This is a genomic window from Saccharothrix stipae, from assembly GCF_054781895.1.
Window position 1 is genome coordinate 1 of record NZ_BAAGTN010000023.1, and the last position, 57,671, is coordinate 57,671.

43 protein-coding genes and 1 pseudogene are annotated in these 57,671 nt (G+C 72.2%); 21 read left to right on the forward strand and 23 right to left on the reverse strand.

The window, feature by feature from the left end; translation table 11 throughout:
• Positions 1 to 337, reverse strand: a pseudogene (locus ACYVLT_RS36025) (hypothetical protein); the annotation flags it as partial.
• A 527-nt stretch (positions 338 to 864) separates the two neighbouring features.
• Here ACYVLT_RS36025 and ACYVLT_RS36030 point away from each other — a divergent pair.
• Together ACYVLT_RS36030 and ACYVLT_RS36035 are read left to right on the forward strand one after the other, a co-directional pair.
• Positions 865 to 2,268: an endo-1,4-beta-xylanase gene (locus tag ACYVLT_RS36030; RefSeq protein ID WP_461124644.1), complete on the forward strand. Its 1,404-nt coding sequence runs from the start codon at positions 865 to 867 to the stop codon at positions 2,266 to 2,268.
• A 181-nt stretch (positions 2,269 to 2,449) separates the two neighbouring features.
• A complete protein-coding gene (locus ACYVLT_RS36035) occupies positions 2,450 to 3,880 on the forward strand; it encodes an Nramp family divalent metal transporter (protein ID WP_461124645.1) in 1,431 nt (476 codons plus the stop codon).
• 79 nt (positions 3,881 to 3,959) lie between these two features.
• On the opposite strand, the gene ACYVLT_RS36040 is transcribed toward ACYVLT_RS36035, so the two are convergent.
• Together ACYVLT_RS36040 and ACYVLT_RS36045 are read right to left on the reverse strand one after the other, a co-directional pair.
• Positions 3,960 to 4,946, reverse strand: coding sequence for an aldo/keto reductase (locus tag ACYVLT_RS36040; protein WP_461124646.1), 987 nt, complete (start codon positions 4,944 to 4,946; stop codon positions 3,960 to 3,962).
• A gap of 46 nt (positions 4,947 to 4,992) precedes the next feature.
• Entirely contained in the window at positions 4,993 to 5,721 is a 729-nt protein-coding gene (locus ACYVLT_RS36045) for a FadR/GntR family transcriptional regulator (protein WP_461124647.1), read from the reverse strand.
• A gap of 312 nt (positions 5,722 to 6,033) precedes the next feature.
• Between ACYVLT_RS36045 and ACYVLT_RS36050 the strand changes: the two genes are divergently transcribed.
• The 6 genes from ACYVLT_RS36050 (at position 6,034) to ACYVLT_RS36075 (ending at position 12,726) form a co-directional block, all read left to right on the forward strand.
• On the forward strand, positions 6,034 to 7,341 hold the full coding sequence (locus tag ACYVLT_RS36050) for an L-fuconate dehydratase (RefSeq protein ID WP_461124648.1): 1,308 nt from the start codon (positions 6,034 to 6,036) through the stop codon (positions 7,339 to 7,341).
• Positions 7,342 to 7,444: 103 nt separating this feature from the next.
• Positions 7,445 to 8,506: a sugar ABC transporter substrate-binding protein gene (locus tag ACYVLT_RS36055; RefSeq protein WP_461124649.1), complete on the forward strand. Its 1,062-nt coding sequence runs from the start codon at positions 7,445 to 7,447 to the stop codon at positions 8,504 to 8,506.
• Between the two features lie 20 nt (positions 8,507 to 8,526).
• Positions 8,527 to 10,032, forward strand: coding sequence for a sugar ABC transporter ATP-binding protein (locus ACYVLT_RS36060; RefSeq protein WP_461124650.1), 1,506 nt, complete (start codon positions 8,527 to 8,529; stop codon positions 10,030 to 10,032).
• On the forward strand, positions 10,025 to 11,083 hold the full coding sequence (locus ACYVLT_RS36065; protein ID WP_461124651.1) for an ABC transporter permease: 1,059 nt from the start codon (positions 10,025 to 10,027) through the stop codon (positions 11,081 to 11,083). The genes ACYVLT_RS36060 and ACYVLT_RS36065 overlap by 8 nt, the downstream gene beginning before the upstream one ends.
• Positions 11,084 to 11,174: 91 nt before the next feature.
• Entirely contained in the window at positions 11,175 to 12,008 is an 834-nt protein-coding gene (locus ACYVLT_RS36070; RefSeq protein WP_461124652.1) for a phosphotransferase family protein, read from the forward strand.
• Between the two features lie 286 nt (positions 12,009 to 12,294).
• Positions 12,295 to 12,726: a nuclear transport factor 2 family protein gene (locus ACYVLT_RS36075; RefSeq protein ID WP_461124653.1), complete on the forward strand. Its 432-nt coding sequence runs from the start codon at positions 12,295 to 12,297 to the stop codon at positions 12,724 to 12,726.
• A 316-nt stretch (positions 12,727 to 13,042) separates the two neighbouring features.
• On the opposite strand, the gene ACYVLT_RS36080 is transcribed toward ACYVLT_RS36075, so the two are convergent.
• Positions 13,043 to 13,438, reverse strand: coding sequence for a RidA family protein (locus ACYVLT_RS36080; protein WP_461124685.1), 396 nt, complete (start codon positions 13,436 to 13,438; stop codon positions 13,043 to 13,045).
• 168 nt (positions 13,439 to 13,606) lie between these two features.
• On the opposite strand from ACYVLT_RS36080, the gene ACYVLT_RS36085 reads away from it, so the two are divergent.
• Positions 13,607 to 16,573 (forward strand): P-loop domain-containing protein, encoded by a 2,967-nt coding sequence (locus ACYVLT_RS36085; protein WP_461124654.1) that lies wholly within the window; start codon positions 13,607 to 13,609, stop codon positions 16,571 to 16,573.
• Positions 16,574 to 16,646: 73 nt separating this feature from the next.
• On the forward strand, positions 16,647 to 20,189 hold the full coding sequence (locus ACYVLT_RS36090; protein WP_461124655.1) for a hypothetical protein: 3,543 nt from the start codon (positions 16,647 to 16,649) through the stop codon (positions 20,187 to 20,189).
• A 29-nt stretch (positions 20,190 to 20,218) separates the two neighbouring features.
• On the opposite strand, the gene ACYVLT_RS36095 is transcribed toward ACYVLT_RS36090, so the two are convergent.
• The 8 genes from ACYVLT_RS36095 to ACYVLT_RS36130 form a co-directional block, all read right to left on the reverse strand.
• Positions 20,219 to 22,303 carry a tetratricopeptide repeat protein gene (locus tag ACYVLT_RS36095; RefSeq protein ID WP_461124656.1) on the reverse strand — a complete coding sequence of 695 codons (2,085 nt, stop codon included), beginning with the start codon at positions 22,301 to 22,303 and terminating at the stop codon, positions 20,219 to 20,221.
• The gene (locus tag ACYVLT_RS36100) at positions 22,300 to 22,677 is read right to left on the reverse strand and encodes a hypothetical protein (RefSeq protein WP_461124657.1); all 378 of its coding nucleotides are present in this window, start codon (positions 22,675 to 22,677) and stop codon (positions 22,300 to 22,302) included. The genes ACYVLT_RS36095 and ACYVLT_RS36100 overlap by 4 nt, the downstream gene beginning before the upstream one ends.
• 94 nt (positions 22,678 to 22,771) lie before the next feature.
• Complete coding sequence (locus tag ACYVLT_RS36105; RefSeq protein ID WP_461124658.1) at positions 22,772 to 23,959, reverse strand: glycoside hydrolase family 88 protein; 1,188 nt, start codon at positions 23,957 to 23,959, stop codon at positions 22,772 to 22,774.
• Between the two features lie 39 nt (positions 23,960 to 23,998).
• Positions 23,999 to 24,679, reverse strand: coding sequence for a DUF624 domain-containing protein (locus ACYVLT_RS36110; protein WP_461124659.1), 681 nt, complete (start codon positions 24,677 to 24,679; stop codon positions 23,999 to 24,001).
• 5 nt (positions 24,680 to 24,684) lie between these two features.
• Positions 24,685 to 25,590: a carbohydrate ABC transporter permease gene (locus ACYVLT_RS36115; RefSeq protein WP_461124660.1), complete on the reverse strand. Its 906-nt coding sequence runs from the start codon at positions 25,588 to 25,590 to the stop codon at positions 24,685 to 24,687.
• Positions 25,590 to 26,585: a carbohydrate ABC transporter permease gene (locus ACYVLT_RS36120; RefSeq protein ID WP_461124661.1), complete on the reverse strand. Its 996-nt coding sequence runs from the start codon at positions 26,583 to 26,585 to the stop codon at positions 25,590 to 25,592. The genes ACYVLT_RS36115 and ACYVLT_RS36120 overlap by 1 nt, the downstream gene beginning before the upstream one ends.
• Before the next feature lie 73 nt (positions 26,586 to 26,658).
• Positions 26,659 to 27,963 (reverse strand): ABC transporter substrate-binding protein, encoded by a 1,305-nt coding sequence (locus tag ACYVLT_RS36125; RefSeq protein WP_461124662.1) that lies wholly within the window; start codon positions 27,961 to 27,963, stop codon positions 26,659 to 26,661.
• Between the two features lie 76 nt (positions 27,964 to 28,039).
• Entirely contained in the window at positions 28,040 to 30,004 is a 1,965-nt protein-coding gene (locus tag ACYVLT_RS36130; RefSeq protein WP_461124663.1) for a DUF2264 domain-containing protein, read from the reverse strand.
• 250 nt (positions 30,005 to 30,254) lie between these two features.
• On the opposite strand from ACYVLT_RS36130, the gene ACYVLT_RS36135 reads away from it, so the two are divergent.
• Both ACYVLT_RS36135 and ACYVLT_RS36140 read left to right on the forward strand, forming a co-directional pair.
• Positions 30,255 to 30,383: a hypothetical protein gene (locus tag ACYVLT_RS36135; RefSeq protein ID WP_461124664.1), complete on the forward strand. Its 129-nt coding sequence runs from the start codon at positions 30,255 to 30,257 to the stop codon at positions 30,381 to 30,383.
• The gene (locus ACYVLT_RS36140) at positions 30,380 to 31,486 is read left to right on the forward strand and encodes a LacI family DNA-binding transcriptional regulator (RefSeq protein ID WP_461124665.1); all 1,107 of its coding nucleotides are present in this window, start codon (positions 30,380 to 30,382) and stop codon (positions 31,484 to 31,486) included. The genes ACYVLT_RS36135 and ACYVLT_RS36140 overlap by 4 nt, the downstream gene beginning before the upstream one ends.
• 6 nt (positions 31,487 to 31,492) lie before the next feature.
• Here ACYVLT_RS36140 and ACYVLT_RS36145 read toward each other — a convergent pair whose 3' ends face one another.
• Positions 31,493 to 32,263, reverse strand: coding sequence for an SDR family oxidoreductase (locus ACYVLT_RS36145; RefSeq protein ID WP_461124666.1), 771 nt, complete (start codon positions 32,261 to 32,263; stop codon positions 31,493 to 31,495).
• On the reverse strand, positions 32,260 to 33,090 hold the full coding sequence (gene kduI, locus ACYVLT_RS36150; protein ID WP_461124667.1) for a 5-dehydro-4-deoxy-D-glucuronate isomerase: 831 nt from the start codon (positions 33,088 to 33,090) through the stop codon (positions 32,260 to 32,262). The genes ACYVLT_RS36145 and kduI overlap by 4 nt, the downstream gene beginning before the upstream one ends.
• A 133-nt stretch (positions 33,091 to 33,223) precedes the next feature.
• Here kduI and ACYVLT_RS36155 point away from each other — a divergent pair, with 133 nt between their 5' ends.
• From ACYVLT_RS36155 to ACYVLT_RS36175, 5 genes are all read left to right on the forward strand, one after another.
• Positions 33,224 to 34,351, forward strand: coding sequence for a LacI family DNA-binding transcriptional regulator (locus tag ACYVLT_RS36155; protein WP_461124668.1), 1,128 nt, complete (start codon positions 33,224 to 33,226; stop codon positions 34,349 to 34,351).
• A gap of 109 nt (positions 34,352 to 34,460) precedes the next feature.
• Positions 34,461 to 34,868, forward strand: coding sequence for an MmcQ/YjbR family DNA-binding protein (locus tag ACYVLT_RS36160; protein WP_461124669.1), 408 nt, complete (start codon positions 34,461 to 34,463; stop codon positions 34,866 to 34,868).
• 70 nt (positions 34,869 to 34,938) lie between these two features.
• Positions 34,939 to 36,105 carry a tryptophan synthase subunit beta gene (gene trpB, locus ACYVLT_RS36165; RefSeq protein WP_461124686.1) on the forward strand — a complete coding sequence of 389 codons (1,167 nt, stop codon included), beginning with the start codon at positions 34,939 to 34,941 and terminating at the stop codon, positions 36,103 to 36,105.
• Positions 36,102 to 36,923, forward strand: coding sequence for a tryptophan synthase subunit alpha (gene trpA / locus ACYVLT_RS36170; RefSeq protein WP_461124670.1), 822 nt, complete (start codon positions 36,102 to 36,104; stop codon positions 36,921 to 36,923). Before trpB ends, trpA begins: the two co-directional genes overlap by 4 nt.
• Positions 36,924 to 36,942: 19 nt before the next feature.
• Positions 36,943 to 37,719 carry a GntR family transcriptional regulator gene (locus ACYVLT_RS36175; RefSeq protein ID WP_461124671.1) on the forward strand — a complete coding sequence of 259 codons (777 nt, stop codon included), beginning with the start codon at positions 36,943 to 36,945 and terminating at the stop codon, positions 37,717 to 37,719.
• 7 nt (positions 37,720 to 37,726) lie between these two features.
• On the opposite strand, the gene ACYVLT_RS36180 is transcribed toward ACYVLT_RS36175, so the two are convergent.
• The 6 genes from ACYVLT_RS36180 to ACYVLT_RS36205 are packed head-to-tail and all read right to left on the reverse strand — an operon-like array spanning position 37,727 to position 50,593.
• Positions 37,727 to 38,530 (reverse strand): AAC(3) family N-acetyltransferase, encoded by an 804-nt coding sequence (locus tag ACYVLT_RS36180; protein ID WP_461124672.1) that lies wholly within the window; start codon positions 38,528 to 38,530, stop codon positions 37,727 to 37,729.
• Complete coding sequence (locus ACYVLT_RS36185) at positions 38,527 to 40,311, reverse strand: hypothetical protein (protein ID WP_461124673.1); 1,785 nt, start codon at positions 40,309 to 40,311, stop codon at positions 38,527 to 38,529. The genes ACYVLT_RS36180 and ACYVLT_RS36185 overlap by 4 nt, the downstream gene beginning before the upstream one ends.
• The gene (locus ACYVLT_RS36190) at positions 40,308 to 43,769 is read right to left on the reverse strand and encodes a DUF5682 family protein (protein WP_461124674.1); all 3,462 of its coding nucleotides are present in this window, start codon (positions 43,767 to 43,769) and stop codon (positions 40,308 to 40,310) included. The genes ACYVLT_RS36185 and ACYVLT_RS36190 overlap by 4 nt, the downstream gene beginning before the upstream one ends.
• On the reverse strand, positions 43,750 to 44,895 hold the full coding sequence (locus tag ACYVLT_RS36195) for an ATP-binding protein (protein ID WP_461124675.1): 1,146 nt from the start codon (positions 44,893 to 44,895) through the stop codon (positions 43,750 to 43,752). The genes ACYVLT_RS36190 and ACYVLT_RS36195 overlap by 20 nt, the downstream gene beginning before the upstream one ends.
• Entirely contained in the window at positions 44,892 to 49,715 is a 4,824-nt protein-coding gene (locus tag ACYVLT_RS36200; RefSeq protein WP_461124676.1) for a hypothetical protein, read from the reverse strand. Before ACYVLT_RS36200 ends, ACYVLT_RS36195 begins: the two co-directional genes overlap by 4 nt.
• A complete protein-coding gene (locus tag ACYVLT_RS36205) occupies positions 49,712 to 50,593 on the reverse strand; it encodes a DUF4132 domain-containing protein (protein WP_461124677.1) in 882 nt (293 codons plus the stop codon). The genes ACYVLT_RS36200 and ACYVLT_RS36205 overlap by 4 nt, the downstream gene beginning before the upstream one ends.
• Before the next feature lie 189 nt (positions 50,594 to 50,782).
• Here ACYVLT_RS36205 and ACYVLT_RS36210 point away from each other — a divergent pair, with 189 nt between their 5' ends.
• Positions 50,783 to 50,944 (forward strand): hypothetical protein, encoded by a 162-nt coding sequence (locus ACYVLT_RS36210; RefSeq protein ID WP_461124678.1) that lies wholly within the window; start codon positions 50,783 to 50,785, stop codon positions 50,942 to 50,944.
• A 996-nt stretch (positions 50,945 to 51,940) separates the two neighbouring features.
• Complete coding sequence (locus ACYVLT_RS36215) at positions 51,941 to 52,837, forward strand: hypothetical protein (protein ID WP_461124679.1); 897 nt, start codon at positions 51,941 to 51,943, stop codon at positions 52,835 to 52,837.
• A 319-nt stretch (positions 52,838 to 53,156) separates the two neighbouring features.
• Here the strand turns inward: ACYVLT_RS36215 and ACYVLT_RS36220 are convergent, their stop codons facing one another.
• Positions 53,157 to 54,365, reverse strand: a complete 1,209-nt coding sequence (locus tag ACYVLT_RS36220; RefSeq protein ID WP_461124680.1) for a putative glycoside hydrolase family 15 protein — start codon at positions 54,363 to 54,365, stop codon at positions 53,157 to 53,159.
• A gap of 253 nt (positions 54,366 to 54,618) precedes the next feature.
• Between ACYVLT_RS36220 and ACYVLT_RS36225 the strand changes: the two genes are divergently transcribed.
• Complete coding sequence (locus ACYVLT_RS36225) at positions 54,619 to 55,212, forward strand: ATP dependent DNA ligase (RefSeq protein ID WP_461124681.1); 594 nt, start codon at positions 54,619 to 54,621, stop codon at positions 55,210 to 55,212.
• A gap of 202 nt (positions 55,213 to 55,414) precedes the next feature.
• Here the strand turns inward: ACYVLT_RS36225 and ACYVLT_RS36230 are convergent, their stop codons facing one another.
• Both ACYVLT_RS36230 and ACYVLT_RS36235 read right to left on the reverse strand, forming a co-directional pair.
• A complete protein-coding gene (locus ACYVLT_RS36230; protein WP_461124682.1) occupies positions 55,415 to 56,017 on the reverse strand; it encodes a TetR/AcrR family transcriptional regulator in 603 nt (200 codons plus the stop codon).
• A 48-nt stretch (positions 56,018 to 56,065) separates the two neighbouring features.
• Positions 56,066 to 57,061: an NADP-dependent oxidoreductase gene (locus tag ACYVLT_RS36235; RefSeq protein ID WP_461124683.1), complete on the reverse strand. Its 996-nt coding sequence runs from the start codon at positions 57,059 to 57,061 to the stop codon at positions 56,066 to 56,068.
• A gap of 207 nt (positions 57,062 to 57,268) precedes the next feature.
• Here ACYVLT_RS36235 and ACYVLT_RS36240 point away from each other — a divergent pair, with 207 nt between their 5' ends.
• The gene (locus ACYVLT_RS36240) at positions 57,269 to 57,553 is read left to right on the forward strand and encodes a helix-turn-helix domain-containing protein (RefSeq protein WP_461124687.1); all 285 of its coding nucleotides are present in this window, start codon (positions 57,269 to 57,271) and stop codon (positions 57,551 to 57,553) included.
• Positions 57,554 to 57,671 lie beyond the last annotated feature (118 nt).

Here is a 57,671-nt window from a genome sequence, read left to right on the forward strand (position 1 = left end):
CCTTCATGCCGCCGGGGAACCGGCCCGGGTCGCCCTGGAGGTTGCCCGCCGAGTCACGGTTGGGGTTCATCCAGCAGTCGTCCACCACCACGTACTGGTAGCCCGCCTCGCGCATGCCGGAGCTGACCATGGCGTCGGTCATCTGCCTGATCAACGTCTCGTTGATGTTGCAGCCGAACGTGTTCCACGAGTTCCACCCCATCGGCGGGGTACGCGCCACTCCGTTGTCCAGGGCTCGGGCGGAGTCGGTGTTCAGCACCGTCATCACGCCCGCCGCCACCAGCAGAGCCGCGGACATGACGTGCGCGACGCGATGCCGCCGCGGTAGGTGTGCCATGGTTATCGGTCCCTTCGCTGTTCGGTGTCGTGGCTCGCGCGACGCGCGGCGGCCCAGCGTCGTCGGACAGACACCGGCAGGGTCGGGTCGCGGCCTGCGGGGCGACCCCGATTGCCCGTCGAATGTAGCGATACGCGATTCGACCGGTCAAAGCTAAATATGTGAGCGCTAACTTTAGCTACCGTTCGCCACACCGCGTTGCGCAACTTTTCGAAAAACCCGCATAAACACAGTTCAACTGCTACCACAAAGCTTAAACTGCTCCATTCAGCGCAAGCGGACGCATATTTTCCGTGGTCAGACCTTGTGAGCGCGAACAATGGGGTGCGACACTGCCGGGCACCAGACTCGCGAATCGCGCCGACGACACAGTGCGCCGTTTCGCGAAGCGCCGGCCCGCGACTCACACCGCCACGACGCTTGCGCGCCGCCCGCACCCGGCGACACGGCGACGGCGGACCGGCCGAACGGTTATGCCCAATTCACCCGTCACGGACGACGGGTGCCTCTCTGCGAAGGTGTCGAAGATGAAGCTGACAGCGAGGTCAGTGTCACGGGTGGCGCTCGCGGCGGCGTTGATCGCCACGACCACGGGCGGCGTCGCGCTGCTGGCGACCACGTCCGCGAGCGCCGCGAGCACCCTCGGCGCGTCCGCGGCCCAGAGCGGCCGCTACTACGGCGCGGCCGTCGCGGCAGGCAGGCTCGGCGACTCCACCTACGTCGGGCTCCTGAACCGCGAGTTCAACATGGTGACGGCCGAGAACGAGATGAAGATGGACGCCACCGAGCCGAACCAGAACCAGTTCAGCTTCGCCAACGGCGACCGCATCGTGAACCACGCGATCGCCCAGGGCAAGCGCGTGCGCGGCCACACCCTGGCCTGGCACTCGCAGCAACCGCGGTGGATGCAGGGCATGGAAGGCTCGGCGCTGCGCTCCGCGCTGGTCAACCACATCAACCGGGTCGCCTCCTACTACCGGGGCAAGATCTACGCCTGGGACGTGGTGAACGAGGCCTTCGCCGACGGCGGCTCCGGCGGGCGCCGTGACTCGAACCTCCAGCGCACCGGCAACGACTGGATCGAGGTCGCCTTCCGCACCGCCCGCGCGGCCGACCCCGCCGCCAAGCTGTGCTACAACGACTACAACACCGACAGCTGGGCCGCCGCCAAGACCCAGGGCGTGTACCGGATGGTGCAGGACTTCAAGGCCCGCGGCGTCCCGATCGACTGCGTCGGCCTCCAGTCGCACTTCGGCACCAGCATCCCGGGCGACTACCAGACCACCATCCAGCGCTTCGCGGCGCTCGGCGTCGACGTGCAGATCACCGAGCTGGACATCGCCGGTTCCGGCACCCAGCAGGCCGACAACTACCGCCGCGTGACGCAGGCGTGCACCGCGGTCGCGCGGTGCACCGGCATCACCGTGTGGGGCATCCGCGACACCGACTCGTGGCGCTACCCCAACGACTCGCCGCTGCTGTTCGACGGCTCCGGCAACAAGAAGCCCGCCTACAACGCCGTCCTCGACGCCCTCAACGCCGCGCCGCCGACCACGACGACCACCACCAGCAGCAGCAGCACGACGACCACTACCACCACCACTACGACGACGACCACCACGACGCAGAACCCAGGTCCCGGCGCCTGCACCGCGACGGCGTCGCTGAACAGCTGGAACGGCGGCTTCGTGGCCAACATCAAGGTCACCGCGGGCACGTCGGCGCTCAACGGCTGGTCCGTCTCGGTGTCCCTGCCGTCCGGGACCACGGTCACCAACCAGTGGAGCGCCAACCGCAGCGGCACCACCGGCACCGTCACGTTCACCAACGTCGACTACAACGGCTCCGTCGGGGCGGGCCAGTCCGTCGAGTTCGGCTTCCAGGCCACCGGCAGCGCCACCGGCCTCTCCCCCACCTGCTCGGCGCGGTGACCCGCGGCCGCCGGTCGTCGCCTCGGCGTCGACCGGCGGCCGGCTCGACGCCGGGGTCACCACTGGGTTGGTGTGCTCCCGCGTCGGGCCGCACGGCCCGTTCGCCTTCCCTCGCCCGATCGTGCGGGTTCCCCGTATGATCTCCACGGAGATCTCCTAGTTCCGGCGAAGGGATCACCAGATGACCAGGCAGCACGACGACGTGACCAGCCGGTTCCCCGCCGGCCGCCACCTGCCACCGCCCGAGGTGCGGCCGCTGCCGGAGGCCCCGACCTCCACCTGGCGGATCATCGGACCGGGCATCATCGCCGCGGGCGTCGGGCTGGCGTCGGGCGAGTTCATCCTCTTCCCCTACATCGCCTCCCAGGTCGGCCTGGTGTTCGTCTGGGCGGCGCTGGTCGGGCTGGCCACCCAGTTCTTCCTCAACATGGAGATCGAGCGGTACACGCTCGCCACCGGTGAGACCGCGCTCACCGGCTTCAGCCGCTTCTGGCGGCACTGGGGCCTGGTGTTCGCGGTGCTGACCATGTTCGCGAACCTGTGGCCCGGCTGGGCGACCAGTTCGGCGACCATGGTCACCTACCTGTGGGGCGGCGACGTCCGCTGGATCTCCGTCGGGATGCTGCTCGCCATCGGGCTGATCCTCACGCTGGCGCCGGTGGTGTACGTGGCGCTGGAACGGGCCGAGATGCTGAAGGTCGCGGCGGTGCTCGTGCTGCTGGCGGTCGGCGCGGTGGTCGCGATCTCCGCGGACGCGTGGGCCGACGTGCCCGAGATCGTGACGGGAGCGAGCGTCCCGGTCGGTACGCTCGGCCTCGCGCTCCTGACCGGCGCGCTCGCCTTCGCGGGTGCCGGTGGCGGCCAGAACCTGGTGCAGAGCAACTGGATCCGGGACAAGGGCTTCGGCATGGGCAAGTACGTGCCGCGAATCAAGAGCCCGGTGACCGGCAAGCCCGAGGCCGCGCCGAGCACCGGGTTCATCTTCGAGCCGACCGACGAGAACCTGACCCGGTGGCGCGCGTGGTGGCGGTTCGCGAACCGCGAGCAGCTCTACACCTTCGTGCTGATCACCTTCCTGTCCATCGTGTTCACCTCGCTGCTCGCCTACTCGACCGTCCACGGCCGGCCCGGTCTGCCGAACAACATCGGGTTCCTGCGCATCGAGGGCGAGGTGCTGAAGGAGACCGTCGGCGCCTGGTTCGGCACGCTGTTCTGGGTGACCGGCGCGTTCGCGCTGTTCGCCGCGGCACTGGGCATCGTGGACTACTCGAGCCGCCTGGTCGCGGACGTGATCAAGACCGCGTACGCCAAGAAGCTCAAGGAGAGCACGCTCTACTTCGCCATCGTGTGGGCGCTGGTGCTGGTGGGCTGCGTGATCGTGCTGGCCGGCCTCGGGCAGCCGCTGCTCCTGCTGGTGATCTCCGCGTGCGTGGGCGCCTTGATGATGTTCATCTACTCCGGGCTGTTGATCGTCCTCAACCGCAAGGTGCTGCCGGAGCCGATCCGCATCCGCGCCGGCCGCATGGCCGTGCTCGGCTGGGCGGTCGCGTTGTTCGGCGCGCTGAGCGTCATGACGATCATCGAGCAGACCCGCAAGCTGTTCGGCAGCTGACGTGCCGCCCGAGCGGCACGGTCCTCGGCCGGGACCGTGCCGCTCGGCTCACGGGTCTGGTTCGTGGTGGTCGCTCCGATCACGGTGCCGCCTCGTCCAGCCCGTCGAGTTCCGCCCACAGCGCCTCCGGGATCACGGCGGTGGCGTGCGCGGTGTTCTCGGCGACCTCGCGCGGGCTTCGGGCGCCGACGACCACGGTGGTCACCGCCGGGTGCCGCAGGGGGAACCGCAGCGCGGCGGCGGCCAGCGCGACGCCGTGCTCGGCGCACCGGGCGGCCAGGGCGCGGACGCGTCGCAGCACCTCCTCCGAGGCCGGGAAGTAGTTGTACATCGCCCCGGGGACCGGGTTCGCGAGGATGCCGCTGTTGAAGACACCGCCGACGATGACGCCCACCTGCCGCTTCTCGCACAACGGCAGCAGGTCGTCGGCCGCGCCGCGATCCAGCAGGGAGTACCGGCCGGCCACGAGCACGCAGTCGACGTCGGTCTCGGCGACGAACCGGCTGAGCATCGCCGTCTGGTTCATCCCCGCCCCGATCGCCCGCACCGCGCCCTCGGCGCGCAGCCGCTCCAGCGCCGGGTACGCCCCGCTGACCGCCTCCTCCCAGTGGTCGTCCGGGTCGTGGATCAACACGATCTCGAAGGAGTCGAGGCCGGACCGCTCCAGGCTCTCCGAGAGCGACCGGTAGACGCCCTCCGCGCTGTAGTCCCGCACCCGGACCACGCCGGGGTCGTCGTAGAAGAAGCCCTCGCTGCCGGGCGGGGTCTCACCGGGCACCAGCAGCCGGCCGACCTTCGTGGACACCGCGAACTCCGCGCGGGGCCGACCGGCGAGGAACGTGCCCAGGCGCCGCTCGGCCAGTCCGGCGCCGTAGTGCGGCGCGGTGTCGAAGTACCGGATGCCGGCCGCCCACGCGGCCTCGTGGGTCGCGGCGGCCTCGTCGTCCACGACCTCCGCGTACAGCCCGGCCAGGGGCGCCGTGCCCAGGCCGAGACGGGTCACCGTGACGTCCGTGCGGCCCAGCGGCACCCGTTCGGCGAACCACTGCGGCTCCGCGGCGGCCATCACGCCCGCCCGGGAACGTGACGCGACAGTCTCATCGGGTTCCTCCTCAGCGGGGGTAGGTCGGAAGTGGCCGGTCTTCGGGCGGGGCGTCGCCGTCCCGGTCCACGTGCTCACGCAGCCAGCGCTCGGTGGTGCTGATGTGCACGAGGGCGGCGGCCTGCGCGAGGGTGGCGTCCCGGTCGACCAAGGCGTGGTAGATCGCCTCGTGCTCGGCCAGGGTGCGGCTCGCCGCGTTGTCGTCGACCAGTCCGCGCCAGACCCTGGCGCGCACCGTGGGGCCGGAGATGCCTTCCAGCAGGGTCGTCAGCGTGGCGTTGCCGGTGGCGGCCACGACCGCCCGGTGGAACGCGGCGTCGTGCTTGTTGAGCAGCTCCACGTCGTCGCGGGCGAGGCGCATCGCGAGGAGGTGGCGTTCGACCTCGGCCAGTTCGGCCGCGGAGATGCGGGTGGCGGCGAGCCCGGTGGCGACCGGCTCGAACAGCAGGCGCACCTCGGTGAGCTCCAGCAGGGTGTCGCCCCTGAGCAACTCCACCGCGGAGGCGATGCTCCCGAGCAGCACCTCCGGTTCCAGGCTGGTCACGTAGGTGCCGTCGCCCCGGCGGATCTCCAGCACCCGGGCGACGACGAGCGCCTTGACCGCCTCCCGCATCAGGTTCCGGGACAGTCCCAGCTCGGCGGCCAACTGCTGCTCCGGTGGCAGCTTGGACCCTGGTGGCAGCTCACCCGACTGGATCATGTCCCTGATGCGGTCGATGGCCTTGTCGGTCAGTGACATCTGGCGGCTCTCCCCGGAACGTGGCATCGACGCCGGGGCAGGCTAGCAATACATCCCATCTCTGCGAAAGACATGGGATGTCGCATGGACACCGCCGATCAGCCTCAGGTCCAGTCCAGCAGCCAGATCTTGGCGTTTTCCGGACCGAATCGCCCATTCGATCTGGACAGCACCCCGGCGAGAGCCTATACATTCATCCCATGTCCAGGGGCGGTTCGTCGCACCGCTGACTTGCCGGCGACACACGACGAGGGGTGGTTGCCATGCCGTCGAACAGACGTTGGGGCGCTCGAACCGAAGGTGCCCCGCACGATGACTGAGCTGATCACCGCGCTCGACGCGGTCGACGTGCGGTTCCCGACCTCGCTCGAACTCGACGGCTCCGACGCCATGAACCCCGAACCCGACTACTCGGCCGCCTACGTGACCATCCGCACCAGCGGCGGGGCCGAGGGGCACGGGCTCGCGTTCACCGTGGGACGGGGCAACGACGTCGAGGTCGCCGCGGTGCGCGCGTTGGCGCCGCTGGTCATCGGCCTGTCCGTGGACGAGGTGCTCGGCGACCTCGGCGCGTTCTCGCGGCGGCTGACCGGCGACAGCCAGCTGCGCTGGCTCGGGCCGGAGAAGGGCGCCATCCACATGGCCGCCGCCGCCATCGTCAACGCCGTCTGGGACCTGTACGGGCGGCGCGCGGGCAAGCCCGTGTGGCAGCTGCTCTCCGAGCTGTCCCCGGAGCAGCTGGTCGACCTGGTCGACTTCCGCTACCTCGAAGACGCCCTCACCCGCGACGAGGCGCTCGACATCCTCCGCCGGGCCGAACCCGGGCGCGCCGAACGCACCGCGCACCTCCTGCGGCACGGCTACCCGGCGTACACGACCACGCCCGGCTGGCTCGGTTACGACGACGAGAAGCTCGTGCGCCTGTCGAAGGAAGCCGTGGCCGAGGGCTTCACCCAGATCAAGCTGAAGGTGGGCGCCGACCGGGCCGACGACCTCCGCCGGCTGCGGCTGGCCCGCGAGGCGGTCGGACCGGACATCCGGATCGCCGTCGACGCCAACCAGGCGTGGGGCGTGCGGCAGGCGATCGACTGGATGACCGCGCTGGCACAGTACGACCCGTACTGGATCGAGGAGCCCACCTCGCCCGACGACATCCTCGGCCACGCCGCCATCCGGCGGGCGCTGGCGCCGGTGAAGGTCGCCACCGGCGAGCACACCCACAACCAGGTGATGTTCAAGCAACTGCTCCAGGCTGGCTCCCTGGACATCCTGCAACTCGACGCCAGCCGCACCGCGGGCGTCACCGAGAACGTCGCCATCGTGCTGCTAGCGGCCAAGTTCGGCATCCCCGTCTGCCCGCACGCGGGCGGCGTCGGGCTGTGCGAGATGGTGCAACACCTCGCGATGTTCGACTACGTGGCCGTCAGCGGCACGACCGAGGACCGCGTCATCGAGTACGTCGACCACCTGCACGAGCACTTCACCGACCCGGTGCGGATCCGCGCCGGCCGCTACCTCGCCCCGACCGCGCCCGGCATCAGCGCCGAACTGCACCCCGCGTCCATCGCGGCCCACCGCTTCCCGGACGGGCCGGTCTGGCAACGACAGGCCACCGCGTGAGCGCACCGGCGCCGACCTCGCGGTCGACGGCCTGAGCGGCTCGCGCACCCGGCACCGAACCCCCACCGGCCCCCGAACCACACCGCACGCTAGGAGAACCGCCGTGCAGACCAGAACCCGCGCGCGCCTCGCCGCCGTCGCCGCCCTCACCGCCGCGCTCAGCGCCTGCGCCACACCGGACTCCGGGCCGGGAGCCGCGGGCGGCGCGCCGGTGGTCGGCGTCGACTACCCCCGGTCCGACACCGACTTCTGGAACTCCTACATCCAGTACACCCCCGGGGCCGCGCAGGAGCTCGGCCTCGAACTCAAGACCACCAACTCGCAGAACGACGTCGCCAAGCTCACCGCCAACGCCCAGACCTTCATCAGCCAGGGCGTCAAGGGCGTCGCGATGGCGCCGCAGGACACCGCGGCCATCGCACCCACGCTGGACCAGTTGGAAGCGAAGAAGATCCCGGTGGTCACCGTGGACACCCGACCCGACACCGGCAACGTGTACATGGTGGTCCGGGCCGACAACCGCGCGTACGGCGAGAAGGCCTGCCGGTTCCTCGGCGCCAAGCTCGGCGGCAAGGGCAAGGTCGTGATGTTGCAGGGCGACCTCGCCTCGATCAACGGCCGCGACCGCACCGAGGCGTTCAACGACTGCATGAAGTCCGAGTACCCCGGCATCACGGTGTTCGGCGAGGCCACGAACTGGGACGGCGCGATCGCGGCGCAGAAGCTCCAGACCGACCTCACCGCCCACCCGGACATCAAGGGCGTCTACATGCAGTCCAGCTTCGCGCTCGCCGGAACCCTCCAGGTGCTCAAGCAGAAGGACCTGCTGGTCGGCCCGGAGGACCCCAAGCACGTGTTCGTGGTCTCCAACGACGGGATCCCCGAGGAGCTCAAGAACATCGCCGAGGGCCGGATCGACGCCACCGTGTCCCAGCCGGCCGACCTCTACGCCAAGTACGCCCTGCACTACCTGAAGGCCGCGATCGAGGGCAAGACGTTCGCTCCCGGCAAGACCGACCACGACAGCACGATCATCCAGGTCCGCGAAGGTCTGCTGGAGGACCAGCTCTCCGCTCCCCTGGTGACCGCGGACGGCGGCACCTACGACGGCGTCGCGAGCCTCAAGAGCGACGACCAGTCGTTGTGGGGCAACAAGCTCGGTTGACCGGGAAGGCGACACGCGAGATGGCTACGACTGCGCCCGTTGCCGAGGCGACGGGGATAACGAAGCGGTTCGGGTCCACGGTGGCGCTGCACGAGGCCGCCATCAGGATCGAATCCGGGCAGACCCACGCCCTGGTGGGGCGCAACGGAGCGGGCAAGTCGACCCTGGTGGCCATCCTCACCGGGCTCCAACCGCCGGACGAGGGCACGATCAGGTTCGGCGGCGAGCCCGCACCGCGGCTCGCCGACCGGGACGCCTGGCGGCAGCGGGTGGCGTGCGTCTACCAGAAGTCCACGATCATCCCCGAGCTGACCGTCGCCGAGAACCTGTTCCTCAACCGGCACGACCGCGGCCGCGGCGGGCTGATCAGCTGGCGGACGGTGCGCGACCGGGCACGGGAACTGCTCGACACCTGGTCGGTCGACGTGGACGTGCGCACGCCCGCGCGGGAGCTCGACGTGGAGCAGCGGCAGTTCGTGGAGATCGCCAGGGCACTGTCGTTCGGTGCGCGCTTCATCATCCTGGACGAGCCGACCGCCCAGCTGGACGCCGCCGCCATCAACCGGTTGTTCGCCCGGATCAACGACCTCCAGCAGCAGGGCGTCACGTTCCTGTTCATCAGCCACCACCTCCAGGAGATCTACGAGATCTGCGACACGGTGACGGTGTTCCGCGATGCCAGGCACATCCTGACCGCCCCGGTCGACGAGCTGCCGCGGGCCGAGCTGGTCGCAGCCATGACCGGCGAGGCCGCGGCGGAGGTCGGCGGTGCGCGGCGCGGTCCGTCGCCGGACGCCGCGGACGTGCTCAAGGTGGACGGCGCGGCCCTGCCCGGTGCGTACGACGACGTGTCGTTCCGCATCCGCGCCGGTGAGATCGTCGGTCTCGCCGGCGCGGCGAGCAGCGGTCGCGTCGAGATCGCGGAGACCGTCGTCGGGTTGCGGGCGGCCGCCCGCGGCACCGTGGAGATCGCGGGCTCACGGCCCCGGCCGGGCAGCGTGCCCGCCGCGCTGAAGGCGGGCGCCGGGTTCGTCCCGCAGGACCGGCACCACCAGGGTCTCGTGCCGGAGATGTCCATCGCGGACAACGCGACCCTGACCATCCCGGAACGGCTCGGCCGGGCGGGGTTCATCGACGGCCGCCGCCGTGACGACGTCGCCAGGTCCATGATCGGGAAACTCGCGATCAAGACACCGGGGCCGGAGCTGCCGGTCTCCGGTCTCTCCGGCGGCAACCAGCAGAAGGTCGTCATGGCGCGCGCCCTGGCGGGCGACGCCGAGGTGCTCGTGCTGATCAACCCGACCGCCGGCGTCGACGTGCGGTCGAAGGAGTTCCTCCTCGGCAAGGTCGAGGAGATCGCCGAGTCCGGCACGGGCGTGCTCATCGCCTCCGACGAACTCGACGACCTGCGCCTGTGCGACCGGGTCCTGGTGGTGTTCCAGGGCCGCGTGGTCGCCGAGACCGCCCGCGGCTGGCACGACCACCAGCTCGTGGCCGCGATGGAAGGAGTGGACCTCGATGCCTGAGACCACGACCGCGGCCGCGGTCACCGGGAACGGCTCGACCGCCGATCCCGGCGGGAAGGGCCCGTCCGCCCGACGTGCCGGTGGGCGGCGGCTCGCCTTCGCCCGCCTGCGCGACCTGGCGCTCATCCCCGCGATCATCGCGATAGCCGTCGTCGGACAGCTCGTCAGCCCGGTGTTCCTCCAAGCCGACAACCTCGTCAACATCCTGCAGACGATGTCCGAGATCGCGGTCCTGGTGCTCGCCCAGGCACTGGTGCTGATCGTGAAGAAGATGGACCTCTCCCTGGAGTCCACCGTCGGCCTCGCGCCCGGGGTCGCCGCGTGGCTCACCGTGCCCGTCGGCGCGGGCCACGGGCTGGGCCTGCTGCCGGGCGGCTGGTCGGTGCCCGTCACGTTGGCGGTCGGCGTGCTGATCGGCGTCGTCAACGCGCTGTTCATCATCCGGTTCGGGCTCAACGGCTTCATCGTGACGCTGGGCATGCTGATCGTGCTGCGCGGCATCCTCACCGGCATCTCCGGCGGTCAGACGTTCTTCCGGCTCCCGGAGTCGATGCTCTACCTGGGCAGCACCCAGTGGCTCGGCGTGCCCGCGTCGGTGTGGTTGTGCCTGGTCCTGTTCGCCATCGGGATCGTGGTGCTCGGCTTCACCAGCTTCGGCCGGTCCCTCTACGCCATCGGCGGCAACGTCGACGCGTCGAAGGCGGCCGGCATCCGCACCGACCGCGTGCTGTGGATCGTGCTGGTGACCGCGAGCCTGCTGGCGGCGCTCAGCGGCCTGCTGCTGTCCGGGCGGCTGGCCTCGGTCGCCTCGGGCCAGGGCAACGGCTACATCTTCACCGTGTTCGCCGCGGCCGTCATCGGCGGCATCAGCCTCAACGGCGGCAAGGGCACGATGTTCGGCGCCTTCACCGGCATCCTGCTGCTGTTCATGATCCAGAACGTGCTCACCCTCGGCGGCGTCCCCGCGCAGTGGATCGGCGCCCTCAACGGCACGATCATCCTCATCGCCCTGGCACTGTCCCGCGTCACCGGGGGCAAGGCGCAGGAATGAGCGTCGCCCTCCGCCCTCCGGACGCGGAGAAATCCGGTCGTCCGGCGGGGTGGTGGGCCGTAGGGTGCCTCAGGGTGCGGAGATTGCGACGATGAAGGCTTCGGATGCCACGCGTGCGGTGACCGCGAGCATCTCCACGGCCGCCGAGCTCGGCCTGGCGGTCGACGAGGCGGTCGTGGTGCAGGACTCGAACCGGCTCACCCTGCGGCTGCTGCCGTGTGACGTCCTGGCCCAGGTGGCACCGGTCGCGCATCAGGTGGCGCGGTTCGAGGTGGAGCTCGCACAGCGGCTCATCGCATCCGGAATTCCGGTTGCGGCACTTGAGCCACGCGTGCAACCACGCGTCTACGAGCGTGATGGCTTCGACATCACGCTGTGGACCTACTACGAACCCGTGACGCACCAAGGGATCCCGCCGGCCGACTACGCCGGTGCGCTCCAGCGGTTGCACGCCGGCATGCGCGAGCTCGACGTCCGCACGCCGCACTTCACGGATCGGATCGAGGAGGCGCAGCAGCTCGTGGCGAGTCCCGACCGCACGCCCGAGCTCGTCGACGCCGACCGCGAGCTCCTCGCCGACGCGTTGCGGAGCACGAGACGCGCGATCACCGAACGCGGCGCCGCCGAGCAGCTGCTGCACGGCGAGCCGCACCCGGGCAACGTGCTCACCACGGCGGACGGGCTGCTGTTCGTCGACCTCGAGACGTGCTGCCGCGGGCCCGTCGAGTTCGACCTGGCCCATGCGCCGGAGGAAGTCGCCGAGCACTACCCCGGTGTCGATCAGGACTTGGTGCGCGAGTGCCGGATCCTCGTGCTGGCGATGATCACGACGTGGCGTTGGGATCGGGACGACCAACTCCCGAACGGCCGTCGGCTCGCCGCGGAAGGGCTCAACCGGATCCGGACAGCGCTCGATCGTCCATAACCGGGCGAGCCGGCCCGGCGTGGGAGGCGACGTGCACCTGCACGCGGCACCACCGGCACCCGCACCGACGGTGCCACGTCGACTGCCCGCCGCACCGGACCTGCTCGCCGGCCGGCTCGCGGAGCTGACCCGGTTGGACGCGGCCCTCACCACTGCCGCCGCCGTGACGCCACACGGCCAATCAGAACTTCGAACATCACCTGCCACCGGCCGCGGTCTACGCTGTGGCCGGCGGCCACCCGAACCACCAAGATCACGGCGTTCACCGGAGTGGGAGGTACGCCCAGTGTCCGAGGTCGACAACAAGGCGTTCCTGCGGGGAGTCTTCGCCGAGACCGCGAAAGGGAACGGGCGGCCGTTCCTCGACGCACTGGCCGACGACGTCCGCTGGACGATCATCGGGCAGACCGCGTGGTCGCGCACCTACGAGGGGAAGCGCGCCGTGCTGGATGAGCTGCTCCGCCCACTCGCGGAGCAGCTCGGCGGCCGCAACATCGTCAGCGCCGAGCGCTTCGTGGCCGACAACGACGTGGTCGTCGTCGAAGGCCGCAATCACAGCGTCACCAAGTCAGGCCGTGACTACCCGAACCGCTACTGCTGGGTCTTCGTGATGCGGGACGGCAAGGTCGCCGAGATAACCGAGTACACCGACACCCAATTGATCGCCGAGGTGCTCGCCCCACCTCCGGCCGCATCCTCACCACACCACCCAGGCTGACCGGCGCCCTCACGTACGCGTCGGCGGAGGTGCCTCCCTCCTGCGTAGGGGCGGTCGAACCAGCAAGATGCGGAGACCCTCGACCGCGTCGGATACCCCCACGCCGCCCTCGGACAGCACGACCAAGCCCGCGAAGCCTGGGGCGAAGCGCTGGCCCTGTACCGGGAACAGGGTCGCGACAACGACGCCCAACGCGTCCAACGGCAGCTCCACGACCTCGACCGCGCCACCGACAAGGGATGACGGGCGCGTGAGCCGTCCTCCCGTCCGGAGGAAGGCCCTCCGTCATCGCCCTGTCGGAGGCGGCGAGGTCGCGTCACGCGACGGCGGTTCCCTCCAACTCGACCATCAGGGTGGGGATCGCCAGCCGCGTCACGCCGAGCATCGTCATGCTCGGCGCCACCCCGGCGGCGCCCAACCGCGACGCCAGCACGCCGTAGTGCTGGAACAGCAGGTCGACGTCGGTGGTGTAGACGTTGAGCCGGACGAGGTTCGCGAGGGACATGTCGGCCTCGCCGAGCACGGCCTCCAGGCCGTCGACGCTCAGCGCCAACTGCGCCGCCATGTCGCCGGCGTGCTGGGGCTCGCCGTCGCCGCTCATCGCGGTCTGCCCGGAGCAGTACAGGGTCCGGGTGTGCCCGGAGACCAGCTCACCCTGGTTGAATCCCATCTTGACCGACCACGTCACCGGGTTGACGGCCGTTCGCTGCACTGCCACATCAGCTCCATTCGATCCATTGAGGACACGTACGTCCGCCGGCTCGCCGGCCGGCACCTCCGACGTCGTGGTGACCAGCCTCCCAACCAATCACGACATCCTGTGTCGTGTATTCCTGGCGTATCGTGCCGTTGTGCATCCGGCCTCGCGGCGACCCGTGCGATGAGCGGCCCGCGTCCGCCGAGGCGCCGGCTCTCCGCGTCGCGGACCGGCAAGGCAGTCGCCGGCCGGGGTGGCTACGCCAACAGCGGCATCCACATCGGCGACGTCACGGTGGCGCAGCCCGCGCGTTCGCGGTACCTGGAGGAAGTGCGCGCGCTGGCCCCCGAGCAGCTGGTCGGACGGGCGCGCGAGCTGGACGAGCTCGCCGACTTCTGCGCTCCCGACCCGGAGCCGGAGGAGGGCTACCTCTGGTGGCAGGCCGACGCCTGGACCGGCAAGTCGGCCCTGATGTCGTGGTTCGTGCTGCACCCGCCGCCCGGGGTGCGGGTCGTGTCCTTCTTCGTGACCTCCCGCTATTCGGCGCAGAACAACGCCGACGCGTTCGTCAGGACCGTGGTGGAGCAACTCGCGGACCTGCTCGGGGAGCCGCTGCCCGCCGCCGGCCACATCCACCTGCGCGGGCTGCTCCGCGAGGCGGCCGAGGCGTGCGTGCGCGCCGGCGAACGGCTCGTGCTCGTCGTGGACGGGTTGGACGAGGACCACAACGTCGACGGGACCGGCGACGTCCACAGCATCGCGGCCCTGCTGCCCGCGTCGCCGCCGGCGGGCATGCGGGTGGTGGTGGCGAGCAGGCTGAACCCGTCCCTGCCCGCCGACGTGCCCGACGACCACCCCCTGCGCGACGCGTCCGTGACCCGCCGGTTGGGGCCTTCCCTAGAGGCCAAGGTCGTCCGCGTCGACATGGAACGTGAGCTCAGGCGCCTGATGAAGGGGTCGCCGGAGGAACGGGACCTCCTCGGCCTGGTCGTCGCGGCGGGCGGTGGTCTGTCGGCGGCCGACCTGGCCGAACTGACCGACCGGCCGCGTCGGCAGGTGGACGAGCACCTCACGTCGGTGCTGGGCCGCAGTTACCGGCCACGACCCGCGCAGTGGGAGCCGGGCGCCGTCGTGTACCTCCTCGGCCACGAGGAGCTCCAGGTCGAGGCGCTGGAGTTCTTGGCGGACGAACTCGACGGGCTGCACGGCCGACTGCACGCCTGGGCGGATCGCTACCGACAGCGGTTCTGGCCCCAGGACACCCCGGAATACCTGCTGAACGGCTACTTCGGCCTGTTGGTGCGCCTCGGTGACGTGGACCGGATGGTGGACTGCGCCACCGATGCCAGACGGTACGGAACCCTGCTCGACCTGTCCGGTGGCGATGCGATCGGCCTGTCCGAGATCGACCGGACGCGACGGGCGCTGATCCACCGGGCCGAGCCGGACCTGGGGGCGTTGACCCGGCTCGCGGTGCACCGCAGCCACCTCGCGTGGCGCAACGACGCGGTTCCGGAACGGTTGCCGGCGTTGTTGGCCCGGCTGGGACACGAGTCGATCGCCGAATCGCTGGCGTTGTCGATACCCGACGCGTCGAGGCGCGGGAACGCGATCCGCGCCTTGCGTGACAAGGTGCTGCCCGCCGCGCAAGCGCCGTCGCCCCAGCCGGTGCCGTGGCCGGAGGCGAGCACCGACACCTGGTCCCGCGTGCTCTCGCTGCTGGAGTACGTGCACCAGGCCGCATACCGCGGTGCTCAGGACGACATGCGCACCGGGGCGTACGAGATCCTCAGGGAGGCGCCGTCGCTGAGGTTCAACCGGGGGTCGCGGGCCCTGGAGGCCCTGGCTTCCCACCTCGCCGAGGGCAGCGAATGGCACTTCGCCATGCAGATCGTCGAGGAGATCACCGACGACGCCCACCGGGTGGCCGCTCTCACGAGAATCGCGGAGCACTGTGCCGCACGTGACGAGCAGGAGGTCGCCGAGGGCATAGCCCTGCACGCAGCCGACATCGCGCGGGTCGAATTCCCCGCTACGGCGGTGTTCCCGTTGCTCACCGACGCCATGCGGGCCGCCGCGGACATCGGTGACACCGAGTCGATGAACGACTTGGCGCACTGCGGCACCTTCATCTCGTCGCGGATCACCGACGACGCCGAGCGGGTGATCACGCTGACGACGTTGGCGACCGCGGCCCGCGGGTGCGCGGAGGTCGTGACTTCGCTGACCAGCGGTGTCGAGCAGTGGTTCGCCGACGACCACCTCGGTCCGAAGCTCCACGCGCAGGTCGTCCGGGCGTTGATCGCCGGTGGCGACCTCGGGGCCGCCGAAGCCGCCGCGGCGGGGATCACCGACCCCCTGCACGCGGCCAACGTGGGGACCGACCTGGCGCACGTGGCGGCGCGGGCCGGTGACCTCGGCCAGGTGGCACGGCTCGTCGACCGGGTGGAGCGCGTCTTCGATGCGATACCCGCGTACTGGGATCCGGAGGCACAGCTGGTCAAGCTGGTGGCGGTCTGGGCGGCCGCCGGGGACGTGACGCGCGGCGCGGCGGTCGCCGCCCGGATCGCCACGCCTTATCACCGGGTCAAGGCTTGGGCCGAGATGGCGACGCACAGCGAGGATCCGGAGCGGGCACGGGACTTCGCGGAGCGTTCCTGCGCCGTCATGCGGACCATCGAGACTCGGGGGCAGCAGGGCAACGGTCTGTCCTGGGTGGCGGGCGCGTTCGGCGCGGTCGGGGACTTCGAGCGCGCGTTGTCCCTGGCCGAGGAGGGGCACGAGCTGGAACGCGCGTGGATCGCCTTCGACCTGGCACGGCTCCCGGAGTCCGCCATGCACGCCGACCGGATCAGCGGGCTGGCGGCGACTCGGCGTGATCGCGCCCTGGTGTTCGCCCACCTGGCCGCCACGCACGTGTCGGTAGACTTCGGGAGGCCGGCGGAAGCACTGGCGGACGGGATCGACGACCCGGACCGGTGGGCGGAGGTGCTGGCGACGGTGGCGAGGCGTGTTCCGGTCATGCGCCGTCGACTGGTGGTGGAGCTGCTGGGCTCGGACCGGTGGACGGTCGGGCTTCCCGCGCTGGCGCGGACCTCGCACCGGGCCTTCCGCCTCGTGATCGAGGAAGTCGGGGGACTGTTGCAGTGACCGCACGGGGGCGGGTGTCGGCGCGTGCCCTCGGGGACGCGGATCGGCGCGGCGCGGTGATCGGGCCCGTCGGATGAGGGGTGATCGCCGCATCGAGGTGACCGGCAGCGGTGATGCGATCGCCGGGCCGGGCGGGTACGCCAACAGCGGTGTGCACATCGGGGACGTGCACGTGTGGCCGGGTCGCCCGGTCCGCAGCGGTTACCTGCACCAGGTGCGGCGGATAGCGCCCGCCGAGCTGGTGGAGCGCGAGCGCGAACTGGCCGAGCTGGCGGCGTTCTGCACCGGCGAGGGCGATGCGTACCGGTGGTGGCAGGCGCCCGCGTGGTCGGGCAAGACCGCGTTGCTGGCGTGGTTCGCGCTCAACCCGCCTGCCGGGGTGCGCGTGGTGTCGTTCTTCGTGACGGCGCGGTTGGCCGGCCAGAACACAAGGGCCGCGTTCGTCGACCACGTCCTGGAGCAGCTCACCGGTCTGCTCACGGTGCCGGAGCCCGCCGCGGACACCGCGCGGGAGACCCGCCTGCTCGGCCTGCTGGACACCGCCGCGCACGCCTTCGCCGGCCGCGGGGAGACGCTGGTGCTGGTGGTCGACGGTCTGGACGAGGACTCGGCGGTGGTGGCGGGAGCCGGTGAGGACCGGAGCATCGCGGCGTTGCTGCCCGTCGCTCCCCCGGCCGGGATGCGGGTCGTGGTGTCGGGACGGCCGAACCCGCCCCTGCCGGGCGACGTGCCGGAGCACCACCCGTTGCGGGATTCCACGGTCGTGCGCCTCCTGGCACCCTCGGCGGCGGCGCGGGTCGTGCGGGACAGCATGGAACGCGAGGTCGCGCGGCTGCTGCACGGCTCGGCCGTCGGGTCGGACCTGCTCGGGCTGCTCGCCGCTTCGGGTGGTGGCCTGACCGGTGACGACCTGGCCGGGTTGACCGGGCTGAGCCGGTCGGAGGTGGAAGAGCAGCTGCGGACCGTCGCCGGGCGGAGCTTCACCCGGCGCGGCAGCCACTTCCGGCCGGGGACGTTGCCGGACGTGTACCTGCTCGGTCACGAGGAACTCCAGGTGGCCGTGGTCGACCACCTGGGCGGGCGGATCGTCGACTACCGCCGGCGCCTGCACGCCTGGGCCGACGCCTACCGCGAGCGCGGCTGGCCGGCCGACACGCCGGAGTACCTGCTGGGCGGCTACCACGCGATGCTGGTGGCCATCGGCGAGTTCGATCGCGCGCTGGCGCTGTGCACCGACCCCGACCGCCAGGAACGGATGCTGGACCTGTCCGGCGGTGACGCGCACGCGCTGGACGAGATCCGCACCCTGAGCGAAGCCGTCGCCGCCCGGGAGCGGCCCGACCTGGGTGCCCTGGCCAGGCTGGCCGTGCGGCACGAGATCCTCTCCGGCCACAGCGCCGGTGTGCCCGACGAGCTGCCCGCGCTGTGGGTGTCGCTGGGCAGCGCCGCCCGGGCCCTGACCCTGGCCAGGTCGGTGTGGCAGCCGTTCAAGGCGTTGGTGCGGGTCGCCGAGGCGCTGTTCGCGGCGGGCCACCGCGATGTGGCCGCCGAGGCGGTGCGGCACGCACTGGCGGCCGTGCAGTCGGAGTCCTTGCACATGGAGCGCCGGAGCATGCTGGCGACGGTCGTCGAGGTACTGGTCATGGCAGGCGAGCCGACCTGGGCCGAGGCGGTCGGTCGGGAGCTGGACCATCCCTCGTGGCGGGCGCACGCGCTGCTGAACGCGGCCGACCAGATGATCGCCCGCGGTGAGTCGGAGCGCGCACTCGCGTTGGCCGACCAGGCCGCGACGGACTCGGTGGACCTGCCCGTGGAGAAGGCGGAGACGTACGCCCGGCACTCCTCGATCGCACGACGGGCGGGGGACCACGGGCTCGGACGCGCGCTGGCGGCCAAGGCGATCGCCGAGGCACGCCCGTTGAGCGTCGTGACCAAGCTGTTCGTCGCGCAGGAGTTGGTCCGCTTCCCCGGTGGCGCGGGGTGGCGCGCCCGCTGGTTCGCCCGCCGTACCGCCCTCACGTACGCACGGGACGCCGACGACAACGTCTGGACCGCGATGCAGGCGGCAGAGGTCCTCGCGGCCCTCGGGCACCTGCGCACGGCCCGGCGTGTCGCCGACCGCGTCGCCGGGGCGTTCATGTTCGGCGGAGTCGTGCGGCACCTCGTGCTCGGCTACGCCCGGCACGGCCGACCACGAGAGGCGGTGGAGGTCGCACGGCTCGGCCGACCATCGCTGGAGGTGGGGGTCGACACGGATTCGACCGCGACGTTGGCGGCCGCCGCCGTAGTCTTGGCGGAGCACGGCCACCACGAAACGGCGGTGGCCGTCGTCGAGGAGTTGCGCCGCGACACCAGGGCGGGCGCCGTGGCGCATCAGATGGCGGAAGTCCTGTGCGCCGCGGGCCGGTGGGACGAGGCCGAGGAGTTCGCCTACGGGGTCGACCAAGCCGGCTACCGGGCGCAGGCCCTGACGGCAGTCGGCGCGGCCCTCATCCGGGGCGGCGAGGTCGGCCGGGCCCGCCGCCTGGTGGAGGATGCCGAGGTGGCGCTGCGGAGCCGGGGACCGTCGGAGATCCTGACCTCGGCGCTGGTGGGCACGGCGGTCAAGTCGTACGAACTCGGTGATCTCGAACGCGCGGGTCACCTCGCCGCTCACGTCACCGATCCGGTGGACCGGGCGCGGTTGCTGCACGTTCAGCGACCGACCGGCCCGGACGTCACCGGCCGGTTCACCGCGCTCGCCGACGAGGTCGACTACCCGGGCACCCGGGCGCTGGTCCTGGCGTGGGCCGCGGAGGCCGCGACCCGATGGGGGGACGTCGAGCAGGCGTGGCACCTCCTCGACCAAGCCGAGCACCTGGTGGACCACGACCTCGGTGGCGCCCACGGCGAACTCGAAGCGATCGGTGTAGCCCTGGTGCACGCGCGTGATCCGGAGCGGGCGGTGCAAGTGGTGCTGGCCCGTTTCCGTTCCCGCGCGTGGCAGGAGGTCTGCGCGGCGCTGGTGGAGACCGGGCAGACCGTCTTGGCGCGGACCATGCTCCAGGTCCTGGAGATGCGTCATCGGGACGAGCCGAACCTCCGGGCGGAGCTGATCGGACCGTTGATCGCGGTCGGCGACGTCGAACGGGCAGAGCAGATCGTCGAGGAACTCCGGGAGCTGCTGCGCGTCGGGGGCGACGGGGTGCCGACCGCGTCCGTGGCCGACATCGCCCGCAACCTCTTCGCCAACCGCGACCCGCACGACCTGCCGGAAGTCGTCGACCAGGTACTCGCCCGCGTGCGATCCGACCTGGGCGACGTCACCGGCCCGATCCCGGGCGACTTCGGGTACCCCCTCGCGGCGGCCATGACGAGGACGGACGACCTCGACGGCGCGCTACGACTGGTGGAGAACACCGACGATCGGGAAGAACGGGCGGAGATGGAGCTGGCCATCGCGGTCACCCTGCTGCACCGGAACCAGGTCGACCAGGCCACTCCCCTGGTCGCACGCCTCCTGCACCCGGACAACCACTTCAACTGGTACCGCCTGGTAGGCGCATTCGGCACCCACTTCCCCGAACTGACCGCCGGCGCCGCCGACGAACTGACCGCCCACCTGCGCCGCACCTGACCGCACGTCGGCGCGCGGCCGTTGGCGTTCTAGCTTTCCGCCCGCCACGTCTCCAAGACCTCGATCACGGCCAGCGTGTGCGGGTGTGCAGCGCCCAACAGGCGTAACGAGTCGGCGACCACACGCTCCTCGATGGCGATAGCTTCACTGGTGCGACCGACCTCCCAATAGGAGACGGCCAGGTTGGTCCGCGCGGTGAGCGTGTCCGGGTGTTCGGCACCCAACAGACGTACCGAATCGGCGACCACACGCTCTTCGATGGCGATGGCTTCACTGGTGCGACCGGCCTGCCAATAGGAGTTGGCCAGGTTCCCCCGTGAGGTGAGCGTACCCGGGTGGTCCTCACCCGACAGACGTATCCGGTCGGCGACTAGGCGCTCCAGCAGGTCGATGGCCTCACTCGTGCGACCGGCCTGCCAGTAAGAGACGGCCAGGTTTCCCCGCGAGATGAGCGTGTCCTCGTGGTCCTCACCCAACAGGCGCGCCGATTCGGCGATCACACGCTCCTCGATGGCGATGGCTTCACTGGTGCGACCGGCCTGCCGGTAGGCGAGGGCCAGGTTGGATCGCGTGGTGAGCGTGTCCCGGTGTTCCTCGCCAAGAAGGCGTTGGGCCTGTGCGGTGGTGTGGTGCCAGTAGGTGAGGGCGGGGGCGTGTAGTTGAGCACGAAGCAGGCTGGTGCCCGCCCTGTCCAGTAATAGGTGGATATCGGGACGCCAGAGGCGGTCGCCTGCGATGGCGGTAAGGGTGGTGGTGTTGGCAAGGAGGGCGGTGAGGAGGTCGGTGGTGTTGTATACGTTGTCCGGCCACAGTTGCAGGAGTGCGTCGGCGGCGGCCCACGCGGTGGTGGCGGGGTCGGTGGTGACGGTTTCGCGGGCGGCGCGGGCGGTGAGGGCGTGGATGCGAACGGCGCGGGGGCCGTCGCCGGGGGTGTGGGTGATGAGGCCGTAGCGGTGAAGGGTGCGCACGGCTTTGCGGGCCTGTTCGGGGGTGACCGGGTTGCCCATGTGAGCGGTCAGGTAGTCGGTGACCGCCTCGGTGGCCCAGAAAGCCTCCGGATGTCCGTCCGGATCGCAGTACGCGGCCAACGCCAGGGCGGGACGAGCCAGTCCGGCGGGCGGCCTCGTGTCGGCGGCTTCGAGGGCGAGCAAGAGGGCGACGGCCACCGGTCTGCCGTAGGCGTCCGGGTCGACGCCGGCGGGCATCAGGTCGTCCAGCCGTTGGTCCCCGGCGGTGTAGCGGGCGAGGTACGCCCCGCACGCCTCGTCCTCATCCAGCATGTAGGCGGCGGCGTGGGACAGCGCCAGGGGTAGGTGGCCCAGGGCGGCGGCCAACGCCGGGGCGTCGCCGTCGAGCAGGTGGCCGCCACCGGCGTCGGTGAGCCGGTCGTGCAGGTAGCGCAATGACTCGTCCGGAGTAAAGGTGTCGACGTCGACGCGTTGCCGGCCCGAACCGGTCAGCGCGGACTCGCGCAGTCGGGTGGTGGCCAGCGTCCACCCGCTCGGACGGTGCGGTGGCCACCGGCCCGCCAGGTGGGCGGGGTCGGTCACGTCGTCCAGCACGACCAGCCAGGTGCGATCGGTGGTGTGCAGCCAGTCCACCAACGCGGCGGCGTCCGCGTCCGGGTTGGCGCCATCGGCTCCGGGCACACCCACCCGTGCCGCCGCCCTGGCGTAGGCGGTGATCACCTGCTCCGGGCCGGCGGCGTTGACCCACACCACCAGGTCCGTGCCGGCCGTCACCGCCTCCCGCGCGAACCACGCCGCCAGCTGGGACTTGCCGACCCCTCCCCCGCCGGCGAGCACCCGCGTCCCCATCGCGGCCCGCCGGTCCACGTCGTCCTGCGCGAGGACCACGTCCTCGCCCCGGCGGCGTGCGGCCAGCACCTGCTCGCGCACGTCCTCACGGGGTTGGAACGCCGAGGCCAACGGCGGGGGTTGCCCCACCACCACCGGCCACACGGGCACCACGGCGGGGTGGTGGTGGTGCTCGACGCGCACGTCGCCCATCACGCCGGAGTTCGCCACACCACCCCGGTCGGCCGTCGCCCCACCCGACTCGTGGACCTCCACCGCGTCCTTCGGCACGCCGGACGGGGGTAATCCGGCGGTCACGTCCGGGGACGTCGCCGGACACCGGTGTTGGCCACCGAACCCGGCCCGTCGGCGACCGCGTTCCCCGATCGGGTGACCCGCACGGTGCCCGGGTCGCCGTCGACGGTCTCGACTCCGGTGTTCGCCTCACCGCCGCCCGTCGCGTCGGCGTCGCCGGAGTCCTCTACCACGACCTCATCCGGCACCGCGTCCTCCTCCCGCCGGGGCAGCAGGTACGGCGCGAGCAACGCCGCCACGGCCGCCACGCCACCGATGCTGCTGCCCAGCTTGTCGGCGTCGTCCAGACCGACCTTGAACAGGTACACCGCCAACCCGGCCACGATCAGACCGAAGACGACACGACCCGCCCACACCCACCGCCGACTGCGCCGCACGACCACGTTCCACCCCTATCGGCAGGATCCCCGACGACCCGTATTCAACCCTTCGCCGGCACCACGACCACCGTTACCCCGCCGTTCGCGCGGCTCACCAGTAGCTGCGCCACTCGGGCCGCACGTGGCGGGACAGGGCTTCCAGGTAGAAGTAGTCGCCCCACAGGTTGCCCTCGTCCACGCCGACGTTCTTGGGCTTGTCGTAGACGCCGTGCCGGAGCAGCGGGCCGGGGACGGCACCGTGGGCCGTCGCGTAGGTGGTGGCCAGGCTGGTCAGGATGGCGGTGGCCTCGGCGCGGTAGTGCCGGGCGGCGTCCTGGTCGTCCAGGTGGTCGGCCAGTTCGTTCAGGCCGCACACGGCGATCGCGGCGGCCGAGGAGTCGCGGTCCTGGCCGCTGCCGTCGGTGAACACCAGGTCCCAGTAGGCGACGCGGTCCTGCGGCAGGCGGGTGAGGAAGTAGTCGGCGCAGCGCCTGGCGGCGTCGAGGAACGACGGCTCCCGCACGTGGCGGTAACCCAGGGCGAAGCCGTAGATGCCCCAGGCCTGCCCGCGTGCCCAGCAGGACCCGTCCTGGTGTCCCTGCTCGGTCGCGCCCCGGAGCGGCTCGCCGGTCTCCGGGTCCCAGTAGAACGTATGGAACGTCGTGCCGTCGGGCCGGATGATGTGCCGCCGCAGCTGCTCGGTGTGGCGGATCGCGGCTTCGGCGGAAGCCCGGGAACCGGTCACCTCGGCCGCCCAGTACAGCAGGGGCAGGTTCATCAGGCTGTCGATGATCGTGCGGCCTCGTTGCACGGGGTCGCTCAGGTCGCCCCAGGCCTGGATGATGCCCGCCGGTTCGAGGAAGCGGTCCATCAGGTGGTCGGCGGCCTTCAGCGCGGCACGGCGGGCGCGCGGGTCGCCGAGCAGCCGCCACGGCGTCACGCACGACAGGGTGTAGAGGAAGCCCAGGTCGTGGGTGTCCAGGTCGATCCCCCGCACGACGCGGGCCTCGAAGCTGTCGACCTCGCGTCGCGCGGCCCGCAGCACGGCGTCGTCGCGGGTGGCCTCCCAGACCAGCCACAGCATCCCCGGCCAGAAACCGGTGGTCCACCCGGCGTTGGCGCCTTCGGGTTGCCCGCCGCGAGGCGTGCGCGGCCGGTAGACGCCCGCGGTCGTCGTGTCGTCCGGGTACCAGGACGTGAACTCCGCGATGTTGTGCCGGACGGTCGCGACCGCGGCGTCCCAGGCCGCTGCCAGGGGGTCGGTGGTGATCGGTGCGGCGCGGTCTGCTTCCGCGGACATGGTTCTCCCTCAGAACGGTGACGGGACGACGGACGCAGGTCAGCGCGTGGCGGTGGAGCGCGGGTCGGGCTCCGGGGCGGTGCGGACGGGTCGCAGGGTCGCGCGGTTGCCCACCCAGACGACGTACAGCGCCGGTCCGGTCAGCAGCGCGAGCGCCGGGACGGGCAGGGCCACGACCGCCGCCGCCAGCACCCACAGCGCCGCCACGGACACCGCGGTGAGGTGCGGTCGGCGGATCGCCAGGAACAGGCACGCCTTCGCGAGGCGCCGGACGGGCACGTCCGGGTGCTCGACCACACCGGTGAGCGCCACCAGCGCGGTCACGGCGGTGAGCACGACGAGCACGGCCAGGACCGGGATGACGACCGCGCCGACGGGTGTCCCCCAGACCGCGTGGACGTCCACCACCAGCACGACCAGGACGGCGGTCGTGGCACCGGTGACGGTGAAGGCGCGGCGAGCGTGCCGGCGCCAGGCCCGCAGGAACCCCCGCAACACCGGTGCGCTGTCGTCCTGCGCGGTGGCGGGGAACACGGCGTGGGCCGCGGCGACGGCCGGGCCGAGCAGCGGCGCGGTCAGCACCAGCAGCGGCCAGGTCGCCACGAGTGGCGTGAACAGCAGGACCGCCAGGAACGGCGCGCTCGCGCCCACCACGAGGGCGCTGGTCGCCAGCAGCGCGTAGGCGGTGGTGAACACCCGCGTGTAGGTCTCGTACCTCACGGCCGTCAGCCCTTCATCCCGCTCGTGGCGACGCCCTCGACGAAGTACTTCTGCCCGAGCAGGAACACCACCGCGATGGGCAGCACGGACAGCACCGAGCCGGTCATGATCAGCGCGTGCTCGGCGTTGTACTCGCTGACGAACGACTTGAGCCCCAGCTGGATCGTCCACAGGTCCGGGTCGCGCAGGTAGATCAGCGGCCCGAGGTAGTCGTTCCAGGTGGTGACGAAGGTGAGCAGCGCCAGGCTGGCGAGGGCGGGCACCGAGAGCGGCAGCATGATCCGGAAGTAGATGCCGTACTCGCTCAGGCCGTCCACCCTGGCGGCCTCGCACAGCTCGTCGGGGATGGTCATGTAGTACTGGCGCATCAGGAACACGCCGAAGGCGCCGAACGCCTGGAGCGCGACGACCGCCCACAGCGTGTTGGTCAGGCCGACCTCCGACATCATGATGAACTGCGGGATCATGTAGGCCTGCCACGGCACCGCGATCGTGCCGATGTAGAGCACGAAGAGCAGGTTGCGCCCCGGGAAGCGGGCCTTGGCGAACCCGTACGCGGCGAAGCTGCCGGTGAACAGCTGGAGCACGGTGACGACCACCGAGAGGAAGACCGTGTTCTTCAGCCACCCGAGCATGTCGGAGATCCGCCAGATCTCGGCGTAGTTGCCCCACTGCGGTGACTCCGGCAGCCAGGTCACCGGGACGGAGAAGACGGTGTTGTCCGTCTTCAGCGACGAAGAGATCATCCAGAAGAACGGCAGCAGCAGCGCGGCCGCGGCCACCCCGAGGACGAGGTAGCCCAGGACCTTGCCGGGCGCGGGCAGCCGCCGGTCCGACGGCGCGAGGGGTCCCTTCCCGCGGTCGACCGGCCCGGGTGCGACGAGGTCGGGCAGGGCGTGCGGGGCGGCCATCAGGCGTTCCTCCTGCGGTTGATGGCGAACTGCACGACCGTGACCGCCATGCAGAGCGCGAACAGCACGACGGAGATTGCGGAGGCGTAGCCGAAGCGGTTCTCCACCAGGCCCTTCTGGTAGATGTACTGGGACAGCACCAGCGTCGACTGGCCGGGACCGCCGTTGGTCATCACCAGGATCAGGTCGAAGACCTTGAAGCTGCCGATGGTGAGCATCACCGTGACGAAGAACGTCGTGGGCCGCAGGCACGGCAGGGTCACGTTGCGGAAGCGCTGCCAGGCCCCCGCGCCGTCGATGCGGGCCGCCTCGTGCAGCTCCGGTGGCACGGTTTGCAGCCCGGCGAGGAAGAGCAGCATGTAGTAGCCCATCTCGCGCCAGACGCCGACGACGATCACGGCGGGCATGGCCCAGTCCGACGACGCGGTCCAGCCGGGTGGGTCGTCCACCCCGAACAGGCCCAGGATCTGGTTGATCGGTCCGGCGTCGCGGCTGAACAGCAGGTTCCACGCGATCGCGATGGCCACGATCGAGGTCACGTACGGGAAGAAGGCCGCGGTGCGGAAGAACGCCACCCCGCGCAGCTTCCGGTTGAGCAGCAGGGCCAGGCCCAGTGACAGCGCAAGCGTGAGCGGGATGTGGAACGCGGAGTAGTACAGGGTGTTGAGCAGCGCGGTGTGGAAGCTCGCGTCCTTGATCAGGCGGGTGAAGTTGTCCAGCCCGATCCACTTGGCGGTGCCGAAGACGTTCCAGTTGGTGAACGAGATGTAGAACAGCGCGACGACCGGGCCCAGGGTGAGCAGGCCGAAGCCGAGGAAGTTCGGCAGGACGAACGACACGCCCTGGAGTGACCGGCGGGCCTTATACCACCGCTTCGTGCGGTCCGCCCCGGTGCCGCGCGAACCCGGACCGCGCGAACCGGAGCCGCGCGGACCGGTGCTGCCCCGGCCGGTGCTGCCCGGGCCGCGCGGACCGCCGACAGTCGTCGTGCTCATCGGCTCTCCGTGCTCCTGCGTAGGTGGTGTGCTCGGGGTGGCGCGGGCTCGGGTGTCGAGCCCGCGCCGGGTGTCACCGGGATTCGAGGACTTCGGTGCGGGCGCGGTTGCCCGCCTGGCCGAGGGCCTCGTCGACGGGCGTGCTCTTGGACATGATCGCGGAGTGGGTCTCCTGGAGGATGTTCTGCAGCGCGGCCGTGTGGGGCGAGACGGGGTTCTCCGCGCGGGTGTCGTGCGTGGTGAAGGAGAACCGGGACAGCTCGTCGGTCGGCACGCCCTGGACGCCGAAGTACGCCTTGGTCACCGGGTCGGTCAGGGTGGCCGGCGTGATGCCGATGGACGCCAGCGCGGTGGCGCCGCCCTCGCCCGCGACGAAGGTCAGGAACTTCTTGGCGGCGGCGACCTTGCCCTCGTCGATGGCGGCGTTGACGCCGAGGCCGGTGGGGTCGCCGAAGGTGACCGGGTTGTCCTTGGTGGCCGCGTCGGTCTGCGGCGCCGGGGCGAAGCCCCACTGGAACGACTGCGCGTCGCCGGACTTCTGCTGGGCGATCAGGGTCGCGACGTACCAGCTGCCCATCAGCATGGTCGCCGCCTGCTGCGTGCCGAACTGCGCCTGGTACTGGAGGGTGTTCGTGGTGGCCGTGCCGTAGTCCACCTGCGCGCCGGCTTCCTGCTGCTGCAAGGCGCGCCGGTAGTAGGGCGCCAGGTAGCCGTAGTCACCGCTGATCAGGTCGGCGCCGGAGGTCTGCGCCAGCGCCAGGCCCTGCACGGTGGACTGCCAGACGTGCTGGTAGGCGGCCTTGGCCGGCGAACCGGCGGCCTTCAGGCCGGCCGTCAGGGCCGCCACCGCCTGCTCGTACTCCGCCCACGTCCAGGTCTTGTCGGGCGGCGTGACGCCTGCCGCCGTGAACAGGTCCTTGTTGTAGTAGAGGTACCAGGAGTCCTGGCGGTAGGGCACGGCGTACGTGGTGCCGTCCACCTTGTAGTTGCCCAGGCCGTTGACCTTGTCACCGAGCCCGCCCGCGACGTCGGACACGTCCAGGAGCTGGTCGCCGGCCTGGTAGGTGATGAAGTTCTTGAGGTTCTTCAGCACGTAGAGGTCGGGCGCGCTGCCGGCGGCCAGGTCCGCGGTCAGCTGGGTGTCGTAGTTGGTGGCGTCGTACTCCTTGAACTCGACCTTCACGTCCGGGTGCTGCGCCTGGAACGCCTCGGCGAGCTTCGCGAACTCGGGCGTGGTCTTCATGCTCCACGCGCTCATCGTCAGGGTGACCGGGCCGCCGCTGCCGGCGGGTTCGTCGGCGCCGCAGGCGGTGGCGGTGAGCGTGAGGGCGGTGACGGCGGCCGCGATGGCGGTCCACCTGGATCGGCGGTGTCGCATGGTCCTTCACTTCCTGGTCGAGCCACGGGGAGGGAGCGGGAGGGTGTGGGGCGGCGCCGGGTGGGCGGCCGGGTGTTCAGGACAGCGCGACGCGGGTGTGCGCGCCGTCGGGCCACCGGGTGGTGACCCAGGTCGTCGATCCGCCGCCCGCGAGCCGGACCTCGGGCTCGGCGGACCGGGGTCCGGTGTCGCGGGTCAGTTCCAGCAGCACGGCGAACCACTCGCCGGGGACGACGGGGCAGTGCGCCCACGGGACCGCGGCGACCGGTCCCAGCGGGCCGGCGTCCGGGTGCACGGACACGCCCGAGTCAGTGGTTCGTCCCAACAGGACGCGCAGGGTCGACTGCGTGCCGTCGGCGGCGCGGACGCACGGGGTCTCGGTGGAGACGATGTCGACGTCCGCGCCCGCCACGGCCCAGCCGGACAACCGCAGCGTCGTGGGTGGTCGGTCTCGCGCGACGTCGTCCACGCGGACCAGGCGCACCTCCCACGGGCCGCGCACGAGCGAGTGCACCGCGACGGTCCCGGCGTCGTGGTGGCGGCCGGTCCAGCCGGATCCGTGGTGCTGCTGGGTCTCGTCGGGTTCCAACCAGCGCACGACGCCGGACGACGACCCGACTCCCACCTCGGTGCCGTCGGCGTCGACCACCGCGGTGGCGCCGACGTCCATGCCGGACCGGTGGGATGCCCGGCCGCGGGCGTCCACCAGGACGACGGCCTGGTCGTGCGGGTCGGTCCAACTGTCCCGGTCCAGCAAGGGGCTGGTCGCGGTGGAGTAGCCGAAGCGCGCGTAGAGCGGGGAATCACCCTTGGTGTCGCCGGGGACCGCGTGGTCCGTGCCGTGGTTGACCACGCGCACCACGCCGTCGGCGGCGGTGCCGCTCACCACCCAGCCCGGAGCCGCGACCGCCCGGACGTAGTCGCCCCGTTCGACCGGCAGCGGCAGTTCCTCGGCCGCCCACACCGGGTGGTCGGCGGGCAGGGCGAGCCCGAGCATGCCCTTCACGGCCCAGTAGGGCGACCCGGGGCCGGAGTAGGCCTGCGCGATGCGCGGCCACGGCCCGTGCCAACCCAGGGTCAGCAGGCCGCGTTCGTCGGGGGCGCCGCGCTCCACGAAGTGGCGCACGACGCTCGACGCGGCGCGGCGCAGGACTCCCGCCGGCGTGGACGGGACCTCGGCGAGGGCGCCGGCCCAGAACGGCGCCGCGGCGGCGAACCGGTAGGTCAGGCTGCGGCCCTGCACCAGTGGCGACCCGTCCGCGCCGACCAGGCGGACGGCGTCGAGCAGGAAGCGGTCGAGCGCCGCCGTGTCGCGCGCCCTGCGGTCCTCGGCGAAGCCCGCCGCGCCCGGCATCCGCGCCCACAGCTGCGGGTAGACGTGCAGTGCCCAGCCGACGTAGTGGTCGAACGCGCGCTCGTGGCCGTCGGCCAGCCAGCCGTCCGCACGCTGGAAGCCGTCGTGCGTGGCCAGGTCCTCGGCGACGTCGGTGGCCGACCAGGGGCCGCCGACCGACCGCAGGAACGCCTGCACCACGAGCCGGAACCACACCCAGTTGATGCGCGGGTAGGTCGGGTCGCCCACGGCGGGGGCGAGGTAGGCGACCACCCGCTCCCGCACGGCCGGGTCGAGGCGGTCCCACAGCCACGGGCGGGTCAGGTCCAGGGCGAGCGCCAGCGAGGCGGCTTCGACCTTGGCCTGCGGGTGCTCGTCCAGGCGCACCCAGCGCTCCGGTGACCTCGGGTCGGTGCCCGCGGCGATGCCCTCGGCGTAGAACTCGGCGAGGTTGTCCGGGTCGGCTCCGCGTTCGCCCGCGATCCGGAACCCGGCGAGCAGGAACGTGCGGGCGAAGCCCTCCAGACCGTCCACATCGGCCCCGTACCCCCCGACTGGCCCGGGCAGCGCGACCCTCGCACGGCCCGGGGAAGCGAAGGGCCGCACGGCGCGCAGCATCGCGTCGGCCGTGTGAGCCCACTGGTCGCGGGTCCACCCGGCACGCACGGGCGATGGCGCGTCAGCCCTCGGCAGGGGTTGCGGCGGCATGTATCTCGTCCTTCGTCGTCGGAAGACGTTCGATCACAACGGTGCACAGTTGCTTTCGTTTTTGATCGCTTTGCCTGTTAAGCAGTAAATACGTGCAGTAGTGATCGTGTCAAGGCTCACATGAACGTTTGTTACCCGCCACCGTGCCCGCCGGCGTCCGGCTCGGCCCCGCACGTCCCGGCCTGTCATCGCGGGGCACGGCCGGCGGCCGACTCATAATTGGTCGAGGTCAACGACAGGAGGATGTGCGGTGACGAGAGCGCGCACGGGGAACGGTGCCGTCAGCCCGGAACGGGTGCTGGACGGGCCGCCGAACCGGCCCGACGTCCCGCCGCCCGGCGCGCCGTCGCCCGGCACCACCGCGGCGGGAGCGGCGTGAACTCCGAGTCCCGCACCCTCGCCGCCAAGAGGCGCGCGTCGATCCTCGAAACGCTGCACCGGGACGGCGTGGTCCGCATCTCCGACCTCAGCGAGAAGATGGGCGTCACCCCCGTGACGCTGCGGCGCGACATCGCCCACCTCGACGGCGAGGGCCTGCTGCTCAGGGTCCACGGTGGAGCGACCCTCCGCGCCACCTCACCGCCGCCCGGAGAGCGTTCCGCCGACACCTCGGCGGAACCGGCGGTCCTGGGCGCCGCGGGCATGCTGGTCCCCTCGCTGGACTACTACTGGCCGGAGGTGGTCCGCGGCGCGGAGGAGGAGGCGGGCGCGCGGGGGTTGCGGATCATGCTGCGGGGTTCGTCCTACGAGAGCGCCGACGACCGGCCGCAGCTGGAGCGACTGCTGGAGCACGAGGACGTGTGCGGGCTGATCGCCGCACCGAGCCTGACCGCGCCGTCCGCCGCCGCGACGATCGAGTGGCTGAGCACCATCGACACCCCGGTCGTGCTGGTCGAGCGGGTCGCGACCGTCGGGGCGCGCCAGACCGTGGTGGAGTCGGTCGTGTCCGATCACGCCCTGGGCGCGGCCATGGCCGTGCACCACCTCGTGTCCTTGGGGCACCGCAGGGTCGGCGTGGTGACCAGCGAGAACAGCCCCACCTCACCGCACGTGCACCGGGGTTGGCTGGACGCGTGCGCCGAGACCGGCCTGGACGCGGGGTCCACCGTGGACACCGCCGTCCCGGCGCCCGGCACGGCGGGGTGGGACACCGCGCTGGACGAGGTGCTCGACCGGTTGGCGGCCACCGGCACCACGGCCGTGCTGGTGCACGCCGACACCGAGGCGATGGCGCTCGTGCAGCGGGCCGAGCAACGCGGCATCCGGGTGCCGTCCGGGTTGTCGGTGGTGGCCTACGACGACGAGGTGGCGGCGTTGTTCACCCCGGCGCTGACGGCCGTGCGCCCGCCGCGCCGCTCCATCGGGCGGGCGGCGGTGTCGCTGCTGGCGGCCCGGTTGCGGGACCCGGACCGCCCGACGCACCGGGTGGTGATCACCCCGTCCCTGCGCGTGCGCGGCTCGACGGCCCCACCGCCGGACTGACCGCGCTCACCGCGCCAGCCAACCGCCGTCCACCGGCAGCACGACGCCGTGGACGTAGTCGGCCGCGCGCGAGCACAGGAACAGCACGGCGCCGGCGATGTCCTCCGGCTGGGCCCAGCGCCCGGCGGGGATCCGTTCGAGGATGGACCGGTTGCGGTCCGGGTCCGCGCGCAGGGCGTCGGTGTTGTCGGTGGTGACGTAGCCGGGCGCGACGGCGTTGACGTTGATCCCGCGGTGCGCCCACTCGTTGGCCAGCGCCTTGGTCAGGCCCGCCACGGCCGACTTCGACGCGGTGTAGCCGGGCACGGTGATGCCGCCCTGGAAGCTCAGCATCGACGCGATGTTGACGATCCGGCCGGAGCCGCGGGCCAGCATCGCGCGGCCGACGTCGCGCGACAACGTCCACGTGGCACGCAGGTTGACCGCGAGCACGTGGTCGAAGTCCGCGTCGGTGTGCTCGGCGGCGGGCGCGCGGCGGATCGTGCCGCCGTTGTTGACCAGGATGTCGACCTGCCGGCGGGCCAGCGACGCGCCCAGTTCGGCCACCTGCGCGGGATCGGCGAGGTCGGTCCGCACGGGGGTGAACGCGCGGCCCTGCCCCTCGACCGCCGCCCGCGCGGCGCTGTCGCCCTCGGGCATGGACCCGCTGATGCCCACCACGTCCGCGCCCGCGGCGGCCAGCAGTCGCGCCACGGCCAGGCCGATGCCCCGACTCGCCCCGGTGACGGCCGCGGTCCTGCCGGTCAGGTCGACGAGGTCGGCCACCTCCGGCCTCATCGCAGCGTCGCCGCGGGGTGCGCGTCCATGTCGTCGAAGGCCTGGTTCTCGCCCGCCATGGCCCAGACGAAGCTGTACGCGGCGGTGCCCACGCCGCTGTGCACGGACCACGGTGGCGAGATCACCGCCTGGCGGTCGGCCACGACCAGGTGGCGGGTCTCGCTCGGCTCGCCGAGCAGGTGCACGACCCGGGCGTCCTCGGGCAGGTCGAAGTAGAGGTACACCTCCATGCGGCGTTCGTGGGTGTGCGGGGGCATGGTGTTCCACATGCTGCCGGGGTGCAGCGTCGTCACCCCCATCACGACCTGGCAGCTGCGGACGCCGTTCTCGTGGATGTACTGGGTCAGCGTCCGGCGGTTCGACGTCAACGGGTCGCCCAGCTCGCGCACCGTGCCGTCGCCCGGCTCGACCAGCACCGTCGGGTAGGTGGTGTGCGCGGGCGCGGAGAACAGGTAGAAGGCGGCGGGCGCGGCGGCGTCGTCGGACGCGAACGACACCTCCCGCGCGCCCCGGCCGACGTAGAGGCACGCGGTCGGTGCGAGCCGGTGCTCCCGGCCGTCCACCGTCACCGTCCCCGCACCGCCCACGTTGACGATCCCGGCCTCACGGCGCTCGAAGAAGTGCTCGGACCGGATCTCCGGGAACGTCGGCAGGCGCAGGGGGCCGGTGCGCGGCAGTGCGCCGACCAGCACGACCCGGTCGTGGTGGCTGTACACCGCACGGACCTCGTCGTCGGTGAACAGGTCTTCGACCAGGTAGTGCCGCCGCAGCTCGTCCGTGCTCATGGACGGGACCTGCTGCGGCGCGGTCGCGTAGCGCTGCTCCACGTACGTCGCCTTCTTCCGTCGATCGTTTCACCATCGGAGGGGTCGGAAACAGTCAATCTCAGACACAAAGTAAGGGCAAGACTGTACAGTTTGCTTGTTACGATCAGTTTCGATCAAAGTCGACGGGGCGGTCATGGCGAACGAACCGGCTGCGGATGCCCGGGGCGCGATGCTGCCCGCCGCCCGACGGCAGTGGCTGCTGGAGCACCTGGCGGGCCGGGGCGTCCTGCGCATCACGCACATCGCCCGGATCATGGGCGTCACCCCGGTCACCGTGCGGCGGGACGTGAACGACCTCGCCGTCGAAGGTCTGGTGGAGCGCGTGCACGGCGGTGTCCGGCTCGTCGCCGACCCGGTCGCCACGTCATCCGGTCCCGACGCCACGCCCGCCATCGGGATGGTCGTGCCGTCGTTGGACTACTACTGGCCCGAGGTCATCCGCGGCGCGCAGGACGCCGCGCACGAGCGGTGCGCCCGCCTCGTCCTGCGCGGCGCGTCCTACCAGGTCGAGGACGTGCGGCACCAGGTGGAGTGGATGATCGGCAGCGGCGCGGTCGACGCGCTGCTCGTCGCACCGCCCACCCGCGGCGCCGGTGCCGAGGAACTCGTCGCGTGGCTGACCGGCCTGCCCGTCCCGGTGGTCCTGGTCGAGCGCTCCGCGGTGTCCGGCCCGTACCGCGAGCACGTCGAGTCGGTGCGCACCGATCACGCGGCGGGCGCGGAACTGGCCGTCCGCCACCTGCACCGCCGTGGGCACCGCGGCATCGGGCTCGCGGTCAGCGCGACCAGCCCCACGTCCGGCCAGGTCCGCGACGGGTGGCGCCGGGCGACGGCGGAGCTGGGGCTGCGCCCGGTGCCCGAGGTGCTCGTGGCCGCCTACTACGAGCCCGCCTGGGGGGTCGACGTCGACCGGGTGCTGGACCTGTGCGTCGAGCACCGCGCCACCGCGCTGGTCGTGCACTCCGACCGGGAGGCGGTGTCGCTGGTGCAGCGGGCCGAGGAGCGCGGCATCCGGGTACCCGCCGACCTCTCCGTCGTCGCGTACGACGACGAGGTCGCCAGGTTCGCCCACCCGCCGCTCACCGCGATGCGCCCGCCCAAGTACGCCGTGGGCGGCACCGCCGTGCAACTCGCGCTCGACCGCCTGGCCCAGGGCGCCGACCGCCCGGTCCGCCGGGTGGTGCTGAGCTCCGAACTGCGGGAGCGCGACTCGACCGGATCGGGGTCGGCCGAGCCGGCGGTCGGCCACCCGCACCGGTGACGGCGCCGTTCCCGGTCCGCCCGGCCCCGTCGAGGTAGAGCCCCGGCGCGGTTGCGGACCTTGACGTGATCGCCGACAACCTCCCGGGGGGTCGCCGGATACTTAGCGGATGAGTGAAGTGGCGGAGGTACCGGACGAGGTGGTGTCCCGGCTGCGGGCGGTGTGCACGGCGTTCCCGGAGGTGGTGGAGGAACGGGCGTGGCGCGGGACGCGGTGGCGGATTCGGCAGCACGCGTTCGCGCACGTGCTGGAGGTCGAGGACGGCAAGCCGTTGTCGTACGCGCGGGCGGCGGGGACGCAGGGACCGGCCAGTGTGCTGACGTTCCGGTCGGCGGGCCCGGAGTTGGACGCGTTGAGCCACGCGCCCCACCCGTTCTTCAAGCCCGCGTGGGCGGCGAACGTCGTGGGTGTGGTGCTGGACGACGACACGGACTGGGACGAGGTCGCCGAGCTGTTGACCGAGAGCTACCGGGTGTCCGCGCCCCGGAGGCTGGTGGAGCGGATGCCGTCGGAGTGAGCCCCACTTGCCACGTCGAGCGATGAGTTCTAGAGTTCTAGAAGTGTCCGTTCAAGAGGTAGCCGGCGTGATGCGCGCACCCGACGCGGCCGGCCGGTTCGGGAGGTTCGGCGGGCGTTACCTGCCCGAGGCGCTCATGCCGGCCGCGCTGGAGGTGGAGGCGGCGTTCCGCGAGGCGTGGTCCGACGCCGCGTTCACCGCGGAGTACCGGCGGCTGCTCGCGACGTACGTGGGCAGGCCCACGCCGGTGACGGAGTGCGCGCGGCTGTCCGAGGCGCTGGGCGTGCGCGTGCTGCTCAAGCGGGAAGACCTGGCGCACACCGGGTCACACAAGATCAACAACGTGCTGGGTCAGGCGTTGTTGGCCCGGCGCATGGGCAAGCGCAAGCTCATCGCCGAGACCGGCGCCGGGCAGCACGGCGTCGCCACCGCGACCGCGGCCGCGTTGCTCGGTCTGGCGTGCACCGTCTACATGGGGCACACGGACGTGCGGCGACAGCAGGTGAACGTCTTCCGGATGGAGCTGCTCGGCGCCGAGGTCGTGCCCGTCACCTCCGCCAACGGCGTCGGCACGTTGAAGGAGGCGACCAACGGCGCGCTGCGCGCGTGGGTGAACGAGACCGAGGACGCGCACTACTGCGTCGGTTCGACCATGGGCCCGCACCCCTACCCGTGGATGGTGCGCGAGTTCCAGCGGGTCATCGGCGACGAAGCCCGCGCCCAGTGCGCCGAACGCCTGCCCGCCGCCGTGCCGGACGTGGTGGTGGCGTGCGTCGGCGGAGGGTCGAACGCGGCGGGCACGTTCGCCGGGTTCGCGGACACGCCGGCCCGGCTGGTCGGCGTGGAGGCGGCCGGTGGCAGCGCGGTCGACAAGGGCAAGCTCGGCGTGCTGCACGGGTTCATGTCGCACTTCCTCCAGGACGACGACAGCCAGGTCCTCGAAGCGCACTCGATCTCGGCCGGGCTCGACTACCCGGGCGTCGGCCCGGAACACGTGCACCTCGCCGAGACCGGGCGCGTGCACTACACGAGCGTCACCGACGACCAGGCCCTGCGGGCGCTGCGGCTGGTGACCAGGACCGAGGGGATCCTTCCCGCGCTCGAATCCGCGCACGCCCTGGCGTGGGTGGTCGACGCCGCCGCGACCGGTGAGCTCGCGGCCGGGACGACGGTGCTGGTCACGTTGTCCGGCCGCGGTGACAAGGACATCGAGCAGATCAGGGAGCACCTCCGATGAGCGTCGCCGTGGCCACGTTGGAACAGCACCTGCGGGCTCGCCGCGCCGGTGGGCGTCGGCTGCTCATCCCGTACGTGATGGCGGGTGTCGTGCCGGACTGGCTGGACCTGGTGCGCGGGCTGGCGGAGGCGGGCGCCGACGCGGTCGAGATCGGGTTGCCGTTCTCCGACCCGATGCTGGACGGGCCGACCGTGCAGCGGGCCGCCGCCCTCGCCGCCGGTCGCGGTGGGCGACCGAGACCGTTGCTGGACGAGCTGGCGGGGTTGGACGTCGACGTGCCGTTGGTCGTCATGACCTACGCGAACGTGGCGATGACGTTGGCGCCCGAACGCGGCGTGGGCGGGTTCGTGGACCACCTGGCGTCGGTCGGCGTGCGCGGCGTGATCGTGCCGGACCTGCCGCTGGAGGAGTCGGCGGAGTACCTGGCGCGGGCGGCGGACGCCGAGGTCGCCGCGGTGCTGCTGGCCGCGCCCGCGTGCGGTGACGACCGGTGCCGCGACATCGCGCGGGCGTCGTCCGGGTTCGTGTACTGCATGAGCTCGATGCGGATCACCGGTGAACGCGCCGACCTCGCCGCGACCGCGGGTGAGACCGCCCGGCGGCTCAAGGCCGTGACCGACCTGCCCGTGGTGACCGGGTTCGGCATCTCCACGATCGCGCACGCGGTGCGGGCCTGCGCGGACGCCGACGGCGTGGTGATCGGCTCGGTGCTGCTGCGGATGCTGCTCGACGGCGCGCCGGTCGCCGAGGTCGTGGACGAGGTGGCCGCGTTCCGCCGGGCGCTATCCTCGGTGCGCCCTCCCTCGGCAGGGGGTTGAGAGTCGGGAGTTCCCACCGGTGGACGACGGGCGGCGCACGGGCCGCGAGTACGAGACGCGCGTGCCCAAGTACCTCGCGATCTACCGGGTGCTGGCCGACCGGATCGCCGACGGGCGGTACCCGGCGGACGCGCCGCTGCCCGCGCAGCGGGAGCTGGTCGACGAGTTCGGGGTCTCGTTGATGACGGTGCGCCAGGCGATCCAGGCGTTGGAGGCGGACGGGCTGCTGGAGACCCGCCACGGCGTCGGCACGTTCGTGCGGCGGCCCGGCTTCTCCTACGGCCTCACCGGGTTGCGGAGCCTGTCGCAGGACCTGGTCGACCAGGGCATCGAGCTGGAGACCGAGGTGCTGGACGCGCGGCTCGTCGTGCCGCCCCCGGACGTGGCCGCGCGGCTGGGCGTCGCGGAGGGTGGTCGGGTGCTGGCGGTCGAGCGGTTGCGCAGCACCCGGACCACCGGCCCGCTGCTGTTGCAGACGTCGTACCTGCCGGAGCGGGTCGGGGCGCGGGTCGGCGCCGAGTCCCTGCGCCACCAGTCCCTCTACCGCCTGCTGGAGGAGTCCGGGCAGCCGGTGCGGCAGGCGAGCGAGACGATCCGGGCGGTGGCGTTGACCGCCGAGCAGGCCGGGGTGCTCCGGCGCGCTCCCGGTTCGCCCGCGTTGCTGAGCTCCCGGCTCAGCCGGGGCGAGGACGGCACGCCGCTGGTGGACGACCGCGCGTTGCTGGTCGGCGACACCGCGGTGATCACCGCGGAACGTGCGGTGACCGGGACGAACCTGGCCTACGAACACCGGTGACGCCGCGTCAGGGGTGATCGGCGGGCCGGCGGTGCGCGGCCAGCCAGACCTCCGCGTGGGCGACGGCGTCGGCCAACGAGAACAACCGGGTGACGGCCGCGCCCACCGTGCCGCCCGTGACCTGGCGTTCGGCGGTGAAGTCCGCGCCCAACTCCTCGAAGTCGTCGTCGTGCAGGACGATGTCGCGGACGGTCGTCCAGCGCCGGCCCTCGGGGGTGGTGACCGCGAAGGAGTTGTCGGTCTCCGCCGCCGGGATCCGGTACTCGGCCAGGTGGAACGCGGTGCAGGAGTCGAAGCCCACGCCCAGCAGCAGCACCCGGGCACCCATCGCCTCCAACCGCGCGAGCGGGCTGCGCTCACCGAGCCGGCTGTCGAGGGCGTGGCCCGCCACGACCTCGGCGGCACGCGGCCCGACGGCGGCGAACGACGTCTGCGGGTGGGCGCTGCGGAGCGCTCCCGGCCACGTCCGCACGGCCTCGGCGATCACGCCCATGCCGCTCGACGGGGTCGTGCGCGGGTCGTAGGCCGGCATCGACGCGCGGATCCCGGGCCACCACGACGCCGGCACGGGCGGGTACTGCCAACCCGACGGCTCGGAGTTGTCGGCGGACTGCGTGGGCACGACCAGCGTCCCGTCCGCACCGAGGACGTCGAGCAACGCCTGCACGACCGCGACGGCTCCCCCGCAGACCCAGCCGAGCGAGCGCAGCGAGGAGTGCACGAGGACGGTGTCGCCGGGGCGCAGACCCACCGCGCCGAGTTCGGCGCCGATCGACTCGCGCGTGCACAGCGGACCGGTGGGCGGCTTCACGTCCCCACCGCCGCCAGCCAGGCGCGCCGGGCGGTGGCCCGGGTGAACTCGCGGACGTGCAGGCCGGCCCGCAGCCACGAGAGCGGGAAGTCGTCGCCGACGTCGCGCACCACCCGGCCGAACGCGTCCCGGCCGCGGTCGCGTGCGGCGTCGGCCAGGTCGGCCAGCAGGTCGGCGGTCGCGGTGAGGCCGTTGCGGGTGAGCGCGGCGACCTCCCGTTCGGCCGAGGCGACGGCCGCCACGGCACGCCCGCCCAGCGCGATGCGGTGCAGCACGTTCTCCAGCGGGCGCACCGGGCGGGGGACGCGGCCGGCCGGAGCGGGTCGCGGCGGCAGCTCGCGGGTGCCGTCGCCCGCGACGTGGGAGCGTTGCAGCCGGTCCAGGCCGAGGTCGACGTGGTGGCGGAGGTCGTCCGGGAGGTCGAGGTCACCGGCGACGGCGAGGGCCAGGGCCGTGCCGGGGCGGTCCGGCAGCAGGCGGGCCACGACGCGCAGCCGGAGACCGGCGGCGTTCGCGAGCACCCGCAGGTTCTCCCGAGCCCGTTCGCCCTCGCCGACGAGGTCGACGTGGGTCCCGTCGGTGGCCAGCCGCACCGCGTCGCCCGCCGCACCGAGCACGGTGCCCGCCACGAACAGCAGGTCCGCGCCCGCCGGGCGGTGGGCCTCGGGCCGGGTGTGGGCGTGGAAGGCGCGGGACACCTGGTCGGGCAACGGTCGTGCCCACAGGTCGGCCAACGGCGGCTCGTCCCAGGACGCGGCGGACGCGGCCACCGCGCGGACGCCCTTGCCCGCGCCGAGCCGGTGGTCCGCCGACGCCGTGCCGCCGGACAGCAGCAGACCGGCGCGGCCCAGCGCGCGTTGGGTGAGCCCGGACTCGCCGATCAGCACCGGCCCGCTCGCGGCGGCCAGGACCCGTTCCGCGCCGCCCGGCATGATCGCCGGGACGGTCCACAGCACACCGCCGTCGTCCACCAGGTGCGTGACGACACCCGCGTAGCCCGAGGTGGCGACGACCGCCTCGGTGCACAGGCCGTGGAGGCGCAACGCCCCGACGGGCCGGTACTCGCGCCGGGCGGTACCGCGCAGCTCCGCCATCGAGCCGGGGCCGGCGGGCTGGGTGGCAGCGGGCTGGATGGCGGCGGTGCGCAGGTCGTGGCAGAGCAGCATCAGCTCGACCAGTTCGGCGGTCAGCACCTCGCGGTCGAAGGAGGGCGCGCCGGACCGGGCGGCGGCCAGCGATGCGGCGACGCGCAGACCGTCGGCGGCGGCCCGGTGCAGGCCCGCGACGCGAGCCGAGTGGACGGCGCGCAGCAGTTCCGCCCGGACCACGGCGCCGCTGCCCGTCGCACCGGCCCGCAACACCGTCGCGCACGCCTGCCAGAGGGCGGTCGCGGCGGCGCGTTCGTCGTTCGACACCGGCTCCTCGACATCGGGTTCCGGATCCGGATCGGCGGCCTGGGTGGACGCCGAGGTGCCGTCCGGGGTGGTGTCCGAGGTGCCGTCCGCGATGTCGGCCGCCGCCACGGCGATGCCCCGGTGCAGGCACTTCGGTGCGAGCAGGCAGCTGCACACCAGGTCGTCCGCGGTGGCGAGCACGCCCTCGCGCAACGTCCACGTGAGCGTGGTCTCCGGATCGAGCGTGGCACTCGCGGTGGCGGCGTCGGAGGTGACCTCCCACTCGCCGACCCGCCCGACCGCCGCGTCGACCCGTTTGCGCAGCCGGGGTGGCAGGGCGTCGAGCACGTCCGCCACCACCGCCGGGAACACCGGGGGCACGGTCATCCGCGCACCTTCTCCCCCACCCAGCGGGCCAACTCCTGCGGGCTCAACGCGGCCACCGGCATCCCCGCGGCGACCAACGCGCCCGCTACCGACGTGGAGTAGCGGGCGGCGCCGCGGTCGTCGAGGCTCGCGCACCCGAGCACCGTCACCCCCGAGGTGACCAGCTCCCGCACCTGCGCGACGAGCGGCCCGACCGGACCGCCCTCCTCGAAATCGCTGACCAGCACCACCATCGTCCTCTCCGGCACGGCCACGAGGGAACGGGCGTGGCGCAACGCTCCCGCGATGTGGGTACCGCCACCCACCCGCACCTCCAACAACAACGACAACGGGTCGGCCACCCGCTCGGTCAGGTCGACGACCTCCGTGGAGAACGCCAGGAAGTGCGTCGACAACGCGGGCACCCCGGCGAACACCGACGCGGTCAGCGCCGACCACACCGTGGACGCCTCCATCGACCCGGACACGTCCACCACCAGCACCAACCGCCAGTCGCTCGCCTTCCTCCCGCGGGTGCGGAACACCGGGCGCTCCGGCACGACCACCACCCGCCCGTCGGCGTCACGGCGCGCGGTGGCGAGGTTGGCCCGCAGGGTGCGCGCCAGGTCCAGCCGACCACCGGGCCGACGAGTCGGCGTCGGCAGCTGGATCCCGGTCAACGCGGGCCGCACCCGGTTCGCCAGCTGCGCGGTCAGCTCACGCACCAGCCGTGCCACCAACGGCCGCAGCCGCGCCAGCGCCGACTCCGACAACCCGCCCGCCAACGACAGCACGTTGCGCAACAACTCCACCGACGGCCGCACCGAACCGGGGTCGATCTCCAGCGCCGCCTCCAACCGCCCGCCTTCCGCCGCAGCGGCCAAAACTTCCTCGCGGACGTGCTCGCCGAACAGGTCGCGCAGCTCCTCCGACCACTCCCGCACATCGGGGAACGGGCTGGAGCGGTCGGCGCCGAGATCACCGCGAGCCGCACCCTCGCCCCGATCACGCCCGTACAACTCGTCCAACGCCGCGGCATACCGGGCCGCACCCGCCGGACGCTCGCCATTCGCGCCGAGGATGAGTCGCCACCGTATTATCGGCCGCTGCTTCGCAGACGGCGGCTCGGTCGCCCGGAAGTCGACCGTTCGCGCCTGATTTCCCGACGATCGAAAAGCGTGATCGCCGGGAAATGAGTCGCGAACGGTCGACGCGACCTCGCGTGGGGGTTGCGTTCCGGTGGGGAGGAGGTGGTGTGAGCGCAAGGTGTCGGCAGCGGTTTGTTCGGCGTCCAGCCACACGGCCAGCAGCTCGGGGTCGAGGGCGTCGGCAGCGTCGACCCGGTCGCCCGTGCGCTCCTCCACGACTGCCAGGACGCGGGCGCGGGCCGTCGGGCCGATGGAGGTGAAAGCGCCGCGCAACGCGGGTAGGCGGTCGAGGAAGTCCCGGTCGGGCAGGGTTTCCACCCGGTCCAGCACTGGGGTCAGGGTTTCCGGGGTTTCCAGCAACGGCCCGGCCGCCGCCAACACCCCGGTCAACCCCCACCGGAGCGCACTCCTCCGCTCCTGCGTCGACGCGCCGGCCACCCATGAGGCCACGCGTTCGCCCAGCGACGAAGGCGGTGTGAGGCCGAGCAGCACTCGGGCGGCACCGGCGGCGCCGGCGATCAGCGGCGCGCCGGAGTCGGCCAGGCGGCGCAGGCACGCTTCGAGTCGCAGCCCGTGCACCTCGGGGCGCTGCCCCAGTTCCACCAGTGCCCGCGCGTCGGCGACGTCCTCCGACCCGGCGAGTCCGTCCAACTGGGCCACCGCGGCGGTTTCCAGGTCGCGCGCCAGCAACGGGTGGGCGTCGAGCACGTCGCCGGGGGTGCCGGGCACGTGCCCGGCACGCAACCGGTCCAGCAAGTCCAGCCCCGACAACAACTCCCGCAGCGTCGCGGACGACGGCAGCACGGTCGCCACGTCGTGCAGCAGGCTGCCCACGGTCTCGGGCAGGCCGCACAGCGCGGCGTCCAGGAGGTCGGCCAGCACGGCGCCGGGTGTGTGCCCGCCCTGCCGTTCGCGCTCGGCACGACGTGCCCGCAGCCGTCCCGACGCGGCCGACTCCACGGTCGTGCCCCACAACCCGGCCACCGGCAACGTCGCCGCCGTCGCCGGGGTCCACGCCACCGTCCACCGGGTGGTGAGCGCGTCGCCACCGCCGACACCCGTGGTCGCGGTCTCCTCGGCATAGGTCACGCCGAGCACGGTCAACCGCCGCAACGCCACCTCGCGCCGCGCGTCCAACGCCGACCGCAGCGGGTCCAGCCGCAACGACACCGGCTCGCGCGAGTCGGGGCCGGGCAACCGCAGCGACGCGACCAGCTCCTCCACCGCGGGCGCCAGCCCGGACCGGGGCGTGCCGGGCGCGAGCACCCCGGTGCGCCGCCCGACCAGCACGTCACCGGCGGCACGCGCCACCACCCGCCCGCGGCCCAGCGGCTCGGCGTGCGTCAGCACGGTCTGCACCGCCTCGACCAGCTCACCGCGACCGGGCGCGGGCAGGCCGCGCAACCGGGCCAGGTCGACGGCCAGCCGCAACGCCTCCCGCGCCTCGCCGGGACCGGCCGGGTGGCCGAGCTCCCGCACCCGCGCGCAGATCCGCACGATCAACGACGCGGCGGCGGCCTCGACCGCGTCCGGATCGCCCGCCGCCTCCAGCACGGCCTGCTGCCACTCGGGATCGCGGATGCCCGCCGGGTAGCCGGAACGCTCGTCCAGCAACGCGAACCCGTACGGCACCAACGACGTGACGACCTCGGCGTCACCGGGGACCGAGGAGTCCACCGGCCCGTCCAGCAACGCCGCCGCGTGGAACGAGCCGATCACCGCCGCACAGCGCCGGCCGTCCACGGCCCGCACGGCCCGCCGCATCCACGCCTCCCGACGCAGGTCGAACGGGTCGACCCCGGCAGCCTCGGCGTCCTGGCGCAACGCCCACCCGACCATCAACGCGGCCCGCCGCACGGCCTCCGGGGTCTGGCCCGGCGCGGAGGCCTCCACCAGCCGGTCCCACAGGTCGTCGCCGGCACGGCCGGTCGTCGCGCCGCGCAGGGCGTCCGTCAGCGGCGACGCGCCCCGCTCCGGCGGCCGACGCCCGTCGTCGCGTGCCGCGAGCGGCAGGTCGCACGGCCGGACCTGCACGCCGTTGCGGTGTGCCCAGCGGATCGCGGCCAGCTCGGGCGAGAAGTCCGCGAACGGATAGAACGCCAGGTCGCCGGCGGGCGACGCACCCGACAGCGCGACCGGCGCGACCAGGTCGGGATCGGCCAGGAACGGCAGCCACCGACCCAGCTCCTCCGGCAGCTCGACCAGCACGACCTCGGGCCCGAACGCGTCCAGCAGGGCGGGCACCGCACCCGCCAGCGCGGGCGAGTGGTGCCGCACCCCGATCAGGTACGGGTGCCGGTGGTCGGCCAGCTCATGCATCGAGGACGTCACGGAGCTCCCACAGCCTGCGCCAGGTGCGCGCGCCGGACTCGGCCCGCCGCCGCACCGCGCCGTCCCAGTAGCCGAGCAGCCGGGCCGCGTCGCCCGGGTCGTCCTTGCGGACCACGCCGAGCAGGTGGCCGGGCAGCAACGACAGCGGGTCGCGGTCGCCGGGGAAGTAGGCGTCGGCCAACCCGAGCGAGGTGGCGACCGACACCGCTTCCGCCGTGCTCATCACGGTGGACGGCCGCTCGACCGCCCACCCTTCCTCCGACACCCCGTTGCGCAGGTCGCGGAAGGCGGTGACCAGCACCTCCAGCACCACGTCGTCCACCGCGAACGGCGCGCTGACCCGTTCCAGCGCGGCACTGGCCTGCCGTCGCACCAACGCCGTCTCGGCGGCCAGGTCGCCGATGGGTCCGACGGCCTCGAAGTTGAACCGCCGCTTCAGCGCCGCCGACATCTCCGACACGCCCCGGTCGCGCAGGTTCGCCGTGGCGATCACGGTGAAGCCGGGCGCGGCGTGCACGGTCGCGCCGTCGGTCCCGGAGAGCTCGGGCACCGCGATGCGCCGGTCCGACAGGATCGACACCAGCGCGTCCTGCACCTCGGGCAGGCACCGGGTGACCTCCTCGACCCGCACCACGCCACCGGCGCGCATCGCGGTGAGCACCGGTGACGGGACCAGCGCGCGGGTGCTCGGCCCCTCGGCCAGCAGCAGCGCGTAGTTCCAGCCGTAGCGCAGCTGGTCCTCGGTGGTGCCCGCGGTGCCCTGCACGACCAGCTGGCTGCTGCCGGACACGGCCGCGGCGAGCAGTTCGGACAGCATCGACTTGGCCGTGCCGGGTTCGCCGACCAGCAGCAGCCCGCGTTCACCGGCCAGCGTCACCACGGCCCGCTCGACCAGTGCCCGTTCGCCGACGAACTTGGGGGTGATCACCAGCCGGGACGGCACGCCGTCCACCTTGACGCCCTTGGGCAGCGCCAACGGGTCACCGCTGCCCATCACGAACGTGACCGCGGCGCGCGGGGTGAGCCGCCACCCCGGCGGACGGGGGCCGCCGTCGTGGGCCGCGAGGAACGCCAACTCCTCGCGGAAGGCGTCCTCGGCCGGTTCGACCTGCCTGGGTGCGGTCACCTGCGTCCTCCGGTCCTGAGCTCTTCGTATGCGGGGGTGTCACCGTCGAGCACCCGTTGCCAGGCGCGGGCGAACAGGTCGGCGACGGGCTCCAGCGGCACGATGGCGCCGGGCCGGTCGGCGACGTGGTCGAACATCGGCGCCTTCCACACCTCCAGCGGCAGGTGCGGCGCGGACAGCGCCAGCCAGCCGCCGGGCAGGAACAGCGACCGCCCGGCCCTGGCCCGTTTCGCGGTGAGCACCAGGTCGGTCCCGGCCAGCGCGGCACGGGCCTGGCGCAGCCGGGCGGGCTTCCACCCGGTCCACCGGGCCACGTTCGCGTCGGTGGGGTCGGGCAGGGCCAGCAGTTGCAGGTACAGCGCCGCCGCGTCCTCGGTCAGGTCGAACCGGGTCGCGACCTCCGCCACCAGCGCGGGCACCGACACCGTCGGGTCCTGGTGGTAGGCGTCCGGGTCGACGCCCTCGGGCGCCTGGACCGCGCACAGGGCGGTCAGTCGCTCGTCGGCCAGCCGGTCCAGCACCCGCAGCACGTCCTGCCCGCCGGCCATTTCCGCCAACGCGACCAGCAGGTCGCGGTCGGCGGGCCCGACCAGGCCGGGCCTGGCCACCAGCCGGCAGTACTCCTCGCCCGCGCGGGTCAGCTCCAGCCAGTCGCGGTACCGGTGCACACCGCCGTCGGCGGCGGGCACGTCCACGCCGAGCAGCGCGCAGACCTGGTCCAGCGCGACCCACCGGCCCAGTTCGACGGCGAAGCCGGGGTGCGCGACCCGCTGCCGCGCCGCCGACAGCGCTTCGGACAGCCTGGGCCGCAGCGGCGAGCCCGCCGGGAGCCGGTGCGCGAGCCACGGCAGTGCCTGCGGGACGGCCCACAGCGCGGTGCGGTCGAAGCCCTCCGGGTGGCGTGCCTCCAGCCCGGTGCCGGTGAACGTCCAGTCGGCGTCGGTGGTCAGCCACGGCGTGAGGTCGGGGTTGACCACGCCGGCCACGCACTCGCCGGGGTTGGGCACCGGCAGCAGCTTCGCCGCGTCCACCAGCACGTCGTCCGGCACCGGGGAACGGCGTCCGTGCCGGGCGGTCCACACCCGCGCGACCGCGGCCACGTCCGGGCCGCTCGTCCACAGGTCGGCCGGGTCGGCGGGCACGGCGGCGGCGAGCAGTTCCAGCCGGGACCAGGCGTGCAGCCTGCGGAACCGCTCCTTGGCCGCCTTCGCGCCGGCGGCGGACAGGCCGAGCAGGTGCCGTTCGGCGGTGGTCAGGTAATTGGCGTCCCACCGGGCCACGCCGGGCAGCCCGGCCAGCAGCAACGTCGCCTCGGCCGTGCCCAGGCCGGTCAGCTCCACCAGCGCGGGCACCGCCTCGGGGGACCACGGCGCGGGACCGCGCTCGGCGAGCACGTCGAGGAACCGGGCCACCCGCTCGGGCCCGAACGGCGTGCGCACCTCCTCGGCCGACTCGACGTGCCAGTCCTTCGGCAGGTCGAACACCCCCGGCGTGCGGCTGAACTGCACGCCGTCGAACCGGCTGCCCGGCTCGTTGCGCCACTGGGTCTCGAACAGCGCGATGAACCCGTCGCGCACCGGCGTCACCCGGTCCTTAGGGTTCGACTGTCCCTTGTGGATGACCACGCCGACGGTGCGCCAGTGCCCCGACCCGTCGGCCAGGCCGTTGTCGGCCACCGACCGCAGCACGAGCGCCAACGCGGCCCGCTGGTCGTCCGGGGTGAGCGGCGACGCGGCGCGGTGGGCCAACGCGGCCAGGTGCGGCAGCACGTCGAACCAGCGGGGCGCGTTCGCCGGCGGCAGGGCGCGTCCCTCGGGACTCGCGGCCTCCTCGCCGAGCGCGGTGAGCAACGCGGGCAACGTCGTCGGCACCGGGCCGCGCGAGTTGTAGGAGCGGTAGCCGCCGAACCAGTTGAGCGCGGCGTCGACCTCGTCCTCGGTGACCCTCGGCCCGGTGGGCGCGACGACCGGGTCGACCTCGCGGGCCGCCGCGGCGATCTCGGCGTAACCCCGGTAGGAGCGCTCCAGGTCGGCGGTGCGGCGGACCAGGTCGACCACACCGGAGATCAGCGCCGGGTGGGTGAGACCGGGCAGCGCGGCGGCGACGACATCGGCGAGCCCACCGCGTTCGCCCTTGAACAGCGCCGTCAGCCGCTCGCGGATCGTGCGCTTGTCCGGCCCTTCCTCGCGTGCGGCGGCGAGCATCCGGTCCACGGCCTCCCGGGTCGCGCCGCGCAGCGCGGCGGAACCGGCCTCGTCGCGCGGCCGCAGGAGGTGCCACCACTCCAACGGCGGCACGAACGGCGTGCCCGTCGCGTACACCGGGTGCTGCGCGCCCGGCGACACCGTCGCCAGCTTGACGCCCTCCGCGTCGAGCAACACCATCGTCTGGTTGCCGGACGCCACCGTGACGTCCGCGCCGCCGGGCAGCCGCAGCACGCCGGTCGGGCGATCGGCACCGCCGGCCAGCCGGGCCCGGCGGCCGTCCACGCCCTCGCCGACGCACGAGCCGTCCGCCTCGCGGCGCACGCGCCACCCGTGCAGGCCGTCGGCCGCACCGAGCGGGCTGGCTTCGGTCGCGGGCACGGCGGGCCGCAGGTCGCACTCGGCGAGCTGGAGCGACGCGCCGTCGGCGGCGAAGTCCTCGATGAACCGGGGCAGGCTCGCCCGACCGCGCCGGCCGGTGGCCGGGTCGACCTCGAACCAGCGCCACGCGTGGTCGTGGTAGGCGGCGGTCCACACGGTGGTGCCGTCGCCGTGCGCCTCCGACAGCGTCGACACGTCCGTGTCGCCGGGGTGCACGACCCGTTCACCGGCGAACCGGCCGCCGCCGGGCAGCGCGATGGACGCCCTGGCCGTGTCGTGCCGGTAGTAGCTCTGGCTGCCGTCGCCGGAGGCGAAGACGCGGTCCGGCGCGTCGCTCCAGTACGCCAGCTCGCCGTCCGGGCCGCGCCAGCGCACGAGCAGCACGCCGTCGAACCACGACGCGGTCGGCGCGAACCCCCAGCGGTGCCGGGCATCGGCCGGGATGCGGGAGAGGTGCTCGGCGAGCACGCCGTCCGGGCCGACCACCACGAACGTCTCGCCGCGGCGCAGCACGAGCGCGGGCCACCCCTCGCCGCACACCACCACGCCGTCGTCCTTGGGCGTCCCGGCGGCGGCCAGGCGCGCGACGGCATCCTCCAGGGCGGGCCAGCCCAGCTCGTCCAGCAGGCCCGCGCGCAACGTCCGGTGCAGGGCGGCGGCGACGTCGGTGCGGGCGATCGACTCGGCCGCACCGGGCACGTCCACGTACGCCTCGGGCAGCCGCAGGACGGCCAGCCGGTCGAGGTGGTCGGCGAGGTCGGGCAGGCCGGTGGCGGCGACGCGCTCGACGCGCGCGCTGATCCACGAGCCCAGTGCGCTCCGCAGCCCCGGCACCGCCATCGCGGACGACAACACGTCCGGTGCGACGGCCGTCGGACGGGTGTGGGCGCGGGCGTGCGTGACGAACCCCTCGCCGAGCGCGCCGCCGAACCGCTCGGACGCGGCCAGCGCGGCGAGGTCGCGGCGGCCGGGCTCGTCGTCGGCCAACCACCCGGCCACGTCGAGCTGCTGGTCCCGGTCGGCGGGCGCGATCGGCACGTCCCGTGACACCAGCAGGTCCAGCACGTCCAGGTCGCCCTGGCGCCAGTAGCGCAGCGCGCGGACCGGCACGCCGTCGGCCACGAGCCGGCCCGCCATCGCCTCGACCAGCTCCAGCAGCCGCACCGAGCGACCGGTGCCGCGCCACCCCGACGAGCGGACCGCCAGGACCGACGACAGCCACTCGGCCGGGTTCGCCTCCACCTCGTCCGGCCCGATCAGCGCGCGGGTCGCGCCGCACGAGGCCAGGAGGTCCAGCCACGTGTCGAGCACGGCCGCCGAGTCCGGCACGAACGACAGCAGCCGGCCGCGCACCTGCGCGTCGCCCGACGCCAACGCCACCAGCGAACCGCGGTAGGACTTCCAGAACGCGCCGCCCGCGCGGCTGATCGCGGAGCTGTCCAGGATCGCCCGCAGCAGCCGCTGGTCCTCGACCACGAGGTCGCGCTTGGCGGCCTTCGCCAGCCGCCGCAGGTCCTCCGGCATCCCCGTGTACGGCGGCAGGCCACCCCGCGTGCGCTCCACGCACAGCGTGAGGAACAGCTCGTAGGCCGCGTCCGGGTCGTGCTTGCGGGCCAGGCCCTTGGCGTGCGCGGACAGCGCCTTGGCGGTCAGCGCGCCGGCGAAGGCGAACTCCAGGAACACCTCGCGCGTGCGTTCCGGGTCGACCGCCAGGTCGTGCACCTCCTCCGCCTCGCGCGCCTTGCCGAACATGCTCGCCGCGTAGGTGGTGTTGCCGTGCTGGAGGAAGATCCGCCCGGCCTGCTCGTAGAACGTGGGCAGGAAGTGCGGCGCGGACCGGCCGAGCATGGTGCCGAGCCGGGTGAAGCCGTCCTTCGCCGAACCCGCCTTGGACTTGGCGGTGCGAGCCAGCCGTTCGACGTCCTTGACCAGGTTGAGCGCGTGGTGGGCGTTGGCCGGGTCGTGCACCAGCGCCCACGCGGGGAAGCCGAGCGCGCTGCGCTTGCCCGTGCCGACCTCGACGATCCGGGCGGGCGCGTCGAACCCGAGGTACTCGCAGGTCAGGTCTTCGGCACGGCCGAGCACGGCGGGCACCAGCCGCACCACGACGCGGCCGTCCAGACCCTCGTGGGCGTAGTGGCGGGCCGTGATGGTGTCGCGGTCCTCGCCGACGTCGTCGGTGCCGGGCAGCACCGCGCCGGCGGCGATCAGGGCCTTGGGGTTCCGGGCGTTCACGGGGCCACCACCGCTTCCTCGACCACGCGACCGGCGTGGATCGCCGCCGCCATGCGCATCCCCTCGGACCACGCGACCGGTCCGACGTCGGACAGCGGCAGCGCGGTTCCGTCCTCCAACGCCCACGTCAGGTCGCCGGTCCACGTCTCGCTCTCGGGGTAGTCCGAGCCGAGCCAGTAGCGCGCCTCCACGACCCGGCCGTCCTCGAACGCCGCGTAGACCGCGTCACCGCCGCGCACTGGGTAGCCGAGCGTGCGGCAGCGGCCGAGCGCGTGGTTGAGCTGCTCGAACTTGCCGCCCGAGTAGTCGTCCACCGAGGTCTTGCCCGCCAACCCGGCGGGACGGGTGTGCGTCTGCCGGAACAGCTGCTGCACCTGCTGCTCGACGCCGAGCTCCGCGCCGAACTCGCGCAGCTCCTCAAGGTCGTCCAGCAGCACCGGGTGCGGGATGCCCACCACCTGCGGCCGCAGCCGCCGCGTGTCGCCGTCGAGGGTGACCACGCCCAGCCCGCGCTCGGGGTCGGCGTCGCGCAGGAACCCGGTCTCCGCGCCGCCGCCGTCGTCGGCCGTGATGACGAGGTCGCGCAGCGCGTCGGCCCACGCGGCGTCCGCCCAGACCTCGGCGATCAGGGCCGCGGGCACCGGCAGCGACCGCACCATCCAGCCGTCCACGGTGGCCAGGCACTCGGCCCGGTGCCGGGTCAGCCACTCGGCGAGCTGCCGCAACTGGACGACCTGGGGGGATTCCTTGATCGACGCGGGCACCGAGGAGAGGAGCTTGCCCTTGGCGTTGCGGCACTGGACGCGCCCGTTCTCCGCGAGCCGGACCTGGTACCCGGACGGGCCGCCCGGGTCGTGTCGGGCATCGAGCCAGCCCACGGTGCCTCCTGCGAGTCGTTCACGACGGTGTGGCGCGGAGGCTAGCGACGGGGTCCGACAGAACGATCACCAACGGCGGGTTCGTCGCCTCGCCGTGACCAGTCGGTCACGGGACCCGGGCGCGACCGTTATCTCAAGTCTTCCCCAAATCGGTGTCTTTGTGACCCGCATCTCCCTAACCTCTGGTCCATGAGACTGCTGCTGTGGATCGCACTCACGTGCGCGCTGGCGGTCGAGGGGGCCATGGTCCTTCCGCTGTTGGCGGGCGTGGCGATCATCGGCTGCGCCGAGGCGCGACGCCGGTCGCCCCGACCACGCCCGCGGGCCCGCCATGATCTTCTCGCCAGTTGACCGAGATGGTTGCGACCAATAAAGACGAACAACTTCGTGCGTGGCGTGGCGCACGTTACTTGACCTGCCCGGCGACCAACGGTTTTACTGCGGTCGCGCATTCGCCTACCGGCTGGTAAGCGATCTTCGCGCGTACCGAAACGAGGGCGGGCACGCCCATTGTTCCCTGTTGGGTCCGACTTTTGTCGTCGTGATCGACAGTGGGTGCTGCCTGCCGTACCGGGAGTCCGGCATGTCCCTGTTCCAGCGGAATGACCACGTTCGACACCGGCTTGCACGACGCGGCCGAACCCGCATACTGCTCTCCGTGGTGGCCGGCGTCACCGCGGCCGCGGCGCTGATCACGCCCTCCGGCGCGGTGGGCGCGGCCGATCAGGCGGTCGCGAGCGGAGGGGGGAGCGTGCACTCTTTCTGGCTGCACATATCCGACACGCAGACGTGGGACTCGTCCCCCCGGAACTGACCGCACGAGAGACCCTCGGAGACCCGGCGCGTCCCGCGCGTCAGTCGCCACCCCGTGGGACGATTTCCCCAGGTGGCGGTCACGATGAGTGATCGAATGGTGCCCGCCTTCGTGTTCGGCGGACGACTCGACGCCACTCCCCCTTTCACCGACTTCGGATTCGTCCGACCGGACCGGCTACGGCGACGATCCCGGGCGCGTCGGCGGCGATCCCCCGCACCGGACATTGGACCTGCGGCGGACCGCCGACGTTGATGGAGCATCTGCTGGATCACGCGCGTGAGCGGGGTGCCCGGGACGAGAACGACAGGGTATTGCGGAAGCGGAATGGGACTGCGCTGCGTTGGACGCATTACCAGAATCTTTGGGCGCGTGTGGGCAAGTATGTCGAGACGGTGCGTGTGAGGGGTATCAGTACGCATTGGTTGCGGCATACGACGTTGACGTGGGTGGAGCGTAATTTCGGTTATGCGGTGGCTCGTGCGTATGCGGGTCATGCTGTGCCGAGTTCACCCGGGTTCGGGGTTACCCAGGTGTATGTCAAGGCCGGGATCGAGGAGATCGCGTCGGCGTTGCAGGCTTTGACGGGTGAGCGGCATCCGTTGGCGCTGGTGCCGGTGTCGACCGGTGTCGAGGTGGACAGGTTGCCGGTGGTCGACGAGTCGGAGGGTGCGCCGGCACCTGCGGTCGAGGATGTCGTGGTGGGGCGGATCCGTCGGATGCTGAGCGAGGCGGCGTCGGCGGGGCAGCGGCGTCCGAGCCAGGATGCGTTGATGAGGGCCACCGGGGCGTCGAAGGTCCGGGTGGCCGCGGCGCTGGCCGGCATCAGGGGGGACGGGCCCGGTCAGGAGTTGGTTGAGCGGGTGCGCCGGTTGCTCGGGGAGGCGGGTCGGGCTGGTCGGCGGCGTCCGGGCGCCGGCGCCTTGGCGGCGGTGCTCGGGGTGTCGACGTATCGGGTGGAGGTGGCGTTGGCGGAGATCCGCGGGGTGGGTGACCGTTCGGTCGTCGGTGATCGTGAGGAGTTGGTGGAGCGGGTCCTGCGGTTGCGTGAGGAGGCCGGCCGGTCCGGGCGGGGGCGTCGTCCGGGTGAGGTGTCGTTGGCGAGAGCGCTCGGAGTGCCGAGGTCGCGGATGGAGATGGTGTTGGCGGAGGTCCGTGCGATGACCGAGGATCCGGTGCCCGGGGTGGGTGTCGGTGCGAGTGGTGAGCGTGCGGAGTTGGTCGGGAAGGTGCGCCGGTTGTTGGTGGAGGCGAGCCGGGATGGTCGGCGGCGTCCGGGTGTCGTCGTGTTGGCGAGGACGCTCGGGGTGTCGAGGCGGCGGGTCGAGGTGGCGTTGGCGGAGATCCGCGGGATTGCTCGGCGGCCGGCCGTGCCGGCGGGGTCCGGCATGAGTGGTGGGGGTGCCGAGGGTGTCGACGTGACGCGGTGACCTTGGCGGTCGGGTCACCGGCAGCGGTCGGTCCGGCGGGATGTGGGGGTCGGCATGCCGGTGCGGCGGAGAGGTGCGTGCGGACTCAACCGGCTCGACGAAGCCCTGCCTTCTCGCTCGACGTGTGGTGACGGATCAACCGTCACCACACGTCGTGACTTCTGGCGACTACGACAAGGGCCGGATGTGGTGCCTGGTCACCGGGCTCGGTTTGGACATCTCGTGGCGGATCGTGGTCGAGCGCCGCCACGGCGACATCCGTGTGGTGTCCGAGCCCGGTGACACCCGTTTCGGGGTCGGTCTGCCGTTGGTCGGGTGGTTAGCAGGGTTTGCGGAGGATGGCGCCGGAGGTGCCTGCCAGGGAGACCTCGTTGACGGTGGTGCCGCGTTCGTTGAGGTGGCCGCTGTCGAGGGGGACGGTGACGGATTTGCTGTCGGTGTGGTTGGCGTTGACCACGACGGTGCCGCAGGTGAAGTCGCGGACGAAGAGGTTGGTGCCCGCGGACCGGTGGGGGCCGGAGGGTGTGCCGAGGTCCCAGTCGTACTCGGGGTGCCAGGGGGAGGGGTCGCCGTAGCCGTCGGTCTGGTCGATGCTCGCGATCGCGGACAGGTCGCCGGCGGCGAGCAGGTAGCTGGCCAGGGCGAACCGGAACGGCCGGTCGGCGCCGTCGGTGTGGTGCGGCTGCACCCAGGTGATCTTGCCGCGGGCCTCGTTGGAGGCGATCTCGGCGACCTGCCTGCTCCAGCCCTCGGGGTACTCCGACAGCAGGTTGGTGTCGTCGAAGGTGAGCCACCACTCGTCGAAGCCGCCGTCGAGGTGCTCGGTGTAGGCGTCCCACGCGCCGGCGTGCAGGCGGGCGTTGGACAGGTTCGCGACCGTCGTCAACCCCGCGCCGACGAAGTCGTCCCGGGTGTTGGCCAACATCGACTTGTACGCGTCCTGCAACGCGGCGTCGGTCGGGTACTTCGCCGGGCAGACGTCCTGGTGGTAGGCGTCGCACGGGAACAGGGCGTTGTCCATGAACACGCCGTCGAATCCGGCCGCCGTGCTGCTCTCGATCACGTTGGCCGCCCACGCGTCCTGGTAGGCGGTGTTGCCGACATCCATCTGCCAGTGGCCGGAATAGCCGCCGTACTCGAACCGGCGGCCGTCCGGGTCGAGCAGGAACCACTCGGGGTGGTCCTTTTCCGCCTGGCAATACCCGACACCCGCCGGCAACTGCGCGTCGTCCACCCCGTTACGGCACGCGTACGAGCGCGTCGACGACAGGTCCTTGTAGACGAATACCCGGACGGCCGGGTTCGCCTCCTTCAGCTTCGGGATCAACGCGCCTTCCCAGGCGTTCAGCACGACGTAGGAACGCCTACGCGCCTCGGTGGCCAACGCCTCGTCGGAGATCGGGGTGGAGTTCATGTGCAGCCAGAAAGAGTGCACGCTCCCCCCTCCGCTCGCGACCGCCTGATCGCCCGCGCCCACCGCGCCGGAGGGTGTGATCAGCGCCGCGGCCGCGGTGACGCCGGCCACCACGGAGAGCAGTATGCGGGTTCGGCCGCGTCGTGCAAGCCGGTGTCGAACGTGGTCATTCCGCTGGAACAGGGACATGCCGGACTCCCGGTACGGCAGGCAGCACCCACTGTCGATCACGACGACAAAAGTCGGACCCAACAGGGAACAATGGGCGTGCCCGCCCTCGTTTCGGTACGCGCGAAGATCGCTTACCAGCCGGTAGGCGAATGCGCGACCGCAGTAAAACCGTTGGTCGGCGGGCAGGTCAAGTAACGTGCGCCACACCACGCACGAAATTGTTCGTCTCTATTGGTCGCAACCATTCGGTCAACTGGCGAAAAGATCACGGGCTGTTGCCGACCGCGGCCTGCGCCCGTCTGACCTGCTCACCGTCGCACGCAACCAGGGCCTGGAAGGCCTCGTGGCCAAGGCGCTCGACTCCCACTACGAACCCGGCCGCCGCAGCCCCTCCTGGCTCAAGCACGCCCTGATCCAGGGACTCGAAGTCATCATCGGCGGCTGGCAACCCGGCGAAGGTCGACGCGCCAACACCATCGGCTCCCTGCTACTCGGCGCGCTCAACCCCACCGGCGACCTCATCTACATCGGCAACGTCGGCACCGGCTTCACGACCGGCATGCTCGACGACCTGCTCCAACGACTCACACCGCTGCGAACGCCGTCCAACCCGTTCACCGAGGTCCCGCACGACCGCGCCCGCCGCGCCCAGCGGGTCCATCCCGAACTCGTCGGCGAGATCGTCTACCGGCAGTTCACCCCCGACGGCCGCGTCCGACACACCGCGTGGAGAGGCCTCCGCCCCGACCGAAGGCCCTTCGAAGTCGTGCTCCCCGAACGCAGCCGCTGACCAGGCGCGGCTAGTGCTGTGACCGCACAGGTTCGCCGGGTCGGCGGTCGTGGCGGTTGCATGTGCGGTGACATCCGATCCGACCGCTGGAGGCGCGGTGGCCGAGCCCGTCCGTGTGCGCAGACTGACCGACCACGAGGGGCAGAAGCTGCCGCCGAGGACTACCCGGATGGTCGCGTGAGCCTGAGGCTGGGTCCGCGCTTCAGCGAGGCAGCAGGACGTCGACCTGCCTGCGGATGTCCTGCAAGATCTCCTCGACGCTCAAGGCGATGTTCACGCTCGCCGCCATGCTGAGGAACATCACGGCGGACACGATGTGTGCCAGCGTCGCGGCGTCGCCCTCTGCGACCCGTTCGTCTCGGCGCAGCACGGCGGCGACGGCCTCCTCGGTCTGCGCGATGATGGCCAGTGCCGCGCCGTGCCGGGGCTCCTCGGGGTCGCCGAAGACCATCTCTCGCAGGTAGGTGCGTCCGTTGTCGATCTGGATGCGGTTGCACTCGACGATCGGCCGGACGATCGCCAGCACCGCGTCCAGCACGCCTGGGACGGTCTCGGCGTCCGCCCGGCCCTGCTCAAGTGCTTCGACGTACTTGGCGTTCTGGACAAGGAGGAGGAGTTCGCCCTTGGTCTTGGCATAAAGGAACAGGGTCCCGGTGCCGATGTCGGCTTTGTCGGCGATCTGCTGGGTCGTGACCTCATCGACGCCGTGTTCGGCGAACAGTTCACTGGCGGCAGCGACGATGCGGTCGAGTTTTTCCTGCTTGTTCCGCTCGCGCCGTCCGATCGACTGGGAGGCGTCAGACATGGGTGGTGTCCTCGTGCGTTCTGTGTCGCCCGCCGCGGTTGCGGCGGGTCAGCTGTGGCCGATGACGGCCTTGCCGCGGATGCCACCCTGGGACAGGGACTGCAGCGCCTGCGGGGTCTGGTCGAAGCCGACCACCTTTCCCACGACCGGACGCACCACGCCCTGGTCGATGAGAGTGGTGATCTGGCGGAGCTGGTCGCCGCTGGCGCGCATGAGCATGAACTCATACGTCACGCCGAGCTTCTTCGCCTGCTTGCGGATCTTGCGGCTCAGGACCGCGACCCCCAGCCGCAGCAGCGGGTTGAGGCCGGCCTCGCGCGCGAAAGTGGGCTCCGGGGGACCAGCGATCTCGATGGCTTTGCCGCCAGGCTTGAGCACCCGCAGGGACTTCTCGAGAGTCTCCCCACCGAGGCTGTCCAGCACCAGGTCGTAGCCGGTCAGGAGCTGCTCGAAGTCCTGGGTGCGGTAATCGATCACCGTGTCCGCGCCGAGCGCGCGCACGAAGTCCGCGTTGGAAGCGCTGGCGGTCGTGGCGACGTGCGCACCGAGGTGCGCGGCGAGCTGGATCGCGATCGAACCGACCCCGCCGGCGCCGGCGTGGATGAGGACCTTCTGCCCGGGCCGCACCTTCCCGCGCTCCACCAGCGCCTGCCACGCCGTGAGCGCCACCAGCGGCAGCGAGCCGGCCTCATCCATGCTGATCGAGGCGGGCTTGAGCGCCAGATCGCCCTCCGCGACGGCGATGCGTTCGGCGAAGGTGCCGATGCGGTCCTGGTCGGGCCGACCGTAGACCTCGTCTCCGGGCTTGAAGCCGCGAACCGCCTTCCCGACGCTGATGACAGTGCCCGCGACATCGTTGCCCAGGATCAGCGGCAGCTTGTAGGGCAGGATCTGCTTCAACTCACCGGCGCGGATCTTCTCATCCAGCTGATTCAGCCCGGCGGCCTCCACCCGCACAAGCACGTCGTGCTCCCCCACGGTGGGCTCGGGGACGTCCGCCTCCTGCAGCGGCTCCTTGTACTTGGCGACGACGAACGCTCGCATGGGGCACTCCTTGTCTTCATCCGATTTGTCCAGGCATGAGGCCAGGTCAGCCACTTCGGCGTGACGTCTGGGTCCTCACTCGCTCAACCCGAGCATACTCAATTATGAGTCTACTCAGAATTATTGTCAAGGGAGGTCCCATGGGACGCGGCCCACATGCCGATCGGGCGCCGCGAGCGGGCCAAGCAGGCCAAGCGCGAGCGCATCATGACCGCAGCCCGCGAACTGTTCGCCGAACACGGCGTCAGCGGGGTCACGACACAGCAGGTCGCTCGCCGGGCCGACGTCGCGAACGGCACTCTTACCTGTACGCGTCCACGAAGGCCGAGTTGCTGGGCGCGCCGTAGATCCATTGGTGTCGCCAAAAGCCCCTTTGACGACAGGGCACCGCGAACCCGCGCCCTCGCCGCGGAGAGGGCCCCGTCCGGCGTGCGGGTTCCTGACCTCAGAGCTGCGAGATTCCGCGAACCGGCGCACTTCCGTCCCACTTGAACTCGCAGGTCTACAGCGAGGCGTCACGGGGCGGATCGTCGAGGACAGCCAACATCGGCGGAACGTGCGGCAGGTCGTCGGCCGCGACGGCATGTCCCACCCCGACCACCTCCCGACA

Bases quoted from the DNA above. Each gene is read 5' to 3' on its own strand.
- ACYVLT_RS36030 (WP_461124644.1), top strand. From the start codon at position 865: ATGAAGCTGACAGCGAGGTCAGTGTCACGGGTGGCGCTCGCGGCGGCG.
- ACYVLT_RS36035 (WP_461124645.1), top strand. From the start codon at position 2,450: ATGACCAGGCAGCACGACGACGTGACCAGCCGGTTCCCCGCCGGCCGC.
- ACYVLT_RS36040 (WP_461124646.1), bottom strand. From the start codon at position 4,946: ATGGCCGCCGCGGAGCCGCAGTGGTTCGCCGAACGGGTGCCGCTGGGC.
- ACYVLT_RS36045 (WP_461124647.1), bottom strand. From the start codon at position 5,721: ATGTCACTGACCGACAAGGCCATCGACCGCATCAGGGACATGATCCAG.
- ACYVLT_RS36050 (WP_461124648.1), top strand. From the start codon at position 6,034: ATGACTGAGCTGATCACCGCGCTCGACGCGGTCGACGTGCGGTTCCCG.
- ACYVLT_RS36060 (WP_461124650.1), top strand. From the start codon at position 8,527: ATGGCTACGACTGCGCCCGTTGCCGAGGCGACGGGGATAACGAAGCGG.
- ACYVLT_RS36065 (WP_461124651.1), top strand. From the start codon at position 10,025: ATGCCTGAGACCACGACCGCGGCCGCGGTCACCGGGAACGGCTCGACC.
- ACYVLT_RS36070 (WP_461124652.1), top strand. From the start codon at position 11,175: ATGAAGGCTTCGGATGCCACGCGTGCGGTGACCGCGAGCATCTCCACG.
- ACYVLT_RS36085 (WP_461124654.1), top strand. From the start codon at position 13,607: ATGAGCGGCCCGCGTCCGCCGAGGCGCCGGCTCTCCGCGTCGCGGACC.
- ACYVLT_RS36090 (WP_461124655.1), top strand. From the start codon at position 16,647: ATGAGGGGTGATCGCCGCATCGAGGTGACCGGCAGCGGTGATGCGATC.
- ACYVLT_RS36105 (WP_461124658.1), bottom strand. From the start codon at position 23,959: ATGTCCGCGGAAGCAGACCGCGCCGCACCGATCACCACCGACCCCCTG.
- ACYVLT_RS36115 (WP_461124660.1), bottom strand. From the start codon at position 25,590: ATGGCCGCCCCGCACGCCCTGCCCGACCTCGTCGCACCCGGGCCGGTC.
- ACYVLT_RS36120 (WP_461124661.1), bottom strand. From the start codon at position 26,585: ATGAGCACGACGACTGTCGGCGGTCCGCGCGGCCCGGGCAGCACCGGC.
- ACYVLT_RS36125 (WP_461124662.1), bottom strand. From the start codon at position 27,963: ATGCGACACCGCCGATCCAGGTGGACCGCCATCGCGGCCGCCGTCACC.
- ACYVLT_RS36130 (WP_461124663.1), bottom strand. From the start codon at position 30,004: ATGCCGCCGCAACCCCTGCCGAGGGCTGACGCGCCATCGCCCGTGCGT.
- ACYVLT_RS36145 (WP_461124666.1), bottom strand. From the start codon at position 32,263: ATGAGGCCGGAGGTGGCCGACCTCGTCGACCTGACCGGCAGGACCGCG.
- ACYVLT_RS36155 (WP_461124668.1), top strand. From the start codon at position 33,224: ATGGCGAACGAACCGGCTGCGGATGCCCGGGGCGCGATGCTGCCCGCC.
- ACYVLT_RS36160 (WP_461124669.1), top strand. From the start codon at position 34,461: ATGAGTGAAGTGGCGGAGGTACCGGACGAGGTGGTGTCCCGGCTGCGG.
- trpB (WP_461124686.1), top strand. From the start codon at position 34,939: ATGCGCGCACCCGACGCGGCCGGCCGGTTCGGGAGGTTCGGCGGGCGT.
- trpA (WP_461124670.1), top strand. From the start codon at position 36,102: ATGAGCGTCGCCGTGGCCACGTTGGAACAGCACCTGCGGGCTCGCCGC.
- ACYVLT_RS36185 (WP_461124673.1), bottom strand. From the start codon at position 40,311: ATGACCGTGCCCCCGGTGTTCCCGGCGGTGGTGGCGGACGTGCTCGAC.
- ACYVLT_RS36210 (WP_461124678.1), top strand. From the start codon at position 50,783: ATGAGACTGCTGCTGTGGATCGCACTCACGTGCGCGCTGGCGGTCGAG.
- ACYVLT_RS36230 (WP_461124682.1), bottom strand. From the start codon at position 56,017: ATGTCTGACGCCTCCCAGTCGATCGGACGGCGCGAGCGGAACAAGCAG.
- ACYVLT_RS36235 (WP_461124683.1), bottom strand. From the start codon at position 57,061: ATGCGAGCGTTCGTCGTCGCCAAGTACAAGGAGCCGCTGCAGGAGGCG.
- ACYVLT_RS36240 (WP_461124687.1), top strand. From the start codon at position 57,269: ATGACCGCAGCCCGCGAACTGTTCGCCGAACACGGCGTCAGCGGGGTC.